Source organism: Flavobacterium sp. FlaQc-28 (genome assembly GCF_044007415.1).
Taxonomy (GTDB): domain Bacteria; phylum Bacteroidota; class Bacteroidia; order Flavobacteriales; family Flavobacteriaceae; genus Flavobacterium.
Window position 1 is genome coordinate 288358 of record NZ_JBIPCM010000003.1, and the last position, 57671, is coordinate 346028.

The 57671-nt window shown below is 35.1% G+C and carries 34 protein-coding genes (2 of these 34 only partly in view); 3 read left to right on the forward strand and 31 right to left on the reverse strand.

Annotated elements, in window-relative coordinates; translation table 11 throughout:
* The 20 genes from ACHRVL_RS10820 to ACHRVL_RS10915 form a co-directional block, all read right to left on the reverse strand.
* On the reverse strand, positions 1–2156 hold the 5' portion of the coding sequence (locus ACHRVL_RS10820; RefSeq protein WP_395412614.1) for a family 20 glycosylhydrolase. 172 nt of this gene lie to the left of the window's left edge; 2156 of the gene's 2328 nt are visible here — the first part of the coding sequence; its start codon is at positions 2154–2156; the stop codon falls past the left edge of the window.
* A gap of 119 nt (positions 2157–2275) precedes the next feature.
* A complete protein-coding gene (locus ACHRVL_RS10825; protein ID WP_395412615.1) occupies positions 2276–3910 on the reverse strand; it encodes a beta-N-acetylhexosaminidase in 1635 nt (544 codons plus the stop codon).
* A 240-nt stretch (positions 3911–4150) separates the two neighbouring features.
* Positions 4151–5005 (reverse strand): fumarylacetoacetate hydrolase family protein, encoded by an 855-nt coding sequence (locus tag ACHRVL_RS10830; RefSeq protein WP_395412617.1) that lies wholly within the window; start codon positions 5003–5005, stop codon positions 4151–4153.
* 60 nt (positions 5006–5065) lie between these two features.
* On the reverse strand, positions 5066–5650 hold the full coding sequence (locus ACHRVL_RS10835; protein ID WP_395412620.1) for a lactate utilization protein C: 585 nt from the start codon (positions 5648–5650) through the stop codon (positions 5066–5068).
* A 20-nt stretch (positions 5651–5670) separates the two neighbouring features.
* A complete protein-coding gene (locus ACHRVL_RS10840) occupies positions 5671–7044 on the reverse strand; it encodes a lactate utilization protein B (RefSeq protein WP_395412622.1) in 1374 nt (457 codons plus the stop codon).
* Between the two features lie 2 nt (positions 7045–7046).
* Complete coding sequence (locus ACHRVL_RS10845) at positions 7047–9302, reverse strand: glycosyl hydrolase family 95 catalytic domain-containing protein (RefSeq protein ID WP_395412624.1); 2256 nt, start codon at positions 9300–9302, stop codon at positions 7047–7049.
* A 77-nt stretch (positions 9303–9379) separates the two neighbouring features.
* Entirely contained in the window at positions 9380–10120 is a 741-nt protein-coding gene (locus ACHRVL_RS10850; RefSeq protein WP_395412626.1) for a (Fe-S)-binding protein, read from the reverse strand.
* Positions 10121–10126: 6 nt separating this feature from the next.
* Complete coding sequence (locus ACHRVL_RS10855) at positions 10127–10891, reverse strand: SDR family NAD(P)-dependent oxidoreductase (RefSeq protein WP_395412629.1); 765 nt, start codon at positions 10889–10891, stop codon at positions 10127–10129.
* A gap of 106 nt (positions 10892–10997) precedes the next feature.
* Entirely contained in the window at positions 10998–12617 is a 1620-nt protein-coding gene (locus ACHRVL_RS10860; RefSeq protein ID WP_395412631.1) for a UxaA family hydrolase, read from the reverse strand.
* Between the two features lie 52 nt (positions 12618–12669).
* Positions 12670–13959 carry an L-fucose:H+ symporter permease gene (gene fucP, locus ACHRVL_RS10865; RefSeq protein WP_395412634.1) on the reverse strand — a complete coding sequence of 430 codons (1290 nt, stop codon included), beginning with the start codon at positions 13957–13959 and terminating at the stop codon, positions 12670–12672.
* A gap of 132 nt (positions 13960–14091) precedes the next feature.
* Positions 14092–14997 (reverse strand): metallophosphoesterase family protein, encoded by a 906-nt coding sequence (locus ACHRVL_RS10870; RefSeq protein ID WP_395412636.1) that lies wholly within the window; start codon positions 14995–14997, stop codon positions 14092–14094.
* 289 nt (positions 14998–15286) lie between these two features.
* Positions 15287–17545: a GH92 family glycosyl hydrolase gene (locus ACHRVL_RS10875; protein WP_395412638.1), complete on the reverse strand. Its 2259-nt coding sequence runs from the start codon at positions 17543–17545 to the stop codon at positions 15287–15289.
* Between the two features lie 144 nt (positions 17546–17689).
* Positions 17690–19873, reverse strand: coding sequence for a glycoside hydrolase family 3 N-terminal domain-containing protein (locus ACHRVL_RS10880; RefSeq protein WP_395412640.1), 2184 nt, complete (start codon positions 19871–19873; stop codon positions 17690–17692).
* Between the two features lie 396 nt (positions 19874–20269).
* Positions 20270–21562 (reverse strand): hypothetical protein, encoded by a 1293-nt coding sequence (locus ACHRVL_RS10885; RefSeq protein WP_395412642.1) that lies wholly within the window; start codon positions 21560–21562, stop codon positions 20270–20272.
* A gap of 63 nt (positions 21563–21625) precedes the next feature.
* Entirely contained in the window at positions 21626–24007 is a 2382-nt protein-coding gene (locus ACHRVL_RS10890; protein WP_395412644.1) for a GH92 family glycosyl hydrolase, read from the reverse strand.
* A gap of 306 nt (positions 24008–24313) precedes the next feature.
* Positions 24314–27658 (reverse strand): glycoside hydrolase, encoded by a 3345-nt coding sequence (locus tag ACHRVL_RS10895; protein ID WP_395412646.1) that lies wholly within the window; start codon positions 27656–27658, stop codon positions 24314–24316.
* A gap of 13 nt (positions 27659–27671) precedes the next feature.
* A complete protein-coding gene (locus ACHRVL_RS10900) occupies positions 27672–29186 on the reverse strand; it encodes an arylsulfatase (RefSeq protein WP_395412647.1) in 1515 nt (504 codons plus the stop codon).
* A 218-nt stretch (positions 29187–29404) separates the two neighbouring features.
* Positions 29405–30847 (reverse strand): sugar porter family MFS transporter, encoded by a 1443-nt coding sequence (locus ACHRVL_RS10905; protein WP_395412649.1) that lies wholly within the window; start codon positions 30845–30847, stop codon positions 29405–29407.
* A gap of 101 nt (positions 30848–30948) precedes the next feature.
* Positions 30949–33615 (reverse strand): ROK family protein, encoded by a 2667-nt coding sequence (locus tag ACHRVL_RS10910; RefSeq protein ID WP_395412650.1) that lies wholly within the window; start codon positions 33613–33615, stop codon positions 30949–30951.
* Positions 33616–33621: 6 nt separating this feature from the next.
* Positions 33622–34362: a GntR family transcriptional regulator gene (locus ACHRVL_RS10915; protein WP_395412652.1), complete on the reverse strand. Its 741-nt coding sequence runs from the start codon at positions 34360–34362 to the stop codon at positions 33622–33624.
* A gap of 434 nt (positions 34363–34796) precedes the next feature.
* Here ACHRVL_RS10915 and ACHRVL_RS10920 point away from each other — a divergent pair, with 434 nt between their 5' ends.
* From ACHRVL_RS10920 to ACHRVL_RS10930, 3 genes are all read left to right on the forward strand, one after another.
* Entirely contained in the window at positions 34797–36470 is a 1674-nt protein-coding gene (locus ACHRVL_RS10920) for a GLPGLI family protein (protein WP_395412653.1), read from the forward strand.
* A gap of 204 nt (positions 36471–36674) precedes the next feature.
* A complete protein-coding gene (locus ACHRVL_RS10925) occupies positions 36675–38006 on the forward strand; it encodes an alpha-L-fucosidase (protein WP_395412655.1) in 1332 nt (443 codons plus the stop codon).
* 63 nt (positions 38007–38069) lie between these two features.
* Positions 38070–39038: a M20/M25/M40 family metallo-hydrolase gene (locus tag ACHRVL_RS10930; RefSeq protein WP_395412656.1), complete on the forward strand. Its 969-nt coding sequence runs from the start codon at positions 38070–38072 to the stop codon at positions 39036–39038.
* A 396-nt stretch (positions 39039–39434) separates the two neighbouring features.
* On the opposite strand, the gene ACHRVL_RS10935 is transcribed toward ACHRVL_RS10930, so the two are convergent.
* The 11 genes from ACHRVL_RS10935 to ACHRVL_RS10985 all read right to left on the reverse strand — a co-directional run.
* On the reverse strand, positions 39435–41000 hold the full coding sequence (locus tag ACHRVL_RS10935; protein WP_395412659.1) for a SusD/RagB family nutrient-binding outer membrane lipoprotein: 1566 nt from the start codon (positions 40998–41000) through the stop codon (positions 39435–39437).
* Between the two features lie 31 nt (positions 41001–41031).
* Positions 41032–44367: a SusC/RagA family TonB-linked outer membrane protein gene (locus ACHRVL_RS10940; RefSeq protein WP_395412661.1), complete on the reverse strand. Its 3336-nt coding sequence runs from the start codon at positions 44365–44367 to the stop codon at positions 41032–41034.
* A gap of 276 nt (positions 44368–44643) precedes the next feature.
* The gene (locus ACHRVL_RS10945; RefSeq protein ID WP_395412663.1) at positions 44644–45657 is read right to left on the reverse strand and encodes a LacI family DNA-binding transcriptional regulator; all 1014 of its coding nucleotides are present in this window, start codon (positions 45655–45657) and stop codon (positions 44644–44646) included.
* Positions 45658–46222: 565 nt separating this feature from the next.
* Positions 46223–47413 (reverse strand): peptide-N-glycosidase F-related protein, encoded by a 1191-nt coding sequence (locus ACHRVL_RS10950; protein WP_395412665.1) that lies wholly within the window; start codon positions 47411–47413, stop codon positions 46223–46225.
* Between the two features lie 65 nt (positions 47414–47478).
* The gene (locus tag ACHRVL_RS10955) at positions 47479–50226 is read right to left on the reverse strand and encodes a glycoside hydrolase family 3 C-terminal domain-containing protein (RefSeq protein WP_395412666.1); all 2748 of its coding nucleotides are present in this window, start codon (positions 50224–50226) and stop codon (positions 47479–47481) included.
* A 14-nt stretch (positions 50227–50240) separates the two neighbouring features.
* Entirely contained in the window at positions 50241–51578 is a 1338-nt protein-coding gene (locus tag ACHRVL_RS10960) for an alpha-L-fucosidase (protein WP_395412668.1), read from the reverse strand.
* Positions 51579–51601: 23 nt separating this feature from the next.
* Positions 51602–54151 carry a beta-galactosidase GalB gene (galB, locus tag ACHRVL_RS10965; RefSeq protein WP_395412671.1) on the reverse strand — a complete coding sequence of 850 codons (2550 nt, stop codon included), beginning with the start codon at positions 54149–54151 and terminating at the stop codon, positions 51602–51604.
* A 55-nt stretch (positions 54152–54206) separates the two neighbouring features.
* Positions 54207–54986: an SDR family oxidoreductase gene (locus tag ACHRVL_RS10970; protein WP_395412672.1), complete on the reverse strand. Its 780-nt coding sequence runs from the start codon at positions 54984–54986 to the stop codon at positions 54207–54209.
* 222 nt (positions 54987–55208) lie between these two features.
* A complete protein-coding gene (locus tag ACHRVL_RS10975) occupies positions 55209–56036 on the reverse strand; it encodes an amidohydrolase family protein (RefSeq protein ID WP_395412674.1) in 828 nt (275 codons plus the stop codon).
* A complete protein-coding gene (locus tag ACHRVL_RS10980; protein WP_395412676.1) occupies positions 56023–56370 on the reverse strand; it encodes an L-rhamnose mutarotase in 348 nt (115 codons plus the stop codon). Before ACHRVL_RS10980 ends, ACHRVL_RS10975 begins: the two co-directional genes overlap by 14 nt.
* A gap of 75 nt (positions 56371–56445) precedes the next feature.
* Positions 56446–57671, reverse strand: the 3' portion of a protein-coding gene (locus tag ACHRVL_RS10985; protein WP_395412677.1) for an alpha-L-fucosidase. The gene runs 214 nt beyond the window's last position; only the last 1226 of its 1440 coding nucleotides appear in the window; the start codon falls outside the window, past its right edge; its stop codon occupies positions 56446–56448.

Genomic DNA, 57671 nt, shown 5'->3' on the forward strand with positions numbered 1-57671 from the left:
GAGTTGATCTCTGTTTTTACTTCTTTAAAAGTAACACCATCTTGAGATATTTCAAATTTTACATATTGCGGCAGGAATATCCATTGGCTCCAATTTTGAATGCAGCCTAAAGTAATACTGTTTATTGATGTACTTGCTCCCAAATCTATAGTAGCAATTAAATCATTTTCATTGAAACCATGCCATTGTTTGCCAATATCTTTTGTACCTCTAAAACCATCTATTAAAGTATTGACTCCATTTGCGCGATAATGACTGCTGTTAGCATTTGTGTAACGTATTGTTTTTCCTGTTGCTTTATTAAAGGTAAAAGATTGTTCTGCAGGTTTTGCACTCACTACTTTATTATTTATAACCGTGATTGCTTTTACTGTCATAGAACTATTTACGACAAATGGCTTTTCATATTTAATACTGCTTATAGATGGTATGCTTCCGTCAGTTGTATAATAAATTACAGCCTCTATTTGATCTGTATCCAGTTCAATAAAAAGCTTATTATTTTCGACTACAGGCTTAATATCTACTTTGAAATTCCCTTTTGAATAACGAATTCCTCTTTGCTCAAAACCTTCTAAATGCGGTTGCAAACGTTCGGCAAAATTTTTCCAATTGCGTTGTTCTTTTTTAGACCACAATACTTCGGCCAATGCAAGCATACGAGGCAAAATCATATATTTAACATGTTCAGCGGTACTTATATATTCTGTCCATAAATTGGCTTGCGCACCTAGAACACGTTTAGCCTCTTCTGAAGTTAACTCTACTGGAATTGGGTCATAATTATATACTTTTTTCAACGTGTTAAATCCACCTATCGCAAGAGGTTCTGTTTCAGGATCTCCTTGATAATGGTCAAAATAGTAAGGAGAACCAGGTGTCATAACTACATCATGTCCCATTTTAGCGGCTTCTATTCCGCCCGCTTCACCGCGCCAGCTCATAACAGTTGCCTCTGGAGCCAGTCCGCCTTCAAGAATTTCATCCCATCCAATCATTTTTCTGTTTTTCGAAACCAAGAATTTTTCCATTCTGCGAATGAAATAACTTTGCAATTCTTTCTCGTCTTTCAATTGCTCTTTTTTCATTCTCGCTTGACATTTAGCACAATGTTTCCAGCTCGTTTTGTCTACCTCGTCTCCTCCAATATGAATATACTTTGAAGGGAAAATTGCCATCACTTCTGTTAATACATCTTGCAAGAATGTAAAAGCCTGATCATTTCCTGCACAGTAATTACTTTCTACTTTACTGGCTAAGAAATTTCCAGATTGTGAAAAAGTGTTTTTAGGATTACACGAAAGCTCTGGATACGCCGCCATCGCAGCTTCTGAGTGACCCGGCATTTCGATCTCTGGCACAACTGTAATATTTCTGGCTTTGGCATAAGCCACAATTTCTTTGGCTTGTTCTTGAGTATAATAGCCGCCGTAAGTCGATTTGCTTCTGTCGGCATTAAACTCTATTTCAGCCCAATTCCATGATTTTCCCCAATCATCGACACGCCAAGCGGCTTGTTGAGTAAGTTTAGGATATTTTTTAATTTCTAAACGCCAACCTGCTCCATCAACTAAATGCCAATGAAAAACATTCATTTTATAAGCGGCCAACAAATCAATAAATTCTTTTACCAATTCAGGAGAAGCAAAATGACGGCTGACATCCAACATCATCCCTCTCCATTGAAAGCGAGGATAATCTTTTATTTCCATACTAGGAATTTGAACCAAATCATTTGTTCGACTAAAAGGCAGTGTCTGCAATAAAGATTGTACGCCGTAAAACAGTCCTTTGGATGTATTGGCTTTGATATGAATTTCTTTTGGATTTACAGAAAGTAAGTATCCTTCGTCTCCAATTTCTTTAATCTTTTCGATACTAAAAACAATCTCTTTTCCACTCGTTCTAGTATTGTTTAATTCAAATCCAGTAACTCGTTTCACGTATTCTTTAAAAAAGTGAACTACTTTTTCGGCTGCTGCATCTTTCTTATCTATTTTTATAACTGTAGAATTATCAAAGGAAAAACTTCCTTGTTTAATTTCTAAACTTACGGGCTGCGGTATTATATGAACGGATTTCTGTGCCTGTAAATGCATAGAAAATACTAGTACAGCAGCTAGAATTAAGTTTGTGGTTCTTTTTTTGGTTTTCATTATTTGATATAATTAGCTAAAAGTTAATTTTTAAAAATCAAAGTTCGTTATGATTTTCAAAGTTGGACAAATGACAAAAGACAGCCCAAATTGAGCTGTCTTTTATTCACTGCATATTATTATTGCTCTTTAAAATAATTTGCTCCCCACATGGTATAACGTTTTTTCATGGTTTCAATCTTTGTTTGAAATTGAGTCCAGTCTTTTTTATCTTTTGGAGACCATAAAACTTCACTTAAGGCACTCAAACGAGGGAATATCATGTATTCTACTTTGGCAGGATTTGCCATATATTCTGTCCATACATTTCCTTGCGCTCCCATAACGTACTTTGCCTGCTGCTCATTTAATTCTTTAGGAATTGGTTCATAGCTGTACACTTTTTCTAATGGTAAAAATCCGCCAATGGTAACCTCTTTTTCGTTTTTAGTTTGCGAATGGTCTAAATAAACATGGCTTCCCGGTGTCATGATCACCTGATGATTTTCTTTTGCTGCAGCAATTCCGCCCTCTTCGCCTCTCCAACTCATTACGATAGCATTTGGTGCCAAACCACCTTCTAAAATTTCATCCCAGCCTATTATAGTTCTTCCTTTAGCATTCACATATTTTTCGATGCGTTGAATAAAATAACTCTGAAGACCGTGCTCATCTTTTAAGCCTTTTTCTTTAATCATCTGCTGGCAGAATTCGCTTTTCTTCCAAGCATCTTTTGGAGCTTCATCGCCTCCAATATGAATGTATTTTGAAGGGAATAAAGCAATTACTTCATCTAAAACATTTTCTAGGAATTTAAAGGTATTTTCGGTCGGAACAAAAATATCTGCATGTACGCCCCAAGTTTCTTGAACGATCTTATTTCTTCCGTTGGCCATTTCTTGTTTGCTCTTATCTGACATCATATTATCAGGAAGATTGGTTTTCTCATTAGGAAAACAGCTCAACTCAGGATAAGCGGCAATTGCTGCACTGCTGTGTCCCGGCATTTCAATTTCTGGAATTACTGTAATAAATCTATCTGAAGCATATTTTACTATATCTTTTACTTCTTCCTGAGTATAAAAACCACCTTCTGGTGTATTATCACTTCCTTTTCCCGGATATCTGCCAACAATGCTTCCGTTTCTTTTTGAACCAATTTCAGTAAGTCTAGGATATTTTTTAATTTCAATTCTCCAACCTTGATCTTCAGTTAAATGCCAATGAAAATAATTCAATTTATGCAATGCCAAATAATCAATATACTTTTTAACGAAAGCTACTGAGAAAAAATGACGTCCAACATCAAGCATTGCGCCTCTGTAAGCAAAACGAGGTTCATCTTGTACATTTACTGATGCTATTGCAAGATTGCTGCTTTTTTCTACAGGCAGTAACTGAATAAGAGTTTGAATTCCGTAGAATGTTCCAATAGGAGAATTTCCTATAATTTCGACACCGTTTTTATCTGATTTTAAACTATATCCTTCTCCTTTAAGTCCTTGAATGCTCTTAAGACTTGACAATTTGATATAATTCTTGGTTGCTTTTTTAACTACAGGCAATACAAAACCATAATAATCAGATAAATAAGCATTTAAAAAAGCTGCCGAAGCATTATCTTCTTTATTAGCAGCAACCAAACTTGTTTGTGCATTAATCACAAAACTTCCAGCGTTCTTAACAACTTTTACCGGCTGAGGGATAATATTCACTTCTTGTGCAAACGATAATGTGCAGCATAACAGAAGTGAAAAAAGAAATGACTTAACCATATTTACTATTTTTTAATTATTTTAAAACTATAAATCCTTGGTGTGTACGATAACACCTTCAAAGAAAAACATAATAAATTTATCTAACAAATTGAAACATAGATTTTAGACAAAATAAAAATCATTTCATGCACAAAATCAAATTTGTAACTTTTAGATGAATGAAACGTCTTTTTTTGAAGCTTCAAAATCTATGTTTCTATGTGTTTTAACTAATTTTTACCCAAGGGGTTTATTAATTTATTTCGTGTATGCTACAGCATGTTGTTTACTGCTGCCTAAACCATCCATTCCTAATTCAATAACATCTCCTGGTTTAATGTAAATAGGATCCGGCTTAATACCTAAACCTACACCCGGAGGAGTTCCTGTGCTAATGATATCGCCAGGAAGCAAAGTCATAAACTGACTTAAATAATGTACTAAAAATGGAATTTTGAATACTAAATTTGAAGTGTTACTGTTTTGGAATGTCTTCCCGTTTACAGTTAACCACATTGGTATATTATTCACATCGGCGATTTCGTCCTGAGTTGCCAAAAAGGGTCCAAGTGGCGCAAATGTGTCGCTTCCTTTTCCTTTTGCCCATTGTCCTCCACGCTCGATCTGAAAAGCTCTTTCGCTGTAATCATTTAGCAAAGCATAACCCGCAACATAATCTAAAGCTTCAGCTTCTTCTACATAACTTGCTTTTTTTCCTACTACAAAAGCCAACTCGATTTCCCAATCTGTTTTTTCACTGTTTTTTGGAATGATCAAATTATCATTTGGTCCGCAAAGTGATGTTGTTGATTTAAAAAAGATAATCGGCTCCGTCGGAATTGGTGCATTGGTTTCTAAACAGTGATCTACATAATTTAATCCAATACAAATTATTTTTGAAGGTCTTGCCACCGGAGAACCCAAACGTACACTTGCATCAACTTCCGGCAATGTTGGATTGCTTTCTAATGCATTTTTTAATTTTTCTAATCCGTTTTCTTCAAAGAATGCTTCGTTATAATCTGTTACAATTGAAGATACATCGAATCTTTTATCATCTATTAAAATACCTGGTTTTTCTTTACCGGCTTCTCCAAATCGTATTAGTTTCATTTTATTCTTATTTAATATATTATACTTCGTCTTATCTATTCAAATAATTATTCTTGTCTGTTATTCAATAACATAAATCACAGCGCTTCTTGCTCCGTGCGCCCCTATTACTAGCGATTGCTCTATATCAGCAGTTTTAGAAGGTCCGGCTATAAAGGCTCCAAATCCTTCTTTAGATACATCTAATTTCTGATACGCCTGATGTAAAGTATCTACAAGATTTTCTTTCTCAATTACTAAAACCAAATGCTGGCAAATAAACGGAACCAATCTGTTGATCATCTGACTTTCGTAAACCCAAACAGCACCATTCTCTGCAACTCCTATTGTTCCTTTTACATATGCTTTTTCAACTCTTTCTAATTCAGCTGCAGCTAAAAAAGCTACTTGTTCGTCTACAGTTCCAAGCTCGGGAATTGTATTTACTACAAAACTCAAATTCTTTTTATCAATCGCTAATTGCTCTTGTAGCAACGTAATATCTGAGATTAATTCTGTTTTACCTCCAATACCTTGCAAAACTGTTTTAAACTGTGTGTATACGTCATCATATTGAATTACAACACTAGTATCAATAACAGGAATCTCCAAAAACTCTGGCTGATTCATTGCTATGATTTTCAATATGTTATCTCTTGCACTCATTTTTTCTATTATCTGATATTTTAATTTTGGCTTTTCTTATTTTTTAGATACCAATCTCTAAAGGATTCCTTTGGAGCAACTGGCATTTCTCTTTGTTTAAACCAAATATTCAGTTTGTTATTTACTATAAATGGGAATAACTGCATACTCTTACGCCCTATATTTCCCATCAAACGATAGATTTTGGGATTCGAGAACACGAAATTCATTCCTTTCATGCTTATTTTTTTACTAGCCGCTACATAACCTTCAGAAACAATTACTTGTCTCCATTTCCATAATTGCTCATGAATATTGATTTTCACCGGACAAACATTACTGCAACTACCGCATAAAGTCGATGCAAAAGGCAAGTCGGCATTGACTTTCATATCTAAATTTGGGTTTAGAATAGAACCAATTGGCCCCGCCACGGCCGTATGATAACTGTGACCACCGCTTCTGCGATAAACTGGACAGGTATTAAAACAAGCTGCACAGCGGATGCATTTTAATGAATTTCTAAAATCTTCTCTTCCTAACTGTTTGCTTCGACCGTTATCTACAATAACAATGTGTATTTCCTGATTAGGTCGCGGTTTATGAAAATGACTTGAATAAGTTGTAATAGGCTGACCTGTAGCACTTCTTGCCAATAATCTCAAAAATACAGATAAATGTTCAGCTTTTGGAATCAATTTTTCGAATCCCATACAGGCAATATGTACTGCGGCAGTATGCGCGCCCATATCCGCATTTCCTTCATTGGTACAAACTACAAAACCACCCGTTTCTGCAATAGCAAAATTGACTCCCGTAATCGCTAAGTCCGATTCTACGAATTTATTACGCAAGTGTTGTCTTGCAGCCTCAGTTAAATATTGTGGGTCATTGTTTCCTTTTTCAGTTTGTAAATGTTCATGAAAAGTAGCACTTACATCTTCTTTTTTCAAATGTATTGCAGGCAAAACAATATGACTTGGAGGTTCTTTTCTAAACTGAACAATTCGCTCTCCAAGATCTGTGTCGACTACTTCTATACCATGCTCGTGCAAATATTCATTTAAGTGACATTCTTCCGTCAGCATGCTTTTGCTTTTCACAATCTTCTGAATATTGTGCTTTTTGATAATTTTATGAACTATCTCATTGTGTTCTTTTGCATCTGAAGCCCAATGCACTTTTATTCCATTTGCGATTGCATTTTCTTCAAACTCTTTCAAGTAATTAGAAAGATTTGAAAGTGTAGCATTTTTAATCTGAGATCCCCATTCTCGAAGCTGTTCCCACTCTGGCAAACCATGTGCTGCTTTGTCTCGTTTTTCGCGAACAAACCACAAAGTTTCGTCGTGCCAATTGGTTCTAGGCTCGTCTTCTATAAACTTTCCCGCTAAGTCAGCGTGCGTTGTTTTCATAATTACTTCTTAAGAATCTCTTTTAATTCAGCATTGAAAGTATAACTTTTTCCAGGCTGAGTCATTATTTCAATAGTATTAGTACTGTTTTGCAATTTACAAACTCCACCTACTTTTGATAACACTTTTGCGCTCACCAACTTTCCTTCTTCCCATTTCATGTCTACTTCAAATCCGCCTCTGGCGCATAATCCCTTTACTTCTCCATTTTTCCATGTTTTTGGAAGTGCAGGAAGCAATTGAATTTTCTCTGTTTGGCTTTGAAGAAGTATTTCCGCCATTGCAGCGGTAATTCCAAAATTACCATCGAGTTGAAACGGTGGATGATTGCAAAACAAATTTGGTAATGTATTGTAAGTTAACAATCCGCGGATCATAATTTCTGCGCGATCTCCTTCGCCCAAACGTGCCCAAAGTGCGCAACGCCAAGACCATGTCCAGGAGCGGCGGCTATCTCCAACAGTAGATTCAACTGTAAAAGGTGTGTTCTCATTTTTGCCGAAATTTCCGCTTCGGCTTCGTAAGGAAAGAATTGCTCCTTTAGCCAGTTCCGGCGTTACAGAACTGCTAATTTGACGCCCCGGATATACCCCAAAAAGATGCGATGTATGACGATGTTCATCATTTGGATCATCACGATCCACTTGCCATTCTTGCAATTGACCCCATTTTCCAATTTTATTTGGAGCTAAACGAGATTGCATATCGAATACTTTTTTCTGATAATCTGCATCGATACCAAGTGCTTTTGCTGCATCCAGATAATTTTGAAATAAATCCCAAACCAATTGCTGATCCATCATTACTCCATCTTCACGCGGGCCATGTTCTGGCGACCAACCATTTGGAACCATTAATTGTCCATTTGGCATTGTTTTTAAATTATCTTCCCAATATTCGCAAACTTCTTTAATAATAGGATATGCCGTTTGGCGCAAATAATTATTGTCTTTAGTAAATGCCCAATGTTCATATACGTGTTGTGCATACCAAGCGCTTGCAGGTATATTCCATTCCCAGCCATTTCCGCCAAATATATTTTGACTTGTTCGTGCTGTCCAGCCACGTGTTTTTTCTCCAAAAGCTTTGCGAGTAGCAATTCGACAAGGTTCCTGAGCAGCAACGATAAAATCAATCAAAGGCAAATGACATTCAGATAAATTGGTCGATTCAACTCCCCAATAATTCATTTGAATATTGATATTATTGTGGTAATCACTTGCCCATGCAGGTGTGTTGCTGTCATTCCATAAACCTTGCAAATTGGCTGGTAAACCTCCACGACGAGAACTGCTTGCTAATAAATAACGCCCATATTGAAACATTGTTTCTTCTAAATCGGGATCAACTCCTCCGGCTGCATATTTTTTTAAGCGCTCATCTGTTGGTAAAACAGAAGTCGCTGCATCTGCATTTCCAATATTGAGGTATACTCGCGAAAGCAGCGAACTCAAATCTTTTATGTGCGCAGCTTTAAGTTTTTCATAACCTTTGGCTTTAGCTGCAGCTAATTCTTTTTCAATAAGCGGCATTGGGTCTTCTCCTCGCCAATCTGATTTAAAATCAGGTTTATAATTTGTTCTGGCATCTAAAATCAATGTCAATGCATTACAATTTTCAAAGATCAATTTTTCGCCTTCAAAACGTATTTTTCCTCCTTTGTTATGTACCAAAAGTTTGGCTGCATATTTCAGTTTATTTGGCATTTCTCCAATAAAACTTAAACTATTCGTACTCGATTTGCTTATTGCGCCTTGAGCCGAATGAAGTGAAATTGTTCCTGAAAAACCCTTTTTTGCATTGGCTTTATATTCAAAAACCATTACCTGATCCGGATAACTCGCAAAACCTTCACGGCTAATTTTTATATTATTCTGAGTAAAATTAGTTTGATGAATTCCAGTCGAAATATCAAGCGAACGAGAATAATTAGAAAAAGCACTTTTGTCTATAAAATCAATTGTGATTTCTCCAAAGTTACGGTACGAACCAAATCCGTGATCGCCTGTTTCATATTCGCCATCCCAGTTATTGTCTCCCGACCATAGGCTTTGCTCGTTGAACTGAATAACTTCTTGTTCAACTCCGCCAAAAAACATGGCTCCCAACCTTCCATTCCCGATAGGTAAAGCTTCAGCAGACCACTTTACAGCTGGCTGTTTGTACCATAATTGTCTTGGATGATTCTTTTGTGCTAGACAAACAGAGCCAACCAATAATGTAATGGATAAAAGCGCAAATAATATAATTTTATTCATTATTTTGAATATGCAATTAATGATGATTGTATCATCTATTTTCCGAACCACAATCAGGGAAATTTCTTCTCCTCGACTTATTGTAAACTATTATTGAGTATTTCGGCAATATGAATAGTTTTAACTTTACTTCCTTGTCTTCTTAATATACCATCAAGATGCATTAAACAGCTGGTATCTCCTCCAGTAATGTAATCAACATCGTTGTCTTCATGTTCCTTTACGCGATCTTTACCCATTTTTACACTTACTGCTTCTTCAAAAACGCAAAAAGTTCCTCCAAAACCACAACATTCATCATTACGTTTTGGCTTTCTGAGTTCGATTCCACCAACCATATTTAGCAATTGCTCCGGTTTCGAAAATTCAGGCAACATTCTTTCCGTCATTGAAGAAAGGTGCAATCCTCTTTGTCCGTGGCAACTATTATGTAATCCTACTTTAAAGGGAAAATCAGCATTGATGATTTCTACCTTTAAGATATCAGTTAAAAACTCTGTAAGTTCATAAACCGAACTACGAATCTTTAATGCTTCTTGAGGATTTTCGTCATCATGCAAATGTTCTTTTACATGCAAAACACAACTCCCAGACGGAGCTACTATATATTCAAATCCTGAAAAATTTTTGACAAAGTTTTTATCACAGCCTTTACTCAAGCTTGCAAAACCGCTGTTCGCCATAGGCTGACCGCAGCAGGTTTGTTCTAAAGGAAAAGTAACTTCACAACCCAGTTTTTCCAATAATTGCAAGGTCGCAATACCCACATTTGGATAAAATTGATCTATATAGCAGGGAATGAATAAAGCAACCTTCATTGTAACTTAGTTATTTAGTTTTATAAATCCTCCATCAATTGGATAATCACAGCCGGTAACAAAACCAGATTCATCGCTGCATAAAAACAAAGCTAAAGCTGCAACTTCATCTGGTTTTGCCATACGTCCGATTGGCTGAGACTTTGATAATTTTTCAAACATTTCAGCTTCCTGACCTGGATAATTTTTAGCTATAAAACCATCTACAAATGGTGTATGTACACGTGCCGGAGAAACAGAATTACAACGAATATTCTCGCTCATATAATCTCTCGCTATTGATAAAGTCATTGCCATTACAGCTCCTTTGGCTGTAGAATAAGCAAATCGATCCGGAATTCCTACCCAAGCCGCAATTGATGCCATGTTTAAAATAACACCTCCGCCAGAATTTCTAAAATGTGGTATTGAAGCATGTAAACAATTGTACACCCCTTTTACATTCACATTCATAATTCTGTCAAAATCTGCTTCGGGTGTTGTATCTACTTTTCCAACATGAGCAATTCCTGCATTGTTTATCAAAATATTTATATTTCCGATTTTCTCAAATGCCGCTAATACCTCCTGCTGATTGGCAACATTACAAGCATGAGCAAATACTTTTCCTCCGTTTGCTGTAATTTCGTCGACAGCCGTTTTTGCACTTTCTTCTGTTAATTCTACAATGTGAACTTCAGCTCCCTGCTTTGCAAATAAAGCTGCAATAGCTTTCCCAATTCCGCTGCCGCCTCCTGTAATAACTGCTTTTTTATTTTGTAATGAAAACATATAAATTCTATTTTATTTTTAAACCATTTCTTTAAGTAACTATAGATCACTGCTCTTTTCAAAAGTAAAAAAGCAATGATCTTCTTAAACTCAAAACTTAAACAACTTATAAAGATACCCCTCTTTTCCAAGGAATAAAATCATCTTGATTTAGTAAGACTGCTTTTGGAATGATTTCACCACTGGCAGCTTTAATGCAATATTCTAAAATATCTTCTCCCATTTCTTCAATGGTTTTCTCACCGCTTATAATCGGGCCGCAATCAATATCAATAATATCACTCATTTTCTTTGCTAGAACAGAGTTTGTCGCTACTTTAATTACTGGACAAACTGGATTTCCTGTTGGAGTTCCCAAACCTGTGGTAAATAAAATTAATGTTGCTCCAGAAGCTGCTTTTCCAGTTGTTGCTTCCACATCGTTTCCGGGCGTGCAAACTAAACTTAGGCCTGCTTTTGTTGCAGATTCTGTATAGTCTAAAACATCAATTACTGGTGCAGTTCCTCCTTTTTTTGCTGCGCCGGCACTTTTGATGGCATCTGTAATTAATCCGTCTTTGATGTTTCCTGGTGAAGGATTCATATGAAATCCGGAACCTACTTTATGCGCTAAGGCATCATAAGACTGCATTAAATCGATGAATTTTTTAGCTACTGGTTCTGATGTACAACGATCAATTAAATTTTGCTCTACCCCGCACAATTCAGGAAATTCTGCCAGTAATACTTTACCTCCTAAAGCCACCAGTAAATCTGATGTATAACCTACTGCTGGATTTGCCGAAACTCCGCTAAAACCATCACTTCCACCGCATTTAACTCCTAAACATAATTCACTCAAAGATGCTGGAGTTCGTTCTTGTTTGTTTATTTCAATTAATCCTTCAAATGTTTTTTTGATAGCATCTGCAATTAATTGTTCTTCACTTTTTGATTGTTGCTGCTCAAAAATGTATAAAGGTTTATCGAAAGACGGATTTTGTTTTTTGACATCGTTTGTAAAATCCTGTACTTGTAAATGCTGGCATCCTAAACTAAGTACTGTTATACCTGCAACATTTGGATGATTTGCATAAGATGCTAATAAGGCACTTAAGGTAGCCGAATCTTGACGTGTGCCTCCGCAGCCTCCTTGATGATTCAAAAATTTTATACCATCTACATTTTTAAAAACTTTGTTTGTATAAGGTTCTGGAGCTAGCTGAACGTCAATTGAATCTAGACTTTCTCCGTTTTTATAAGCTTCAAGTAAAGCATGAGTATACTGAGTGTATTTATCACTTACAGAATATCCTAACTCATTGTGTAAAGCTTCACGTATTACATCCAAATTTCTATTTTCGCAAAATACTGTAGGCACAAATAACCAATAATTGGCAGTTCCTACACGTCCGTCATTTCGTTTATACCCATTAAAAGTTCTGTCTTTATACTTTGACACATCTGGTGCCTGCCATTCAAAACTAACATCACGATACTTGTAAGGTTCTGCTGCATGTTTAAGGTTTTCTGTTGTCATTAAACTGCCTTTTGCAACATCACACTGCACTTTTCCAACCAAAACGCCGTACATAATAATTTCATCTCCCACTCTCAAATTGGTTGTATAAAATTTATGCTTTGCCTTGATTGTGTCCTGTAATAGGAAAGTTTCATTATCAAAAACTACATTCTCTCCTTTAGACAAATCTGTTAAAGCCACCAGTACATTATCGTCTGGGTGCATTTTTATCACCAATCTTTTAACTCCGTTTTCTAACATATTATATAAATAGAATTTATGCTTTATTTGTTTTATGTCCGTTAAATGCAAACAATAGAATTACCGAGAAACACGTTAATGGAACGACATAACCATACTGAATACTTCCTGTAATATCCGAAATCAATCCTAAAACTGGAGGAAGCAATGCTCCGCCAACAATCGACATTACGATTAATGAAGAACCAATTTTTGTGTTGTGTCCAAGTCCCTCAATTCCCATTGAGAAAATAGTTGGAAACATGATACTCATAAAAAATGCAATTGCTATTAAAGTATACACTACCAGCATTCCTGTTCCTGTTATGGCTAATATTGATAAGCCAATATTAATAATGGCATAAATGATTAATAATTTTCTAGGCTGTATGTATTGCATGAAAAATGTACCTGCAAAACGTCCAAGCATGAATGCCAAGCCAAAAAATCCTAAATATTTGGCTGCAACACCTTCTGTAAGTCCTGCTGAAGTAGTAGCCATTTTAATGAAAAAGCTTCCAACGCAAACTTGTGCTCCTACATAAAAAAACTGCGCTATAATCCCCCAACGCAAGCGCAGTGATTTTAGGGCTCCAGCAAAACTTGCGCCGTCTGCTCCTTCTTTATCTTCGTCTTTTACATCTGGCATATTCGTAAAATAAAACAAAACTGCTACTGCCAGAATAATTAGTCCTAAAACTAAATACGGCATTTTTACACTCGCTGCTTCTTCTAAAACATAAGCGTGCAATTCGGCAGGAGCCATAGCATCTATTTGAGCTTGAGTTAGATTTTTACCCGATAAGATCATCGGGCCAATATAAGCCGGAGCAATAAATGCAGCTAATCCGTTAAACGATTGAGAGAAATTTAATCTCTTTGTTGCTGTTTCAGCTGGTCCCAGAATAGTTACATATGGATTTGCGGCTGTTTCTAAAAAAGTAAGTCCGCAGGCGATAACAAATAAAGCTCCTAAAAAGTAAATATATTGTAGTGAATTGGCCGCTGGAACAAACAAAATGGAACCAATACCAAATAAAACCAACCCGATCATAATACCTGATTTATAACCGTATTTTCGCATAATATAACCTGCAGGCAATGCCATAACAAAATAGGCAATAAAAACTGAAGAGTCTATTAAAGATGATTCTAAGTCTGTAAGATTAAATGCTTTTCGTAAATGAGGAATAAGTATTGGATCTAAGTTGTGTACAAAACCCCAGAAAAAGAATAAACTGGTAACTAATATAAAAGGAAAAAGCCATTTCTTATTTTCTTTTGTACCAGTCTCTTTTTGAACATCCAACTGCGTTATTAATGCCATATGCTTTTTATTAAAATTATACTTTTTTACGATTATAAAAATATAATACTTAAAGTATAATTATTAATTCAATATTACCCTTGTTTAATTAGTAATTGTCTATTATGATAATTTCAAACAAAAGAGATGCATTTAAAAAGAATGCGGGTAATATTGATTTGTAACTGATCCATCTTCAAAAAGATCAATAACGGCGTATCCCGGAGGTGTTTGTTTATAATAAGTTTTCCCTGCCGAGTCTTTGTCTCCCGGTTCCCACCAAAAACCACTCAAAGCACCATTGCAGTAATACTGCACATTGTTGTAAACTGCTTCGTCCAGTAAATGAATGTGCCCGCTCAAACACGTGATTTTTTTGTCTTTATGTTTATAAAAAAGATCGCTGATGTATTTAGAATCGGTATGATTTCCTCCATCTACATGTGTACATACAGCAAGAATAGGAAAATGACTCATACAGACAACTGGTGTACCAACAGGTAAACTTTGTAAATCTTTTTCGAGCCATAAACGCTGTTCATCATCTAATGAACCTCCGCCGTTATTACTGTCTAATATCACAAAGTGCCATCCTTTTTTATCAAAGCTGTAATAGCGGTTTGGAATTCCTAATTGCTTTACAACATAGTTTTTCCCATACATTGTATCTTGTTTGTTTGGCGCTGCCCACCACATATCATGATTTCCAAGGCAACTGTGCAATTCAAAACCATTGATTCCTTTGGTTGTATCGTTCCAAATTTTCCATAGTTCATTTACTCTTTCACGAGTAATATTATCATAGTCTGCCGCAAAAATGGAATCTCCGCCATTGAGAAAAAAATCGACTTTGTGTTTCTTGATTTCTTCTAAACATTTCTCAAATCGCTCTGGTGCATTTTCTTCTGGTCGAATATGCACATCTGTAATATGTGCAATGCGCAAAACTCTTTTAGATTTAGTACTTTTCTCCGCTGCAGAAATTATAGAAGTTGAACCAGTCAAGGCAACTGTACCTGCAGTTAATCCAATATATTTTAGTAAATCTCTTCTTTTCATTTTCTAGTTTGTTTGTTGGATAATTTTTACACAGATCTAGTAGATTTTATGATTTTTAATTCTACCTATATCCTTTTTTAAATGATTGAATTTCATCCTGTTATAACTGGAGGGATAAAATTGTCAACAGAAAGGGCTTTAGCCAAACTTATACATTTTGGCTAAAGCCCTAAATCTCAATCTTACTATTTACATCCAGCTGAAGCTGGACGATATTCAACCTCTTCCTTTAAATTTCTAGTTTAATATATTTAAAACCTAACGGGTCTTTAAAACCTATTAGGGAAAACTATTTCACAGAATAAGGTCTGTCTTTTACGGCAACTCCCCAAGTTTTTGAAGGTTTATCTCCCATCGTAAAAATTAACTCACCGCCTTTCATAATATCTGAATGAAGAATATAACTTTGAGTATAAGGTTTCCCATTTAAAGTTGCTTTTTGAATGTAAATATTCTTTGTACTGTTGTTTAATGCTTTTACGGTGAAGCTTTTTCCATCAGCTAAATTCAATGTTGATTCATCCATACTTGGGCTTCCGAAAACATAAATTCCATTGAATGGATTTACAGAATACATTCCCATTGCGCTCCAAATATACCAAGCCGACATTTGTCCAACATCTTCATTTCCGCACAATCCATCATGTTTGTCACTGTATAAATTATCTACGATGTAACGTACTTTTTCGGCTGTTTTCCAAGGTTGTCCTACGAAATTATAGAGATACGTAATATGATGACTCGGCTCGTTTCCGTGCGCATACTGCCCAATTAAACCTGTAATATCACTTGAAGCTTCTGCTCCCATATCGCCCGTAATGGTAAATAAAGTATCCAGTTTTTTTGTGAATGTTTTTTCTCCACCCAGCATTGCGATTAAACCTTCTACATCATGAGGCACTAACCAAGTATACTGCCAGGCATTTCCTTCGGCAAAATCATCTTTCATATGTGCCGATTTAAACGGATCAAAAGGTGTTCTCCATTGTGTATCGCTTACTTTTCCACGTACAAAAGTGGTAGAAGGATCGTAATATTTTTTATAGGCTTTTGAACGATTAATAAAATAATTATAATCTTCTGTTTTACCCATTTTTTTAGCCATCATCGCGATTGCTCCATCAGAGATAGAATATTCCATACCAATTGCTACTGATTCTCTCAAACTATCTGCAGGAATGTAGCCTATTTTTTTTACGAAATTCAATCCGCGGTCGTCCTGCATTGCTGTTGCTTTTACAGCTTCGAAAGCCAATTCTCCGTCAATTCCTTTGATGCCTTTTAAATACGCGTCAACCACAATCTGAATAGCGCTGTTTCCAGGCATACAATAAGTTTCATTCCCCATTAAATGCCAAACCGGAAGATGTCCTGTTTCTTTATAAATGGCCAACATCGAATTGATAATATCCGAAACTTTTTCTGTTTGCGTTAACGTAAGCAAAGGATTTGCTCCTCTGTAAGTATCCCACAACGAAAATGTGGTTAAATTGGTAAATCCTGCTGCTCTATGCACTTGTTTGTCTGAACCGTAATAATCACCATTACTGTCGTTGTAAGTCGACGGCGCAATCATGGTGTGATATAAAGCCGTATAAAATGTTCTCATTTTAGCAATATCTTTCGATTTTACCTGAATTTTATTCAATTCTTTGTTCCATTTTTCATCTGCTTGAACAGCAACTTTTTCAAAGTTCCAGCCTGAAATTTCTTTTTTTATGTTCATTAAAGCGTTTTCTGTACTTACTGCCGAAATTCCCACTTTAATTTTAATCACTTCATCTTTTAAAGTCGAAAACTGAAGTACTGCTTTGGCGCTGTCTCCCAAAACCACTTTATTAATCATCTCTTTTGTATTGTTGTACAATTGGATTTTTTTAGCTGGTTTTGACAAAACTGCTGCAAAATAAATACGTTGATCCGGCGCCCAGCCTTTCGAGAAACGATATCCTTCAATCAAAGTATCATTCTTTACTTTAATATAAGTGTCTACCGCTTTGTCCCATCCAATTCCTTCTACCAAATCTAAAACGATATGTGATTTATCTGAAGCAGGAAAAGTGTATTTTTGAAAACCAACTCTTTCAGAAGCTGTCATTTCAGCTTTGATTCCGTTTTTCTTCAAAATAACCGAATAATAACCCGGTTTTGCAACTTCATCTTTATGATCAAAACCTGAGATATAACCGTTTTCCATATCCTTGGCGGTTCCTTTTTTCAAATTGATTTTACCAACGGCAGGCATAAAAAGTAAATCGCCAAGATCACCAATTCCGGTTCCGCTCAAATGTGTATGTGAAAATCCGATAATAGTTGGATCTGAATAATGATATCCAGAACACCAATCCCAACCTTGTGAGATATTTACAGGCCCAAGCTGAACTGCTCCAAAAGGAACATTTGCGCCCATAAAAACGTGTCCGTGAAATCCTGTTCCAATAAAAGGATCTACATATTGCGTTAAATTTTGTTTACTAGTCTGACCTTGCATTTGCAGACAGCAAAGTCCTAAAATTGCAAAAAATGTTGATTTTAAATTTTTATTCATATTTCTTTAATTTGATATATCCTTCTGTAGTAACATCTGAAAAAGTTTTTGCCGCTAATTACACTAATTAACACTAATTTCTAGCGGAGCAAACTTAAGCTACTTTACTCTTGCATCTATACTCTTGCTTCTTGCTTCTCTCCTCTACTTCACAATCTCAAAACTACCTTCCAACATTGTATCTCTTGAATTCGATCCAATTTTCAATGTGTAGTTTCCCTCATATATTCTAAATTGTTTTGTAGTCTCGTCCCATTTTTGAAGCTCTTCCAATGGAATCTCTAATGTGATTGTTTTTGATTTTCCTTTTACCAACGAAACACGTTTAAAAGCTTTCAGTTCTTTTAACGGCATTCTATTAACGTTCGGATATTCTACATACACCTGAGCAACTTCATCAGCATCATAATTTCCTGTATTAAAAATTTCGATTTGCATTGAAATTTTCTCTGAATTCAATTTCACTGTCTTAGGTCGTCGAACCCAATTGTAACCAAAAGTGCTGTAACTTAATCCAAAACCAAAAGGATATTGTACTTCTTTATCAGAATAACGATAGGTTCTTCCCGCCATTGCATAGCTGTTATAATCAGGTAAATCACTGAACGATTTATAGAAAGTAACTGGTAAATGTCCTGATGGAGAAACTTTTCCAAAAAGAAGATTTGCCAAAGCTGTTCCACCTTGTTCTCCCGGATACCAAGCAAAAACAATGGCATCTACATAAGGCTCAATTGCCGAAATATCTACTGCGCTTCCACCTGTTACTACTGCTACAAGCGGCGATTTAGTTCCTTTACGAAGTGCTTTTATATATGCAATATGCGACGCTGGTAAATCCATGTTCTTTCTGTCTCCTTTACCATCAGCTAGAAAAGCATCGCCTTCTTCGCCTTCATAAACTGGAGTAAAACCAATTACAGCAATCGTTAAATCAGCCATAGAAGCTGCCCAAACACCACCAAAATTCTTTGTATCGGTAAAATCGCAGCCCATGTCGTATTCTACACGAGTATCAGGATCAACAGCACCTGCAATACCTTCTACAAAATTTACGGCTTTATCTGTAATTCCGTGATAATTACCTAATAAAGCGTCTAGCGAAGCTGCATTTGGTCCAACAACTACCATCGATTTATAATCTTCCTTTTTCAGCGGAAGTAATTTTGTTTTCTTTTCCCCTACTTCTCCATTTTTCAACAAAACCATGCTTTGTTCTGCCATTTTTCGGCTTAGATTTCTATGATAGGTATTTGCAATACTGTCTATACCATATTTTCTATACGGATTGTCTTCTGGTTTGTCATAAAATCCTAATTTGAATTGTGTACGTAATGTTGGAGCTAGTGCATTATCAATATCTTTTTGAGTAATTAATTTTTGATTCAATGCATTAATCGCATCTTTTTGCAATAATCCACTGCAATCCATATTTACTCCTGCTTTAATTGCTTCAGCAGCAACAGTTACGCTGTTTGGCAGGGTTTTATGGCTTTCGTAAATATCTTGTAACGCCCAACAATCGGTAACAACATGACCGCCAAATTTCCATTCGTCACGTAAAATATCTTTTAACAAAGTTTTTCCAGTACAGCAAGGTTCTGAATTTACGCGATTATAGGCGCACATTACGGTTTCTACTTTTGCATCAACTAATTTTTTGAAAGCGTACAAATAAGTTTCTCTCAAATCTTTTTCATCTACGATAACATCAATCGAGTGTCTGTTTTTTTCGGGGCCGCTGTGTACCGCAAAATGTTTGGCACAAGCCGCCGCTTTCATGTATTTTGGATCTGTTCCTTGTAAGCCTTTTACATAAGCTGTTCCCATTTTTCCTGTTAGAAAAGGATCTTCTCCATAGGTTTCCTGACCTCTTCCCCAACGCGGATCTCTGAAAATATTAATGTTTGGTGACCAGAAATTTAATCCCATATATTGCAAACGGCGATCTTTGGCTACAGCCATATTGTTTTTGGCTCTGGCTTCGGTTGAAATAGCATTTGCTACCTCATTTAATAAATTATCATTAAAAGAGGCTGCCATTCCTAATGCTTGCGGAAAAACAGTTGCTTTTCCTGCTCTTGCTACTCCATGCAGTGATTCATTCCACCAATTATACTGCGGAATATCCAATCGTTTTACGGCTTTACTTTCAAATCCTAATAAAGATATTTTTTCTTCAATCGTCAATTGTTTCAATAAATCATCTACTCTTTTATCTATTGATAAATTTTGTTTTTTATAGGCAAATGTTTTTTGCTGTGCGGAAATAATTCCTGCACAAAAGCAAAAAATCATTACGAATCTAAAGCTTATTGAACAATTCATTATAGAGATTTTTAAATTTTATAATTGTACTTCTTATTTTCCTAAATCGTTTTACTAATCAAAGCAAATAGTTACAAAATTCAGTTATACCAAGTGTTTTTAAAAACCATAACTTCCTTTGTTTCAAAGAATCAATGTTCTTTGCCATCACTTTATTTGTAATATTTCGGAAATTTAAAGATAAAATATCTTTTTGATTAAATAATACTCCGATTTTATCCAAATTTAAGTTACAATTGCCTTTACTTTTAGTTAAAAAAACAGAAAAGAGATATCTCTTACGAAATATCTCACTTACATAAATGCAATCCTAAGGTAAGATTAAACAAAATCCAATTCTATAAAATAAAGTGAAGTTGATAATTATCTTATCTACTTCACCTTTCTATGATTTTCTTATTTATTCAGATTTTCGAACATTACGATCGCAGTATACAAAACTCCTGCTTCACCTCTAAAAGTACCTGATCCTCTTGGCTCATTTTTTATCGAATACCATTCGTAGAAACCATTATTGTCTTTTACTCGTTTAAGCATTGGCTGTACTTCTCTGTATGCTTCTTCAATATATCCGTATTTAATTAATTGCTGAATTGTTCTTGCTCCAAACCAAGTCCAGTCACCGCCATTTTGATAACTGTAAACCGGATTCATAATTTTGTTTACAAAAAAACCATTTGGATAAGGTGGATAAAGGGTTAAACCAATAGACGGTGCTCCTGCCTCTTTTACTCTTTTTACCATTTCGTCCAAAGAAGCTTTTACTTCGGCTTTACTCAATAATCCTGCTTCCATTGCAACTGTTGTTCCTCCAAAATAGAAGATATTATTCTCATCAAAATCTGCTGGAAATGGCGAACCATTTAAATACAAATGCGGAATATATTTTTGATTTTTAGCATCCCAAAGGTAAGTTCTTGTATTTTTTGCAACATCAATTTTAATTTTATTCCATTTTGCTTTTGTTGATGGAATTATTTCCATCATATTGTTCAAAGCCACTATAAACATGGCGTTGTCGTAAATATCGCAAGCCATATGCGTATTTCCGTCAAGATCAACTCCATAACCTTCTTCTGGCTGTACATCTCCCCAATCTGCTGTTGTGGCACCTGTAATTAAACCGTATTTTTTTGAGTAACGGTTTTTCATTAAAAAGTCCATTGACCATTCTAACCTTTTTGCTACGGTTTTATCTCCAACCTTTTCTGCTAAGATCGATTTATCGCCAGTTAACTGAATGTATTTGTAAACTGCTTGAACCAAAGAAGTTTCCTGATCTGTTTCAACTGTATTTTTATGAGCTGCATATCTTGGTTCTAATTTCGAATACGAAAAATCAGTTTCTCCCGCCCCAATCTGTTCTTTAGGAGTGTAACCGTCAATAATGTTTCCGTCATCACCCTGCATTCTAAAAAACACTAAAAGATTCTCTTTTATATCTTCTTTTTTAGTGACTTGTGCAGCCAGTTCTATAAAAGTATTATAATCTCTAATCCAAACTTCACGGTAGCCATCTCCAGCATTTACGCCAGTTTTAATTACCTCCAAAGCTTTCTTTTTTACGAACGCCATATTCTGATCGTTCTTGATTTTCTCCGACATTTTTTTTTCAATCGGCATTTTTGGCTGTGCTGTAAGAGTCAGCATAAAAGCAAGTGCCGCTGCTGACGAGAGTATTTTTTTCATGTTTATTTATTGGAATTATTGTTTGTTGTTTTTAATTTATTGTTTAGAGCATTTTATAAAAACTTACTCACTTGTACTCATTGACGGCGGGGGTGTTCTAGTTCCCCATTTCGTGTTTGGTTTAACTCCCATTTCAAAAAATAAGGTTCCGCCATCTGTTAGTTTTTTGCGGTCAATCCAAGCATTTTCTATTTTCTCTCCGTTGAAAGATGCTGATTGAATGTATTTGTTTTTCTTCGAATTATTTTTCGTTTCTATTATCAATTCTTCGCCTTTATAATATTTTTGATCCAGCTTAATGGTTACTTTATCAAATAATGGACTTCCGAATTGAAAGGTTGGATTCATCGCCGCATGTCCCTGAACATCAAATAATCCCATTGAAGCCATTACAAACCAAGCCCCCAATTGTCCTTGATCTTCATCTTGACCAAATCCGTAACCGTGAAGAGGTTCTGCTCCGTAGAATTCATCACAAATTGCACGAGACCATTTTTGCGTAAGCCAAGGTTTTCCTGAATAATTAAACAGAAAAGAATGGTGCAGACAGGGCTGATTTCCGTGGTTGTATAGCCTTTCTAATCCTGAGAAGCTGTCAATTCCTTTTCCACCTCCAAAAGTCGATTTTTGACTTTCATTGAAAGTGGTTTCCAAACGTTTGTTGAATAAATCCAATCCTAAAATTTTAATTAATCCTGCTGGATCTTGCGGTACGTACCAAGTATATTGATAAGCATTTGCTTCTTGGAATCCTCTCCAGGCTTCCATCGGATTAAAGTTTTCAATGAATTTACCATCTTGATATCGAGGTCGAATAAACTTGGTTTCAGGATCAAAAATATTCTTCCAGTTTCCTGCTTGTTGTGTTAATTTTTTATAATCCTCTGTCTTACCTAAAGCTTTTGCAAATTGAGAAACTCCATAAGATGTATATGCAAATTCAAGGGTATGCGATGCGCCAAAATTAAATACCCATCCATTGGCAAGTGTGGTATCTTTTGACGGAATGTAACCTTCTTTTACAAAATAGGCCAAATCATATTTTCCTGAACCAAATGGACGTTTACTATAACCTGTTTCGTTTTTATAAGCAATTTTATAGGCTTCTTCAACATCAAAATCCCGAACACCACTATTATAAGCCGCTGCAATCATCAAACCAAAACAGTTGGTTTGTACGCCATTTGCATGCGCTCCAGCTGCAATTCCATCGTGCAGCCAGCCCGTTTCTTTTGCAAAATCAATATTAGATTGAAGATATTCACTCAAATAATCTGGGTAAGTCAATGCCCAAAGCTGTCCTAAATTCCAAAATCCGCCCCAAATTCCATCTGTATTGTAATGATTGTATTTTGGCTTTCCATTTTCATCTAATGGTATTTGACCTATTTTTCCATCATGTCTAGGATAAGTACCCTTAGCATCACTTGCTAACCCACGTCCTAAAAGAGCATGATACAAACCTGTGTAGAATTTTACTTTATTGATACTGTCTTTCGTTTCAACTTTAATTCTACCTAATTTCTCGTTCCATTTTCGATGTGCCGTTTCTTTTACTGCATCAAAAGTTTGTTCGGCTGCTTCTGCTTTCAAATTTCCTTTTGCATTTTCGATACTGGTATACGAAAGTCCCACTTGCATTTCGACAACTTCTCCTTTTTTGGTTACGAAATTGATATACATTCCGTTTCCAGTTCCTTTCGTTGCTCCCTGACCATCAAAGGTTTTATCTTCTACAAATGAACCAAAGGACTTCGGCGTTTTACTAAGCTGAATTACAAAATACATTTTCACTCGCTTATCAGGGTCGCAAAATTTCAAATATTCAGGAAAAGTTTCTATTGTTCCTTCTAAAGTATTTTTTCCAGAAAGTTTCATCTCTGCTTCGGTAACACCGCTGCTTTCACCCTGACGATGACCAATATCAAAAATAATATGTGATGCTGCAGATTCAGGAAAAGTATAACGATGAAAACCAACTCTTTCTGTAGCCGTCAATTCTGCTTTGATTCCATATTCTTTTAAGAAAACAGAATAATACCCCGGTTCAGCATATTCTTCTTCTTTATCAAATGTTGATCGATATCCTGTTTCAGGTTTTTCCAAAGTTCCTGGTATTGTTTGCAATTTTCCCGTTATGGGCATTGCTACCAATCCGCCAATTTGAAACTCGTGAAAATGTCCAAAACCTTCAATTGAATTATGACGATCGTCATAACCGCAAGGTGCCCAGCTTCCGCCGCTTCCATAAGCATTGGTATGCGGAGCCAATTTAGCCATTCCGAATGGTAAAGAGGCTGGCGTGTAAAAAAACCAACGCCCGTGTACAGAGCCTATCTGCGGATCGACCCAAGCTGTTGCATTAAAATCATCTTTTTTCTCCGAACAAGAAAAAAGCGAAATGATCATTGCGAACAATAGTATTGTCTTTGAAATTGTTTTCATATATCTTAAATTTAATATCAAGGCATTTTTTTAAAATTGGAACGATAGATTTCTGACGCTGATTAAACGGATTCGCTATCGCGAAAACGCTGATTTTAACCGATTTTAACCTATTGGAAACACTTACTTCTAACACATAGAAACATAGCTTTTACAACCGAAAGTTAGGCGTTTCACTTTTTTTAAAATACACATAGCTATGCTATGTGAAAGAAACGTGTTTCTTTTTGTCACCTTTTTTAGGCATAAAATCTATGTTTCTATGTGTTGGATTATTTTTTTGCAATTACACCCAGCGGGTTGATTTTATATCTTCAATATAAACTCTGAAACACCGCTTCCTGCCATTTTTATTTCATCTGAATTTGCTTTTTCCAAGCCAGTTATTTTCTCTATAATTGATTTTGGCTGCAAAGATTTCCATACAAATTTTGTTTGTTGTTCTGAATCTTCCGGATTAAACAGGCGCATTAATATCGTACCATCCTGATTGGGCGTTAAACTAGTTACCACAATTCTGGAATTGGTCAATTCAAAAAGATTTACGGGCAGTTTTACATCTTCTTTTATCGTCATTGCAATCAATGGCTGTGTAAACTCTGCAGCTTCTTTTTCCATCGTTGTTCTATCAGTTGTTTCATGAGGACGAAGTGCATATTTAAAGTTTACAATTCCCTCCTGATCTGCTTTGTAATTGGTGTGCCAATAATTGTTCATGACGTAGGAGAACCATGTAGAAGTAGGTTTCTCCGTTTTTTTCCATTCCTTATAATTAGGCACTGCCTCTTTTCTTTCATCAACCATGCTGTTCGGTTCTACCAAAGGAGCTTCTAAAAGCATCCATTGCACTCCTTTATTTCCTGTCGAAACGTCTACCCATCTTCTTCCGTAAAGAAAATCCATATTTGATCCTGCCAATTGATCTTTCAAAAACTCAATTGTTCCGTAACCTGCATCAAGTCTAGTTGTTGTTAATTGTGTATTGAATGGGTATCCAAAATGAATACCTTCTTTGCTACGAATGGCTTTTTTGTCTAAAACATTATGTATCAATACTTGATTACTTCCGCTGTAAAGCGAAATAATTCGCTCCAATTTATTGGCTCCCGGAGCATCAGATGTAATTGAAACTGATGTTACTACTGGCCCGTTTTCCAGCGTTTTAACTTGAACATTTGTATTCGTTTTTGCTTCCTCAGGATTTAAGCCGGGAACGTACCAATAGCTGTTTAATCCTTGTTTGTTGAAATCTCCGGCGTAATTAAAATCTGAAATGGTTTTTAGATTCGTAATACTCCCGTTAGTTTTATCCCAGCCAAATTCAATTTTTCCGTTGGATAAAGAATGATCTCCCAAAACAAACTGATTTGTAAGATCCGATTTTGTTTTATCTGTAATTTCATAAAATGCAGTTCCTAAAGCAGGAACATCAGCAGCTATAAAAGCATATTTTCCGTTGCTCAATTGCTGTAATGGCGTAATTTTTCCGTTTGCATCTTTTACTGATTTCCCTTTTAAAGTTGTTTCAATAAGCACCAATCCAGTTCTTTTCCAAGATGACGTATTGAAAACAGCAATTTTCTTAGATTTCGAATTGTGTATGGTTTCAAATAAGTTTTTCTCTAAGGCATTAATCTCAGTATCAGCGTCGAGCATAAACTGTTTTTTTATGCGCCATTGTTCTGTTACAAAATGAGAATCTGGATCAGATATACTATTGTGTGCTCCCCAAGTATGTTCGTGAAACATTATAATATTTCTCCAAGCTTCATAAAAGTTTTGCTGATCGTATTTTTTAGGCTGCAACATGGTATAAAGTGTGGTTAATTGCTGCAAACGCAAACTGTTAATTCTATTTTTTCCTTCTTCCTCCGCTGTCGAAAGTGCTCCATCCTCCCAATAAGGGGTCAAATCGCCTTTTACAGTTGGTATTTTATCGCCGTATTTTTTCTCAAAAGCTTCAAACATTTTATCGGCAGTGTTGAGAATTAATTTTGGAGAAGCATATTTTTCATTCCATTTTTTTACAAAATCAGATGCATTCGGTTCAATTGGAGCATTGTCTGCAATAATATTAAAACGCCATTGCACCATATCGTAGGGATAATTGTTCGCCGTTAATTCATTTAAGTAATCTGCAATTTTCTTCGCTCCTCTTTCATAAATATCACCCGGCTGCATACCATGCCATGACGAATATCCTTTGGCTCCAGCCCAAAACAATACTTTATCCTGCCCTGAAGGCGACGACCACCAAACAGGTTTATCTCCCCAATTTTTAAGAAAATGTCCTGCTCTGTCTCCTCTATACGGATGATCTAATCCCATAAAATTAGAACCTATAGAAAAATACTTTACACCTCCTTTTGAAAGTGCCGTTACGGTTGACCAAGCAAATCCAGGTACATCAGAAATCATTGCGCTGTTTATGGTAAAACCAAATTCTTTGCGCAGTTTAGCAGCATAATCTGTATAATGAAACATCTCTTCAGCCTGACTCATTCCGGTAAGCATATTTACATATAATGCCGAAAGCAGAATGTCACCATTTTTTACTGCCGCAGTAAATTTCTCTTTTTGAATCGGTGTTGCTTCTTTCAGATAATTTTCGACTGCCCAAATCGATTCAATGTTCCATTTAAATTTTGCTTCTTCTGGATACGATTTTGTTTTTTCGATCATTTCGAGTGCATCATCGATATTTTTATTGTGCACTTTTACAATCTCAGGCTGTAAATGTGAATAACCGATATCGGTATGAGAATGATGCAGTAAGTGAAATTCTCTATAAATAATAGGTTTTACAACAAAAAAATCATCGATATACATTTTGCCGGCAAGTTTAACCTCTACTTTTATTTTTTCCTCTTTTGTAACGGCTGCAATCGGAATGTCAAAATTGTTCATTCCATCTTTTGCGGTATAAGTGTAATTTTCTTTTCCGTTGATTTTTACATTTACTGTTTCGTCTTTACCAAAATGCAAAACACTTAAAGCAAGCGTTTGTGTTCCATTTTTTAAAAGAAAAGGCATTGGAGTTACTTTTACATTTTCTTCAAATGCAAACTTGAACGTCATAAACCAGTCGTTACTGTTTTGTTTTTGACCAACAATTTTAATTCGTACAGCCTGCCCAGGTTTCACTTTACTGGCAGGAAGACGCAAATATGCATATCCTTGAGAGTCGTTTGCTCCATCCAGTTTTATTTGCTGAAATGCCAATGCCGATCCGTCATCTGTTTTAAAAATCCAGTTTGTTTTTTGATTTCTAGGTAAAGTCGTAAAAGTCAACATCTTTTTTCCGTCTACATACAAATCAAAATTTCGGTCTCCGCTGCTTGATCCTGACGAATGTCCGGCAACCCAGCTGAAATAAACGTAATCGTTTTTTATCACTTTTGGAGCGGGAGCTGTTTCCCATTCTATTGTTTTATTGCCATCCGTCGTTCTCGTTAAAAGTGCAACAGTTGCATAATCCTGAAAAGCCGAATTATAGGTAATATTCTCTCCTGTAATTTCTTTTCCAAAACCATTAATCCAATTTATTTTTCCGAAAAAAGGAACTTCTTTTTGTGCAAAAAGAGATTGTGTCACGATAAGCAGTGAAAAGAAAAAGAATAGTTTGCTGCTATTTTGTTTTTTTGAATTCATAGGTTTTAATCAATTATGGTCTTGTTATTTCTAATTCTTTACTCGATTTAAGCAAAGCAGATAGATTTGCCACGATGTCTGGATATTGAGATGCGAGGTCATTTTTCTCTCCAATATCTTTGCGTAAATCGTACAATTGCGGCTGCGGATCGTTTCCTAATTCGATATTTACATCACGATCAATGCGCGGCCCTTTTGAAGGTTCAATGTACTTCCACTTTCCTTGAATAATCGACAATGGCCCACCTTGCTCAATCAAATACGATCTGTCTTTTTTAGATTTACCCGTTAGTTGTGTTAACATATCAAAACTATCTGGTGCATCGTCATTTTGCAGTGGTTGTCCTGTGAGTTTTGCTAAAGAGGAAAATAAATCTACATGACTTAACAATACTGTTGTTTTTTTATCATGCTGTACATTTTGCGGCCATTTTACAATAAATGGAACTCTAGTTCCTGCTTCAAAAGCACTATATTTTCCACCGCGTAATGGTCCTGATGGTTTATGACTGCCTAACATTTCAACAGCTTTATCCATATAGCCGTCATTTACAACAGGTCCATTGTCACTGCTAAAAATGATCAGTGTATTTTGACTAAGTTTCAGGCTGTCTAGTGCTTTTACTATTTCGCCAACTGTCCAGTCCAGCTGTAATATAGCATCACCTCTAAGTCCCATTCCGCTTTTACCTCTAAACATACTATGTGGATAACGAGGTACATGAATATCGCCTGTCGCGAAATACAAGAAAAAGGGTTTTGACGTATTTTTCGATATGAAACTAATCGCTTTTTTGGTAATATCACCTGCTATGTCAGCATCTTTCCAATACGCGCTATGGCCGCCGCTCATATATCCAATTCGGCTGATACTGTCTACAATTGTTTCATTATGTCCTTGACCTGGATCAGGTTTCATTCGCAATTGCTCTGGGTTTTCTTTTCCAGTTGGATCATTGCCTACTTTTTCTTTATAACTAACCGTTATTGGATCTTTTGGATCAAGATTTATTACTCGTCCGTTTTCAACATACACGCACGGAACTCTATCTAAAGTTGCGGGCATAATAAACGAATAATCAAAGCCGACTTCTTTGGGACCCGGTTTAATTTCGGTATTCCAGTCAATTCCATTTGTTCCCAATCCTAAATGCCATTTTCCAATTACTGCTGTCGTATAACCCGCCTTTTGCAGCATCGAAGGAAGAGTTACTTTGTTGGTCGGGATAATTAATGAGGCATCTCCCGGAGCTATTCCAGTTCCTTTTTGTTTCCAAGGATATTTGCCTGTAAGTAATCCAAATCTCGACGGTGTGCAGGTAGCAGAAGTCGAATGTGCATTGGTAAATTGCAATCCTTGTTTTGCCAATTTATCAATATTGGGTGTACTGATTTTCGACATACCGTAGCAGCTTAAATCACCATACCCCAAATCGTCTGCATAAATTATAATTATGTTGGGCTTTTGCTGCGCCCAAATCGTCATGTTAAAAACTAAGGCTATTGATAATAGTGAAATCTTTTTCATACTATTTGGAATATTAAATGAGATTGTAAATCATAAAAAAAACTGTTGGACGCAATTTTTCTAAACACATAGGAACATAGATTTTATGTGTAATAAAAGAGACAAAAAGAAATGCATTTCTTCTTATATATAGCTATGTATATTTCAAACAAGTGAAACACCTTTTTAAGCAACCAAGAGCTATGTCTCTATGTGTTTAATTTTTTTATAAATACAGTTTATACTTTCTCAATTTCTTTTAGGGTTTCTTCTTTTACAGCTGCTTTTACAGCTGCTTTTAAATCTAAATTCCATGATTTTTCGATTTCTTCAAGGCTTTTTCCTTTGGTTTCAAATAATTTCTTTTTGGCATAAGCAAAAGAAAGAATACAGAAAAAGGAGAAAATGAAAAATGTCGCTGCGATACCAAATCCGTCTCTCATCATAGGAAATAACAAATTCACAATCCAATCCGAAACCCACATGGTCATAATGCATATCGACAAGGCTGTTCCTCTGATATGTGTTGGGAAAATTTCTGTTGAGATTACAAATTTTAATGGCCCAAGGGAGAATGCAAAAAACAAAAGAAATAGAATGATGCAAAACAGCATAAACCAGCCTGTGATATTCATCATGAAGCAAAAACCTGTTAACGCCAATGCAAAGGCAGCACATAACGAACCAAAAATGTACAACGGTCTGCGTCCCCAGCTGTCTACTTTAAAAATAGCCACAAATGTAAAAAGCACATTCGCCGATCCTAAAATTACTTGGTAAAACAATGCATCACTGGTAACAATTCCAGCCGATTTTAAAATTGTAGGTCCGTAAAAAATAACGCCGTTAATACCGCTAAACTGTGACAATGCAGTAAGCACCATAGCCAAAATCAATAATTTTCGTAAAGGTAAACGAAGCAACTCCTGAATGCCGCCCGATTTTTGACTTGCCATTTCTTTAATAGAATGCAGTTCTAATTGTGCTTTTTCGTTTCCATTTATTCTGTTTAGTATTTTAAAAGCTTCTTCATCGAGTCCGAATTGTACCAGCCAGCGCGGGCTTTCCGGAACTATCAACAGTAACAAACAAAATGCTGCTGCAGGAATTACGCCAACAATAAACATTCCGCGCCATACATTTTCAACAAACAACCAATGAAGCAAACCTTCGCCAGCTGCGGAATGTGATACTGCGTATTTTTGAAGGAAAAAATTACTGATATAAGCAGCCAAAACCCCAACGGTTATAGCAAGTTGGTAAAATACAACCAATTGTCCGCGTTTATGCGAAGGAGCTACTTCAGAAATATAAAGCGGTGAAACATTCGAGGCTACACCTACTCCCATCCCGGCAAGAACTCGGAATAAAATTAATATTGAATATTCTTCTGAAAACGCAAAACCTACAGCGCTGATTAGAAATAATATGGCTGAAACGAACAATACTTTTTTTCTTCCAATTTTATCACTTAAATAACCTGAAAAAGCTACCCCTACAATACAACCTAATAGAGCGCAGGAAACAAACAATCCTTCTTGTGCTGATGATAAGCCGTACTGCATTTTTAATGGTTCGATAATTCCGCTGACAACAGCCATATCAAAACCGAATAAAAAACCTCCTAATGCGGCTATTAATGTTATGAGCGATATGAAATAATTGGTTCCTTTGGTTTTCATAATGTTTTTGGTTCTTAGATAGTAGTTATAGTTATTGGTATTCCTGTGATTTTAATACAAAAGGCTAAATGGTGGTTCATTTAGTTAGCTTCCCTTGAGTTTTAACACCAGTTATCTTTTACATACGAAACCACTACAAAGGCTTTTTTACTGCCTATGTGATTGATTTTATATTTTGGAACGTTTGCCGGAATAACAAAAGTTTCGGCGTATTTGAATTTTTGCGCGTTTTGACCTGCAGTTACTTCAGCAATTTCACCTTCGACCAACATACAAATATGGCATTGTCCTAAGGTTTCAATTTCAATCTCGCCTGTAAATTCATAGCGGTCAACGGCATAAAAATGTTCTTCATGAGTAGGCAGATTTACTTTTCTGCCATTCGAAAATTCTTTGTTTACAATTGGTTTCGAAATAAACTCCTTTTCTACTCTTTCTCCTTTTCGATCAAAATAGACGTTTTTAAATCCGTGTTCTACATTGATCGGACGCGGTTTTCCGTCTAAACCGGGACGAACCCAATCGTACATTTTAAAAGTAAAAATATAAGGTGTACTGCTAATTTCCAGAACCATATTATTCTTGCCCGAAGCATGAATGGTCCCGTTAGGAATTAAGTATAACTCGTGTTTTTTCGCTTTAAATTTTTGCACATATTTTACAATATCAATTTCTTCAGCTTTTTCCTGAGATTCTATTAATGCTTCTTTAAATTCGTCTGGATTAATATCCTCTTGGAATCCCAAATACACTTCGGCATCTTCTTCGCAATCTAAAATATAATAGGTTTCGTCCTGCGTAAATGCTTCTCCAAAATTCTCCTTAATGTATTCTGGACGCGGATGACATTGTACAGAAAGGTTTCCTCCATCGAAAGTGTCTAGATAATCAAATCGAATTGGGAAATAATTTCCAAAACGATCAGCCGCTTTTCCTAACACTTTCTTATTATCATGAAATAGTAGAAAGTCAAAAGAAACTTCTAGTAAATGATTGTTTCCCTCAAACACAATTCCGTTTTCTGGACTAATTAATTCAAAAGACCATGCATAATTTACTTCGTCTTGATTTAAATCAGTAATATTCTTTTTCATCCAATCGCCGCCCCAAACTCCAGCTTCAAACCAAGGACGTGCACGAAGCGGACTTTCCAACATTAGATTCAATGCATTTCTAAAATCACTTCCTTTCATCCAGGTAATTTCATCAATACGCTGCTCATCAATAATCACATCCATTTTTGACAATAAGCGCTCTTTATGAATATTTAAAACCGGCCATTCTATAAAATACATTCTTTTATAAATCTGAGAATATACTAGAGTTTCATTAGTACCGATATTTTTTGCAGCACCGGCTCTCATTCGATATTGAATTTCATTTTTTGGAACATCAACATAAAGAAGCAGTCCTTCCCAATTTGATAATGAAGCTCCTGTTCCATACACTATGCAGATATCAGCACTTGTGTCAGGTTTTAGTTTATTTAGTTTTTCGGCTTCGAAGAAATCAGAAAGTTCTCCTAGATATTTTTTTCCAAAAACAGGGTCATCTCCATTAAGGTTTGGCTCAATCATTTTATTGATTTCTTCGCTTGATTTTAAGCAGGAATCAATATCGTACCAAAGCACATTTTTCTTTTTTTCGATCAAAGCCGAATTCAAATGATGTTTGAAATTTTCCCAAAGAACGCCGCCAAATCCATCAATAACAACAACCTTTTGTCCCGCTATTTGATTTGCTAAAGCCTCAAATCCCACAAAAACTTCTGAGTTAGCAGAAAAAGAAGGAAAAACATTGTATTCTCCATTTTCTTTTATAACGGCTTGTACAGGCAATAACGGTTGTGTGGTTTTTCTTTTAAACTGAATAGATTTTTCCATTTGTATTTTATTTTTCTTATCTGCAATAATTGTCGCTCCTCTAAGAATACTCAGCTCGGCGTCATCGCAGAAAATAATATTTACTTTTATTTTTAATTCTTTTAAAGTTTCTTCTAAAGCGGGCATAAATAATGCTTTGGCTTTCGAAATATTGCCGCCTATTACCAGTTCTTCGCATCTAAATTTTTCAAACCAAGGAAAAAGAAATGTTCCCATGTTTCGACCAAAATTGGTGAAAACGGTTTTTGAAACTTCAGTGTTCAAATTTGCAATTGCTTTTACTGACTTAATACTTTCTCCAGTAAGTCGTTTATATTCTGCCAAAAGCCAGCGGACTGAGAAATAATCATCAGCTTTTTGTTCTAAAAAAGGCTGATTATAAAAAGCACCGCCTTTTGGAATGTCAGGATGTTTTTTAATTAGTTCGCCGTCTAACATTATAGCAGAACCAAATCCGGTTCCTAAAGTCACGAAAACAGTTCTCGCACTGTTTAATTTATGAAGGAAATAAGCACCTTCTGCAAAACAATCGGCATCGTTTGCAAAAACAAAAGGAACATTTTTCAAACCTGTACTATTTTGTAATGCCTGCTGCATGTGAATTCCAAAGGTTGTTTCGAATTTTCCGCCAACCCCCAAAACTTCACTCACTCCTTTATCATAATTAAAAGGCCCAGGAAAAGCAATTCCAATCGTATCAATAGTATTTGACTGACTCAGAACTTCTTCAATAGAATTAGAAAGCACAGAAATAATACTGGCTGCATTTTCTTTTGAATTGATTTCTTTTCTAATTAAAGTCTGCGGCAGTACATTAACTATGTTCTTATCAATAATACTTACCGTAACATGACTTCCGCCAACATCAATTCCTATCTTTTTCATTCTGTTTTAAATCGTACGTTTGATTTCGATTGTATAGGTAAACCAGTCATTTCTATAGTAACAAATGTTGTATTCGATTGGTTTTCTAGCGGTATCAAGAACAGCTCTTTTTCTTTCTAGAACAGGCTGATTCTTCTCGATTTTTAATAATCCTGCAATACGTTTACTTGCCGCAATAGCTTTTAATTCTTCTTGCGAATACACAGGAACGACATTGTATTTATTACCCAATATCTCGTATAACGGCATCTCAAAATTCTCATCGATTGAAAGCCCGATTCTTGGATGAAAATAAGATTCGAAATATACCATAGGGCTGTCATCAATACTTCTTGTACGCTGCAAAAGCAAAACTTCATCACCTTCATTAATCTGCAGGTACTTGGCAACTTTAGCACTGGCTTTAACCATTTCTACATTCAAAGAAAGATTCTTAAACTCTAATCCCATATCCTCCATCTCGTGAGTAAAACTCATCCAGTTGTTCAGATTGGTTGTGATTCGATTTTGAGAAACTCTTGTACCAGAACCTTTTTTACGCACTAATAGTTTTTCGTTTACCAGAATAGCAATCGCCTGACGAAGCGTATTACGAGAAATCCCCCAGCGTTTAGCTAAATCCACTTCTTTTGGAAACAATTCTCCATCTTTAAAATCGGGATGTTTGATCAATTCGCGCAATAACTCCTCCACTTGTTTGTGCAATGGAATTTTGCTGTCGTGATCTAATAACGGTATTTTGTTCATATGTTCATACATATGACAAATGTACTCGTTTTTTATTACGAACAAAATTATTTTAAAAAAAATCTAATTAATTGATTACTAAACATTTTTAGTAAAAACCTTTTCTTACTAAAACGATACAGTAAATTCATTGATTATCAAGTTATGAATCTAAAACAGTGCCTTTTTTTGCTAAAAAAAGTTACTATGTTCCTATTAGATCTTAAAATTTTCTATCTTAGCTTTTGCGAAAAACGGTATAAGTTTCAATTGTACTCCTCTATTTTTTAATTTTCAAAACACCATGAAACTGCATTTTTAATTCTGATTTCATTTTAGATTTGTAATTTTATTAAATCGATTTAGCTAATTGCCATATATTTGATTTTCAAACCAACCAATTCAGTTTCTTCAGGATTAAACCAGAAGTACAAATAAACCAAACAAATCATAACATGAAAAAAACACTATTTGCACTCTTTTTCTTTTGTTCAATCTCTATCTCTTTTGCTCAAAAAACGGCCAAAGCAATAAAAATTACTTACCAAAGAAGCTACAACGGAAAAATCAGCGAAAACCAAGATCCTTTGCTTTTGTTTACTTCTAAAGACTTAAGTTTAATAACATCTGATAAAATCACACAGCAAAAAGCGGATTTACCTTTTGAACAGACTTTTGTTGATTTTAACACCAAAACTATTCTACAATGGGCACAGCTTAAGACAAATAAATCAATTCTTGGTCAGGATAGCGAGGCTCTGGGAAAACAAAAGTTTGAATTTAGTAATGAAACTAAAAAAATTCTGAATTATACCTGCAAAAAAGCTATTACATCTGTAAACTCAAATAAAATAGAGATTTGGTATACCAACGAATTGGGTTTAAAAGGCGGACCAAGTGTTCTTGGACAAGATTTAGGTTTAGTTCTAGAAGCTAATCGTAACGGCAATTCTATTGTTTCGGCTTCAAAAATCGAGATTCTAAAAACGGTTCCTGCTATTTTAAAAGTACCTGCTGTACCATCTGTTGACCAACTGACTTATAAAGATTTATTATGGAAAAGTCGCTTCACTAATATTTCAGTTTTCGAAAAAGAGCAAATTAACTTTTCGTCAGATTCAAAATCAAATGACAGCATTCTTCGATTTGCAAGCGGTACTATAATTGTTCGAAAAGTAAAATTTCCTGAAATAAAAAACGGAAGTGCCATTTTTGTTGATGTAACGCAGCAATCTAATGGTGATGCTTACGACAGAACAGGCTCTGTTTTTATGATTCCAATGGATAAAAAAAGTTCTTTTCTTGATGGATTAAAAAATGGTGCGAAAACACTTCCTGTATACGAAAACGGAAACGGCAAAAAATATCAAGGTGTCGCAGCAACAGATGATTATGCTCCACTGTTAGAATTAATGCGGTTTTTTACGCCTTTTGGTGTAAAACATTTCAACTATTTACAGCTTAAAAATAAGGTTTGGCAAGACAGTGTTTTCTATCGTCAGGACATTTCATTATTACAGCCAAAATTGAGCAATCAGGAAGTTTATATCGGAATGTTTATTGGTAATTATGATGCGGGCGGACACAAAGCTAGTTTGAATATTTCTATCCATGAGGGTGAGGACAATAATGAAAAAGGCGATTTTATTTTGCCTTTATTCAATACCCTTAATGTAATGGAAATGGCAGGGCAAGATTATGCTACGATGTTTGATAACGAAAAAGGTCTGGAAATGACTTTTGAAGTACCGCAAGGATACAAAAACTTCAAGTTGAGCTATACTACAACTGGTCATGGAGGCTGGGAAAATGGTGACGAATTTTTGCAAAAAAAGAATTCAATATTTATCGATGGCAAAGAAGTGTTTGCATTTACACCTTGGCGTACAGATTGCGGTTCGTATAGATTGAGTAATCCTGCTTCGGGCAATTTTGGAAATGGTTTATCGTCATCAGATTTAAGCCGTTCAAACTGGTGTCCAGGAACAACAACGAATCCAAATTTAATTGATCTAGGAAATCTTACACCTGGAAAACATACTATTCGCGTTTCTATTCCAATGGGAAAACCAGAAGGAACTAGCAGCAGCGCTTGGAATGTCTCGGGATTTTTGGTTGGAGAAAGGTAATTGATAGTTAAACTTAGATAATATCGACTTATTGCTTAAAGAGAAGTCTTTATATATTTAAGCTTCAAAAAAACTAAAATTAAATAAGGATTTAGAATTATGACTTTTATTGGATACACTCTCTTTTAAATTGTCATTATTTTAAATCCTTATTTAATTTTCACTATTAAAACCTTACTATCAAACCACCTAACTTCAAAAAACATGAAAAAAATCACACTTTGTCTGCTGTTTTTCTCAATGAGCTTGACGGCAATAATGGCTCAAAACTACACTCCAACCGAAGGAAACCTGAAAAACAGAAAAGAATTTCAGGATGATAAATTTGGTATGTTTATTCACTTTGGCCCATACAGCGTTTTGGGCAACGGCGAATGGATTATGAATAATCAAAATATCAAAGTAACGGAATACGGAAGATTGATTAATGTTTTTAATCCACAGGATTTTGATGCAAAAAAATGGGTAAGTATTGCGAAAAGTGCTGGAATGAAATACATCACTTTTACTACACGTCACCATGATGGTTTTAGCAATTTTGACACGAAATTATCGGATTGGAAAATTACAAATACGCATTTTAAAAGAGATTTACTAAAAGAACTGGCTGATGAGTGCCATAAAGAAGGAATCAAATTATTTTGTTATTATTCGCTTTTAGACTGGACTAGATCTGACTATCAATATGAAACTGGAAAAACAGGAAAAGGAACTGGCAGAACTCAAAAAAGCGATTGGGAAAGCTATATTCTCTTTATGAAAGGTCAATTAACAGAATTACTGACTAATTACGGAGAAATTGGCGGTATTTGGTTTGACGGTCATTGGGACCAATTGGATAATGATACGGATAAAACATTACAGTCAAAAGTAAACTGGCATTACGACGATATTTATAAACTGATTCATACTTTACAACCTAATTGTTTAATTTCAAACAATCATCATCTTACACCTATTCAGGGCGAAGATTTTCAAGCTTTTGAGAAAGACTTACCTGGAGGAAATTCTACTGGATTTGGCGGACAATCTGTTTCTCAACTGCCTTTGGAAACTTGCGAAACCATGAACAATTCTTGGGGATTTAATATCAATGACCGTAAATACAAGTCGACTAAAGATTTAATTCATTACTTAATCAATGCAGCTAGTTTGAATGCTAATTTCCTTTTGAATGTTGGTCCAATGGCTGACGGAACTATTCAGCCGGAATTTGTTGAAACGTTAAAAGAAATTGGAGTTTGGATGGGTAAAAACGGAAATACAATTTACGGAACGAGAGGCAATGTAATGAAGCCGCAGGATTGGGGTGTGTTTACTGCTAAAGATAAAACTTGGTTTGCACACATTATCAAAGCTCCTAATCAGACTGATTATATTTTTATTCCTGAAATGAAGCAAAAAATTAAAAAGTGTTATTTGATGGACGGTAAAAAAGAACTAAAATTCAAACAACAACCTGAAGGAACATTTGTGTATTTAAATGGAGTTAAATTCGATGCAATAGACACCATAATCGAAATGCAGATACAATAATTTATAGGCTCAAAAGATTTAACAAGCTTATTTCCAATATTTTTAAAATTAATTAGTACAATCATGTTAAAAAAAGTTATTCTCTTTTCTGCAGTTGCTTTTATAGCGGCTGAAAAAGGAACTGCACAATCTACATTTTCTGCTGAGAAATTTCTTAAGCACGACACTTATTTGGCTTCAGATAAACTGGAAGGTCGTCTTGCAGGAACAAAAGGCAACAACGAAGCTGCGGCTTACATTAAAAAATATTTCAAAAAATTTGGATTAAAAAAATTCAATAACAGCTATTATCAGCCTTTCAAAATATTCATGAGACCTGATATTAATAAAATAAAATCAGACAGTGTATCCACACAAAATGTTGTTGGATATCTTGAAGGTTCAGATGAAAATTTGAAAAACGAGTATATCGTTATTGGTGCGCATTATGACCACTGGGGATGGGGTGGAAAAGGTTCTGGAAGCAAGAAAAAAGACACGCTGGCCATTCACAATGGAGCCGATGATAATGCTTCCGGTGTTTCAGCACTTTTATCGATACTAGAAGAATTTCATCATAGTAAAACTGCTCCTAAAAGAAGTATTATTTTTATTTCTTTCAGCGCTGAAGAAGAAGGTTTATTGGGCTCAAAATACTTTGTAAATCACTTACCTGTCGCTAAAAATGCTGTTAAAGTAATGATTAACATGGATATGGTTGGAAGATTAAACGACAAAAAAGAACTTTATATGGGCGGTGCAGGAACTTTTCCTGATGGTGTTGAATTGATGAAAAAACTAGGCGAAGGCAGCGGACTAAATCCAGTTGTTTTTGCCGGCGATGTGGGTGGTTCTGATCATGTTACATTCTACAAAAATGATATTTCAGCTATAGGTTTGCATACAGGCGGTCATCCCCAATATCACACACCAGAAGATGATACTGCATTGATCAACAGTGAAGGTGGTGCATTAGTCTCAAAATACATTTATAATGCGCTTGTTTCGATTGCCAATTACGAACAGCCTTTAACTTTTATTAAGCAGAATTAAAATGCTTTTAAATTCTCTTTGACGGCCTATTTTTTTAACCGCTAAGAGCGCTAAAATTTACGCAAGGTTCACAAGGTTTCACTATTACTTTATGAACCTTGCGTTTTTTTCTTTGTGTACTTTGCAGTTAAACTTTTGACTAATCCTTAACTTTTACACCTGACCTCCTCTTTATTATATAATAAGAAAAACTAAAGGAAATCATTTAAAAACAAAAATCGGCGGACTACAGTCAAATTAACTGCTAGTCCGCCGATTTTTTTTGTGGTATAATTGTATACCCCGAACAAAAATTCTTTTTATAGAAAAGATTAAGCTCTAAATTAAAAACCCCAGAATCAAGAAATATCCTGAATCTGGGGTTTACCAATTACTAACCAAACATTAAAAATGAAATTATTTTACGTCCCAGAAAATTTTGGTACTTAAATTATCTTTGTCTTTAACAGTATTGTAATTTGTTGTATTGTAAACACGCTCAGAGTTTGGATATGTCCAACGAGTTGGAGGTGTCTTTCTGATTGTACTTGTTTCATCTTCCATGAAACTAAGTGCTGGAAGTTTTAATCTTCTTTGTTCAGCCCAAGTTTCGTCAGCCTGCATGATGTTGTAGTGAATGTACTTTTGGAAAGCAATTAACTTCAATTGATCTGCTGCTGTTGTTGCTCCTGCAAAGTTAATTTTTGCAATATAAGCATCAATTTCAGCTGTTGTAGGCTCTGCTGCTGGTTTCCAAGTTAAAACATCAGCTTTATCTCCTAATCTTACATAATACTCAATCGATTGTCTAATCGCTTTTTCGAAATACGTTTTTGCAGCACCACTATTACCGCTTCTTGAATAATACTCTGCAAGAAGTAAGTTTACTTCAGCAGCATTAATCAATGTTCCAGGAAGCCACTTGTTTCTACTAATTACAGATCTATTATAAATCGCTATTTTAGTATCAGCAATTAACTGATCTTGAGCTCCTGCTGCCAACAATGGATCAAGTCCTACATAACTTGTTGCACTTGCCCCTATTTCAAACAACCAAGGTTCACGTGGATCGCTGTTAGCATTCATATGATCAATCATTGGTTTTGGTGCAAGATTGTTATTTCCTGATTCTAAAGCATCAAAGAAACCTGAAGTATCTAAATCTGTATCTTGAGTATAAACTCTAAATGCGATATTCTCTGAGTTTTCATCCACAATTTTCGCTTCCGCGATGATTGCAGCTATTTCTGAATTTGCTCTAGCTGCAAAAGCTGGAACCGCAGAAACTCTGTTTAACAATTTCAATCGCAAAGAATTACAGTAGTTTTGCCACATTACCAAGTTTCCTTTGTTAATCAAGTCTTGGTTTTTGAATTCTACTACCACCTTAGGAGACAAAGTAATTGTATTCAATTCAGTAGAAAAAGCTTTCAACTCATCTAACATTTTGATGTAAAGCTCCGTTTGATTGTCGTACTTAGCTGCCGCAGCATCATAATTACCACCAGTCGTACTAATTTTACCTGCTTCAGAGAAAGGAATATCTCCAAAATTATCAATCATTTTTGAGGTATGATCGTACAAGTAAATTGTAGAAGTAACTGTATAAATTCTATTTTCTGCCTGCTCTGCTGGAGTTAAAGAAGCCATTACTTTTTCCAACTCTCTGTACTGCGTAATGAATTTGTAATATCTATCCCATCTGTTCGTTACTGCTGCTCCAGGAACAAAACGTCCTGCTGCATTAACAATACCGTGAGCTTGAGTATAATTCAAAGAAGTTGTTCTAATCACCGTAAAGTAATTCCAATACGATGGGATAACATCCTCAAAGTTAATTTTCATAAACCCCGCAAACTGCTTAGGTACATTTGTTGCCGTTACAGTAGATGGATCTTTATACGCATTTTCAAAATCACTGTCTGAACAAGAGCCCAAAAAGATCGCCGCTGTCGTTAATGATATATATAATAATTTTCTCATGTTGTCTGTTTTTTAATTATAATTTACGCAATTAGAAAGATGCTCTTAACATTACTCCATAACTTCTTGTAGAAGGGCTTACACCAGCATTGTTTACGTTTTTATCCCATCTAGATCCAGAAGTAGTTGCTTCAGCATCCATATCTTTAATGGTTCTGTAGATGTAGAACAAGTTACGTCCAAATAAAGAAAGACTTAATTTAGTAGCACCAATTTTACTAGCGTATGAAGCTGGAACATTGAATCCAAGAGATAACTCTCTTAATTTCACATAATCATTCTTTTTAACGTATAATTCATAACGTGAGCTGCTGTATTGTGGTCCTCCCCAGTTATAAGTAGTAACATAATAACCCGCTTGAGAAACCACATTTGTATTTGGAGTACCATCTACATTAACACCATCCATTAACATACCATCACGGAATACTGGTTGACCAGCTGGACCTGCAGTTGCAGTGTTTGGAACCTGAACTCCCTTACCATTGTCCATGTAATACGTTAAACCACCACGCTCGTTTGTACTAGCATTCAATGATTCCTCCGTTAAACCTAAAGCTGTCATCCAGCTGATACCTGTTGGCATCAAAGAACCTCCGTAAGAATAATCAATATTTACATCTAATGTGAAATTTTTATACGTGAATGTGTTTAACAAACCTCCAACACCTTTAGCCATTGCTGATCCGTATTTTTCCCATTTGTCGCCATCAAGCATATAAAAACCATCAGAGTCAACCATTTTATTTCCATTAGCATCGGTTTTAACAGGGTGAGCATAAATACCTCCCATTGGGTCACCTACTACAGATTTTAATTGAGCAGCAGATCCATCATAATCAGCATGTAATAATTCACTTGCACCGTTAGCTAATTTTACAATCTTGTTGATGTTTTTAGCCCAGTTTAGAGTTACATCCCAAGAAAAATCTTGAGTTCTGAAAGGAGAACCTGTTAAGGCAATTTCGAATCCTTTGTTGTTTAACTCTCCAACGTTTGCTAATATTTTGCTAGCTCCAGTAGTTGGCGCTAAAGTCATATCAAGAATTTGATCTTTAATTTTTGCATTGTAGTAAGAAAAATCTAATCCTAATCTTCTATCAAAGAACTTTGTTTCAAAACCAAGCTCGTACTCATTTTTCATTTCAGGTTTAATTCCTTCATTTCCATAAATATCTTGAGAATTTGTAATCAAAACAGGATTTGCTGTACCTTGAGTTCCTAAAGTGTTTTGAACAAATGCAACGTTAGCTCTGTAACGATCTGGGTAGTTACCTACTATACCCCAAGAAGCTCTCATTTTTGCATAACTGATAAATTCTGGTAATGCAACCGCATCTGACAATATAAAACTTGAGTTTACAGAAGGATAAGTAAAAGCATTATTATCTGGATTCATTGTAGAAGTACGGTCTCTTCTGATCGTTCCTTCAATAAATAAATAGTTTCTAAAGCTACCGCTTAAAGTTCCAAAAATCGCATCTTTTACTGTCTCGTATCTTGTACTTTTACTAAGAGGTGTTCCTATAGATGAGTTCATATCATACCATCCTTCAACACTTAAACCTCCATTTGTATAACGAGATAATGTTCTTCCTGTTTCTTGTGTCCCTTGAAAACCAAGAACAGCATTTACACCAAAATCTTCATTAATTTTTTTATTGTATGTCAATAATACATCTCCATAAAGAATATTATAATCTTGAGCATCCATTAAAAAAGATCCTGAAACATCTCCTTCTCCACCAAATTTATAAACTAAAGGTATTTCCACAGGGTTTTTATTCTCTGTATTTACTGAAGTCAAATCAGTCGAAAGACGGCCGCGTAATGTTAACTCATTTGTAATTGAAAGCGTTTCAGTAACACTTGCAATTAAACGGTTTGTAATTTCCGATTGTCTTTTAGCATTTGTATTCCAAAAATAATCAGCAATATCGTTTCTAAATCCATTACGATAAATATTCTCACCCGGAGTTAAACTTTGAGTGTCTTTACCTGTAACATATTTATATCCTAAGCTCGTTTTGTATCTTGCTTTATACCAATCTCCATTAGAAAACGGGCTAATCATACCAGTGAAATTATTAACCAAACGATCCATACCGTAAGCACGGTTTGTAATGTTTTGATTCAAATAACTTACAATTACATCTGTTTTTAATTTACCTGTTTTGAAAGATGCGTTTAAGTTAAAGTTGTTTTTCTTGTTGTTGTTCCCCATACTTAAACCTTCTGATTCAATATGTGTGTAAGAGAAACGAGTGCTGCTGTTTTCAGTATTGTTTGTAAGTGCAATGTTTGTAGTCGCATCCCAAGCATTTTGAAACATATTTTTGTATCCATCTTTTTGAGGTGAATAAGGACGCACTACTCCATCCCAAGTCATAACTGGTTGTCCGTCAAACCAAGGACCATAATTATAACTACTATTAGAAACTCCTCTAGTGTCAGGTGTACCGTCTCCATTTGTATCATACTGTGTAAAACCATTTGGAGCTAAGAATCCTGTAGAAAAATTTGCATTTGACCATCCTGGACCTCTTGCGTATTGAAATCTAGGTAAGTATGCAATTTCATTACCTGAATAACTCGTACTAAAATCTACACCTAACCCTTTTTTTCCCTTACCTGATTTAGAAGTAATCAATACAACTCCATTTACAGCTTCAGAACCGTATAAAGCAGCTGCAGATGCTCCTTTAAGAATAGAGATGTTCTCAATATCTTCAGGGTTAATATCTGCTAAACCATTGTTTTTTACACGTTGCTCATTCCAGTAATCACTATTGTTTACCTCACCATCACGAATAGGCACACCATCTAAAATGATAAGCGGCTGATTTCTACCTGTAATAGAGTTGATACCACGAATCTGGATATTGATTGCTCCAGCTCCTCCTGGTGTAGATGTAATACGAACACCCGGTGCTTTACCGTACAAAGAGTTAGCAATTGTTGGAGATGCTGTTTTTGTGATCGCATCAGCTTTAATTATACTTGTCGCATAACCAATTGCTTTATTCTTTTTAGTTTGTCCTAAAGCGGTAACTGTAACTCCTTCAAGTTCATTTGTTGCACTTGCCAGCTTAACTTCCATTCCATCAACAGCTTTTAATTCTGTTGTTTTAAACCCAATCGAACTTATGATGATTGTGGCACCTTCTTTAACTGAAATCTTGAATGCTCCATTCTCATCAGTAAGCGTTTCTTGTTTCGTTCCTTTTTCCTTTACAATAACTGAAGGAATAGGAAGATTTGCGTTGTCTGTAATTACACCGGAGATTGTTTTGTTTTGTGCACTAACTCCTTCGTAGCACAATACCATTAGAAAAACTAACAGTGATTTGTATAACAGTTTTCTCATAATTAATATTAGTTTGGTTTGGTTTTAATTTTTGTTTAAATTAAAAGGTTCTGAATTTTAAAAAAATAGTAAATACTAAAACCTTTAATTCTATATTACTTAATTTACCCTTTCAGCATTTAGTAATAATTTAAGTTTCCTGAATAACATTTTTCTATTTCTTTTACATCATAAGCGTCTTTGTTTTTATTTAATAATTTGTTTAGTTCTCTTGAGTTGCTTACTAATTCAACTATATCGTTTTAGTGATATTCTTTAAAAAAAAGGGTGCAATTTTTAAACCGATTCCCTTATTGTCAAACTTCCTTTTTTCTTTTCTTTTACAACCTTATAACTGCTGCCGTCACTCATTTGCTTCATCAACAATTTGATTGTTTTTTTCCCCATCTCTTCAATTGGCTGTGATAATACAGTTATGGATGGCGAATGAAGTCTAAAACTGTCATGATCATCAAAACTAATAACTGCTTTATCTACAGGAATTCTTAACCCAAGTTTGCTTAAAGACTGTAATCCAGCAAGAAGCAAATAATTTGCTCCAAACAAAACAGCATCTATATCACTTGTTTTATCCAAAAATTCAGAGATCTTTTCAATTCGTTCTTCTTCACTAATATGATACTCTAAGTCTAAAATTTTAGATTCATCATATAAACCCACTTCTTTTAATGCTTTTGTATATCCTTGCTTTCTCAAATTCATCTGAATCAACTGCGAAGAGTTGGTTACAAATGCAATTTTTCGAAATCCTTTTTTTAATAAATAGTGTGTCGCCGTTTCTGCTCCTTCAAAATTATCAAGTACTACATGGCTCACATCCTGTTCTTCAAAATAACGATCGACCAAAACAACCGGACATTGTAATTCTAACAATCTATCTATAGTCGATTTCATATTCTCGGTTGGCGTTATAATAAAACCGTCGACATTTGCCTGAAGTAAACTATTAACCAACTCAACCGCACGTTCATCATTCCCGCCTGTACTGCAATAAAAAACTCTATAATTTAAGTCTATTGCTTCTCTCTCTATTACTCTTGCTAAATCAGAAAAAAACTGATTTGAAATATCTTCTACAATAAGCCCAATCGATCTTGTTTTACCAGTTCTTAAACTACTGGCAATCATATTGAGTTTAAATTTCATTTCTTCACTAACCTTAAAAACTTTTTTGATCACTTCCTTACTTATCCCCATCTTCTCACCTTTATCATTAAGAACAAATGAAACCGTAGTTACCGATACATTTGCCGCCTTAGCGATATCTTTGATAGTGATCTTTTTTTTCATAAAACGTTAAGTTTATCTTAAACCTTAGTTAATTTATTAAAACAAATATATTTTAATAAAACGATTTACAAAAACGTTTTAGTATTTTTTTTTGCAGCAAAATGACTTTTTTAACATTTAAAAAAAACATAGCCTAATTTTACTCATAATTCACCTCAAATAAAACAAACACAAGTAATTAAATGAATATTATTTTTCTCACAAACCCTTAAAAAGCATCGAAATTTCAGAAAAACTAAAACTTTAAAAAAATGAAGAAAAAAAACAGCGTTATTGTAAATTATTTAACATAAATATATGTTAAGCTTAATTCTCTTTAACAAATAACAATTTTGTAATAAATGTAACTTTTTATAAAGTTTTTATTTTTCATTATTTTATTAACTTCATCAAATAATCACCTCTTCATTTTAAAAATTTACCCTCTTACTTTTTTTAACTTAAAAAATTGTAAGCTTTTATTTGCATTTGTTTTTATAAACCGATGCTTTTCTAATAAAGCACTCCGTTTTTTAGTGTAAACTGTTTCTTTTGAACTCAAAAAAGTCTCTTTACATCCTTTACATTAAAGCTCATAAACAACATAAGCACTTACCATCCAATGATTTGAAGTTCCGTTAGCATTTTTTTGAGCTTCTGGAATACTAAAAATAGCTGTATGTTTTCCTTCATTTAATTCTAATGGAACAATCATAGGCGGAACGTTACTTCCCGGACACCAATTTGAACGACTTAAATCACTGCTTGCAATTGGTTCTTCAATTTCTTTTACTGCATAAGTTCCTTTATCATCCTGAATATAAGGTGCTTTTCTTTTCTTCAACCAAACTCCCGTTCCTGGATTGAATCGTCGGAAACTGGCGCAGTCATCTCGCCACGGAATAAAATCAATTACTTTTTTTCCGTCTATTTTTACAATATTCTGTTTCTTAACAAATTCATCTCCTTCACCATGACCCCCATGACCAGTTGTTATGTAATATAGTTTTGGATTCTTAGCTCCTTTTGGCAGATTAAATTCTGCTTGAAAATCTTTGTAAGCAAACAATTCATCGTTACCTTGATTTGGTCCAAAGGGTTCTGTATTCAAAATTGGAACAACGATTTTATTCTTTGGCAAATCACAGCTCAACTCACTTGGAGTAAGATTAATAGATGCATTTACAATATGTCCTCCTTTAGTATAATTTCCTATATGAACTCCAACCCAAACTTCACCTTGAAGCAACGTTGAAAACTGCGAAATATCTTCTTTCCATCTCACCTCTTTTTCCCAATACGGAATGTAAACGGGTTTGCGCTGTAATGAATCATTGCTAAAAAAGCCAATACCAAAAGTGGTCATAAAACGCATTAATTCTACTGTTGGCGCAAAGTTACCTTCTGGAGCTATCATTTTAATTTTAGTATATTCATTCGAAGCAAACTTTTTTCCTTTCACCACTTCTTCTAAAGAATTGTTCTTATCAACTGGAAGAACAAAAATTGATCCTGCTCTATCGTAACGATCGCCGCCCGAAATAACACTTACATTAATTTCGTATTTAGTATTTACTTTTTGCTTTGGAAAAGTCAGCTTTTTAAAAACATATTGCCCGCCGCCATAATAAACGTTTCCATTAGCATCAGTCGAAAAGTCTTTGCATTTATCATCATGCTGTACTCTTACCTGATTAAATATTTCAAGTTTTTGCCCTGTAACATGATTACTAAATAGTAATGTACTTAACAGTATTGCAAAAATTATTTTTTTCATATTCTATAAATTTCTTTTGTATTTTTTTATTCAGAGGTTTAAAACCTCCTAACTAAAACTCTAAATTATTTGGTAACCGTAATAATTTCTCTTAATCGAATGTCTCTTGACGAAGCTCCAATCATAATTCTAAAATCCCCTGGTTCAACAACCCATTTCATATCTTCGTTTAGCATTTGTAATGTTTCTTTGTTAATCTCAAACGAAACCTCTTTTGATTCTCCTGCTTTAAGCGAAATTCTTTGAAAACCTTTCATTTGTTTAATTGGCTGCGCAATTGATGATAAAAGATCTCTTACATACAACTGAACCACTTCGTCACCATCAACTTTACTCGTATTTTTTATGGTGCAATACACTTTTGTAGTTTCTGATTTTCCGATTTGTTTTTTGTCGAATCGCAAATTGCTGTATTCAAAAGTCGAATAACTTAATCCGTAACCAAACGGAAATAAAGGCGCTCCGTTCAAATTAGTATAATCATCAGAACGTCCTGTTGGTTTATGATTGTAGACCAACGGTAATTGCCCTTCAAAAACAGGGAAAGTAATTGGTAAACGTCCCGCTGGATTTTTATCTCCAAATAAAATATTGGCTACAGCATGGCCTCCATCTTCACCAGGATACCAAACGTCTAGAATAGAAGGCACATTATTGATCCATTTATCCATTGTAATGGCGCTTCCGCCTACTAAAACTACAACAACTGGTTTTCCTGCAGTAGCAACAGCATTTATTAATTCTTCCTGATGTCCTAATAAACCTAAATAAGCTCTGTCATTAAATTCTCCTTCTTCAATTCCTGCAGCAATTACGGCAACATCTGATTTTTTAGCCGCTGCAACAGCTTCTTCAATCTTCTTTTGCCAATCATTATTAACACCAATATTCCAAACTAATTTGAATTTGGCATAACCCTGCGATTCAAAAAAATCAATTTTAATATCGTATTCTTTATCTTTTTCAAAATTGAAATCAACCAATTTTGTCGAATAGGTTTGGCTTTTCCAGTTGTCAATAATTAATTTTCCGTTCAGATATAAACGATAACCATCATTGCCTTCAAAACCTATTTTATAAGTTCCCGATACTGGCGATTTGATTTTTCCTGTCCACTTTGCGGAATAAAAATCATAATTTATTTTTTCTTGATCTGGAGAATATAATGTCCAATCAAAACTAATTGCATTGTCTAATCTTGTCAATGCAGGAGTTCCGCTTAATTGTACATTGTTGAAATATTCTGCCGATAATCCGTTTACAGTTTTTCCTTTTTCAACGCTGAATAAATTAGCAGACGGAACAACAGTATATTCTTTATTTCTTCTTCCACAGCCTTCTGCTAAATTAATGACAGCTGATGAACCCAGCTTTGCTTTTATACCGTCAAGCATACTTACTTTTCCGTTCCCGGGACCACTGTAACCGCCTAAACGTGCTTCGGTAATATCGTTTCCTATTAAAGCAATTGATTGTATAGATTTTTTAAGAGGAAGAATATTGTTATCATTTTTCAATAAAACCATTCCTTTTTCGGCAGCTTCTCTTGCTAATAATTTATGAGCTGGATTTCCGTTCCATTTATTAGTTTCCCTTTCATCAGCATATGGATTTTCGAACAATCCCAATTCAAATTTCAATCTCAAAACTCGCGATACAGCTTCGTCGATATTTTTCATATCTATTCTTCCGTCTAAGAAAGGCGGCTGGAATAATTTGTAATGATCGTAAGCCGTTTGAAAAATTACATCAAGACCATTATTGATTGCATTTGCACTCGATTCAGGATAATCTTTTGCCGTATAATGCAGTACATTTCCTCCGCCAACAGCATTTGCATCCGAAATAATGAATCCTTTAAAATTCATTTCTCCTTTCAGTTTTTTATTCAACAGCCAATCGTTTGCTGTACACGGACTTCCGTTTATAGTATTGTACGAAGTCATAACACTTCGACTGCCGCCTTCATTAAAGCAGGCACGGAATGGAGGAAACTGATATTCTTCTAAGTAACGTTCATTATAATCAATTGGATAGCTGTCACGACCGCCGTCTCCGCTGTTTGCAAGGAAATGTTTTGGAGTTGTGATTACTCCTCTTTCTTCAAAAGACGACACATAAGCGACTCCCATTTTTGAAGAAAGAAAAGGATCTTCACCATACGTTTCCTCTACTCGTCCCCATCGAACATCTGAAGCAAGATTTACAACAGGCGATAAAATTTGACGTATTCCACGGCTTTTTGATTCTAATGCAATTGCTGTTGAAACCCTTTTCATTAACCCCGGATCAAACGTCGCCGCCAATGAAATAGATTGCGGAAAAGCTGTTGCACCGTCTCTGACTAATCCGTGCAATGCTTCATCAAAAGCAATTATAGGAATTCCTAAACGTGTTTTTTCGACAAAATATTTCTGTATTTTATTAATTAGTTTTACTGTTTCTTTTGCATTACTTGCTGCGCTGTAATCTAAAATTTGATTACTTGCATCACTGCTTCCTTTGGCACTTACTTGAAAGCCAAAAATTCCGTTTTTATAATTCCCTGCTCCATCAGACAAATCACCGGGAATCATAAACATCTGCCAAAATTTTTCCTCAACTGTCATTCGGGACAGTAAATCCTGAACGCGTTCGTCGATGGGTAATTTTGGATTTTTATACTTTGGAGTGTTCTGCGAAAAAATGGTTTGAACTCCAAGAAATAAAACTATTAAAAGTGTTTTTTTGTTCATGATAATACTGCTGTTGTGCTGAATGGATTGAATGTCTTCTTTATAAAAAATGCCATCCTCAAAAGTTGAAGATGACATTTTTTATGCTTTTATTAATTTGTCAAGAAACCGCCTTGACCTCTGTATAATTTAATTGGTGCATCTAATGTTACTTTAATACAAGTCACATATTTGTCTGCTGTATTCTCTGGTAAATCGATATAAACTAATCCTGGAACTGCGCTCCAAGAAATTTTCCCTACTACTTTGTGCGTTAATTTTACATTTGATCCTAAAACTGTAATATCTTGAATTTTGTTATCAAGACCTTTTAACATCAATTGTCCTGAAGTTTTTCCATGTACAAATAAGTAAAGTGTTTTTGAGTCTTTAGAAAGTGTAGTTGGTCCATAAAAATGTCCTAACGGAATTCCCGGAATAGTTCCAAAAATACCTTCACCATTTCTTCTGTTCCAGTCTCCAAGCTCTTTCAATGTTGAAACTACTGTTTCTGGATAAGTTCCATCAGGTTTTGGTCCTATGTCCAGCAATAAATTTCCTCCATTTGAAACTGCATCTACAAAAATCGTAATGATTTCGTAAGGTGTTTTCCAATTGTTATCGCTCACACGGTATCCCCAGTTTTCATTCATAGTCATACATAATTCCCACCATTTGAATGCAGGACGCACAACTGGAAAGTTTTGCTCTGGAGTATCATAATCACCGTAACCTTGCAAACGTCCGTTAATGATTGTGTTTGGATTTCTATCTAACATCATTTTACGCGTTTTCTCAGCCTGCCATTCGTCAGCACTATGTTCCCAATCACCGTCAAACCACCATAAATCTGGGTTGTACCAATCTGAAATTTCTTTAATTTGTCCTTGAAAGAACTTTTGAAAACGTTCCCAGCGAGCTGGTTCTTTTTTAATATCATAACGTGCTTTATCTTTCAAGAAACCTGGATAATCGTTGTGTGTCCAATCGATTAATGAAAAATAAGCACCGCATTTAATATCTCTTTTGCGTAATTCTTCAAAGAATGGTTTAATCATATCTTTTTTGGCAGGAGTTGTTTTTACTGAACTCAACTTACCTAATTTAGTATCGTACATAGCCACACCATCGTGGTGTTTTGTTGTAATTACTGCATATTTAGCTCCTGAATCTTTGATCATATCAGCCCAAGCTGCAGGATCATATTTACTCAAAGTGTAACTTTTTTGCTGTTTCATATAATTTTCTACTGAAATTTTCCCATTATGAAAACTCCAAGATTCAGAAACATCAGCAACCGAATAAATTCCGGCATGAATAAAAATTCCAAGCTTAGCATCTTCAAACCATTTCATTTTTTCAGCAATATCTTTTGCAGCAATTTTGTTCTGCGCACTGCCCGCAATAGATGTTCCTAAGAACAAAGCGGTTAAGATTATCTTTTTAATCATTTTAAGTTTATTTTGTTTGTTTATTATTTAATTCTGATTATTGTTGAAGCACCTTGTAATCCTGCACTTTCTGCTTTTACTGTAAATTGTCCTTTTTGATCTTTCTTAGCTTTAACAATTACTAGCACTTTACCATTAAAAGCAGGTCTTTCTGTACTTTGAAACGGTACAAAACTAGTGGCGTCACCATTATCTGTAGCTACAATTTCTCCAGCTCCTTCAATTGAAAATTTCACTAATGGATTTGAACGAGGAACAACTAAACCATTATTATCAGTCACATCGACCGTTACAAAAACCAAATCAACATCGTCTGCAAGAACTTCTGTTCTATCTGCCGCCATTTTTAATTTTGCTTCTGCTCCTGTTGTTTTAACGATATCTGTTGCCCATACTTTGCCGTTTTTATAGCAAACCACTTTCAGCTCACCTGGTGTATACACGACATTATCCCAAGTTAAACGGAAATCTTTTCCAGCTTCCATTTTCTTTCTTCCAAGGCTTTTTCCGTTTAAGAACAATTCACCTTCGTTTCCAGAAGTATAAACATGTACAGGAACTACTTTCCCAACTCTTTCGCTCCAGTTCCAATGAGGCAGAATGTGCGCTGTAGGAACATCTGGTCTCCAATGTGATTTGTAGCTGTAATAACGATCCTTTGGAAATCCGGCCAAATCGATAATTCCAAAATAACTGCTTCTTGACGGCGGATTACTTTTTTGCAATTCTGCCAATTTTGCTTCTAATTCTTTTTGTTTAGAAGGATCTGTTCTAAAATTCAACAAATTTGTTTCATCTGAATTATACGGTGTTGGTTCTCCCAAATAATCAAAACCTGTCCAAACATATTCTCCTAATAAATGCGGATATTTTGCATTGGTGCGAAATTGTGTATCTGGCGAACATCCCCAACCTGGAAAAGCATCATCATAAGATGAAATTTGCCAAGATTTTTTATCGAATTTATCATCGAAAAAGTATTCTCCTCTTGAACTTACAGTTGAAGCGGTTTCGCTTCCCAATGTTGGTTTATTGGCATATCTTGGATCAACATCCCATTTTGGCTGCTGGTCAAAAAAGTAATTTACTCCCATAATATCAAGTGCCATAGCGGCTCCTGAACCTCTACCGCCATCGGGGTCATTATAACCGTTAGAAATTGGACGTGTTGGATCTTCTCTACGCATAATGTCAGCCAGTTCTTTGGTTAATTTTACGTTTTGCTGATCTGGAACTTCGTTTCCAATTGACCAAATAAATACCGAAGGATTGTTTCTGTCTCTGCGAACCAATGCCATTAAATCTCTTTCATGCCATTCGTCGAAAATTACATTGTAATCAAATTTCTTTTTTCCAATTCTCCAAGCATCAAAAGCTTCATCCCAAACTAAGAATCCCATTTTATCAGCCAATTCTAACAATTCTGGAGCAGGCGGATTATGAGAAGTTCTTAACGAATTACACCCCATTTCCTTCAACATTACTAATTGTCTTTTTAATGCCGATGTATTGATAGCAGCACCCAGCGCCCCTAAATCATGATGGTTGCAGGTTCCAAAAATTTCTACTCTTTTCCCATTTAATAAAAATCCATTTCTTGGTGTAAACTCAATCGTTCTAATGCCAAAAGGAGTATTATATGTATCAACTACTTTTCCGTCAACGCTTATTTTAGTTTGTGCTACATAACGATTTGGTGTTTTTAAATCCCATAATTTAGGGTTGTTCAAAACCGAATGTGTTTCTGCTTCTTCACTTCCGTTAGCTTTAATATCAAGTGTTGAAGTAATTAATGAACCTACTTTTGCTTTGAGATTGTCATTGATATCTATTTCATATAAATCTGTTGTAACAACTGCTTTTACAGGCTTATTTGAAGCATTTTCTACGTTTACCAATACTTTAATATCAGCTGCTTCTTTGGTAATATTTGGTGTTGTCACAAAAGTTCCCCAATGGGCAACGTGTACGGGACTCGTTTTTACCAGCCAAACATGACGATAGATTCCGGCACCTGGATACCAGCGGGAATCCCAATTTTCAGTATCTAAACGAACAGCTAAAACATTCTCTTGACCAAATTTTAAAAACGGAGTCAAGTTCATACGGAAGGAATTATAACCAAATGGCCAAGTTCCTACATAATTTCCGTTTAAATAAATTTTAGCATTAGCCATAGCGCCATCAAAATCAACAAAAATTTGTTTTCCAGAATCTGAAGCAGGAACCGTAAAATGTTTGCGATACCATCCTATTCCTTTCCAAGGTAATTTTCCAGTTTCACCTCTTAATTCGATTCTAAAAGGTCCTTTGATAGCCCAATCGTGCGGCAGATTTAATTTTTCCCAATTAGATTCGTTTAAAGAAACTGCTTCTAAATTTTTAGGTTCTTCTTTTACTAATCCGTCCGCCAGAGATCCGTATCTTGAAAAGAGCCAATTATCATCAAAAGACTGTGTATCTGTTGATCCCATTCTCTTTATGGCTGCTTGCTGCGAAAACACAGACGATCCCATTATTAAACAAAGCACTACTACTAGGCTTTTGCTTATCGAAAACATCTTTTTGTTCATGTTTGGTTTATTTAGTTATTCTGTTTTTTGGTATTGTTAAAGCAAATTTGTTCCGCTACAAGGAACGGTCTAAATGTGTATATCCGCCATCAACATAAATCAGCTGTCCCGTTGTATGACTTGATTTATCAGACAACAAGAATACGGTCATATTTGCAATTTCTTCTGCAGTCGTCATTCTGTTTTCTAACGGAATTTTAGCTGTGATTTCTTTTAATTTTTGTTCTGGATTTTCAAGCGTATTAATCCATGTTTCGTATAAAGGCGTATAACATTCAGCCACTATAACCGAGTTTACACGTATTCCGTATTTTAATAATTCAACTGCCCATTCACGAGTCAAAGCATTACGACCACCATTTGATGCTGCATAAGCCGAAGTATTCCCTTGTCCAGTATCTGCAGTTTTTGAACCTATATTTACAATTGCCCCTTTTGTTTTTTTCAATTCTGGCAAAGCGTGCTGCGCAATCAAATAATAATGAGTCAAATTTTTATGAATCGATGCGATGAACTTTTCATAACTACCGCTTTCTAAACCAACGCCATCATTTACACCTGCATTATTCACCAATCCATCAATACGTCCGTATAAAGCAACAATTTGATCTATAGCAGTTTTGCAAGCCTCTGGATTAGTTAATTCAGCAACTACAGACAAGGCTTTTCCGTTTTCAGCTTCTATTTGTCTTATAGCTGCCTGATTATCATCATCATCTCTTCCAATTATCACCGGAATAGCTCCTTCACCAGCCAGAACCTTACAGATTCCTAGTCCGATTCCTTTTGCTCCGCCGGTTACGATAATTATTTTATCTTTTAAATTAAGGTTCATTTATTCTTTATTATGGTTAGATAGTTTTTTTGTGCAACCCGTAAATTGTTTTTTTTTAAAACACATAGAAACATAGTTTTTATGTGTTTAAAAAAAGTAAATCAAAAAGAAACTCGTTTCTCACACATAGCTATGTGTCTTAATACAAGTGAAACGCCTTTTTTGAGTTCAATAATTCTATGTTTCTATGTGTTAAAAAATAATTATCCCCACAGGTTATTATTATAAATGATAAAATTGAACTGCATTACTGCTCCAAAATTTATCTTGATCTGCTCTCGAAAATTTCGAAAAATAATCTTCAACAATATCACATGAAGACGAATACGAAGCTGCAAGCAAACTCACAGGCCAATCACTGCCAAACATCAAGCGATCAATTCCAAATACTTCAGTAACTACATCTAAGCAATACGTAAAATCCTCACGTGTCCAATTACTCCAATCCGCTTCAGTTACCAAACCTGAAACCTTACACATTACATTAGGAAATTTTGCAATTGCTCTAATTCCTTTCTCCCACTCGTTGAATTCTTTATTTTTGAAATCTGGTTTTGCCAAATGATCAATAACAAATTTTTGTTTTGGAAACTTCTCAACTAATTTTACCGCATTCTCCAAATGTTTAGGAAAAATCAAAATATCATAAGTGAAATTGTGTTTTACCAATTTCGAAATTCCATTTTGAAATTTTTTCTGAAGCATAAAATCAAGATCCGATTCTGCCTGAACAATGTGTCTGAATCCCTTTAGTTTTTCATACTGAGCATAATATTCTAAGCGTTCATCAATATTTTCAGCACATAAATCAACCCAGCCTACAACACCTTTTATAAAAACATTCTCTTTGGCAAGATCTAAAAGAAAACCTGTTTCCTCTTCACTTTGATCCGCTTGAACAGCAACACAGCCTTCAAACTGATTTTTGATTAGTAAAGGCTCCAAATCTGAAGGCATAAAATCTTGCTGGATTACTTTCATTTCATCAGTAATCCAAGCGTCTTTTATAGGATGGTATTTCCAAAAATGCTGATGGCTATCTATTTTCATGCAAATCGAATATTTTATCCATCAACATCCATTTTTCACCTTCTTTTGCCCAAGGCAGTGCTTTTTGATATTTCCACATCAATTCTTCCCATTTTTGCACTACAGGATTATTCGCGTCCATCTCTCCTTTTCTTTCAAAAGTAAAAGTGTCATCAGCTTCAATAATCATAAACATTCTATTGCCAACACAGTAAATATCAAGATTCACAATACCTGAATTGGTAATGCTTTCTGTAATTTCCGGCCAGATCTTTTCATGATACTTTTTGTATTCTGCCATTAACACCGGGTCTTCATTTAAATCTAATGCGAGACAATATTTTTGCGTTACCATATTACTTTATTTAAAACTTTAGATAAAACATCTAAATCTATTTATTTTCAATTATTAACAGTTAAAAAAAACTGATTATTGAGCGCTTACTTTAATAACAATACCTGCTTGTTTTGCTAATTCTGCACGCTGCGATTTAGGAACCGAAACACTGATTCCACCGCTTACTTTTTTATAGCTTAACTTTGTTTTACTTCCTAAAAGCACCACATTTAATTTTCCTTTTATATCATTTTTGATGATAATTTCAGAAGGAATTTCTTTTTCATTTGCAGCTGGAAGATAAATTCCAAAAACTGTTTTTTCTCCTTTTGAAGTGTAGTACAAATTACCTTCAGAATAAGGTGCAATTGGCTTTGTAGCATAAATCGCTTCGCCGTTTACATCCAGCCATTTTCCAACTTCGGCTAATGCTTTTTGTATTTTAGGTTCAAAATCACCTTTTCCATCAGGGCCGACGCCAAGAAGTAAATTACCACCTTTGGCAACAATTCCAGTTAATAATTGAATTACTTCAGTTCCTGATTTATATTTATCATTTGGCACCCAGCCCCAATCATTACCAAGTGTTACACAGCTTTCCCATGGCACCGCAATTGGTTTTTCGAGTACTTTGCGCTCAGGAGTTAGATAATCTTCATATTCACCCGGAACCCAGCGATCAACAACAATAAGTCCTGGTTGCTTTTTACGTGCCGTTTCGGCAATTACTTTCATATCGATATCTAAGTTCTGACGGTTCTTTTTTCCTTCAATTTGTTTTGCTGGACGAACCCATCCTCCGTCAAGCCAAAGAATATCTACTTTACCATAATCTGTTGTTAATTCGTTTAACTGATTTTGGGTGTATTTTACAAAATTCTGCCATCTTTCAGGATGTGCTTTTACATCGTAATTTGGATTTCGATCTTTTGGCGGATAATACTTCCACCAAAAATCTTGTGAAGTCCAATCTGGTTTCGAAAAATAAATCCCAACTGATAATCCTTCTTTTCTAGAAGCATCCAAAACATTTCTTAATACATCTGGTTTTGCATTCTTAGCATTTGGCAAATTCGGATTTGTAATTTTAAAATCGGTAAATTTTGAATCATACATACAAAATCCGTCATGGTGCTTTGAGGTGAAAATCAAATATTTTGCACCGGCACTTTTAAACATTTTAGCCCATTTCTCTGAATCTAAATTTACAGGATTCAAGCTAAATCTTGCCCCGCGATAATCTGAAGCAAAAGAATCGTAATCATCATAACCATTACGAGTCACCCAATCTTCAGGAGCTAATCCCCACGATTCGCAAA

Excerpts from the sequence above, each read along its gene's own strand:
- ACHRVL_RS10825 (WP_395412615.1), bottom strand. The coding sequence starts at position 3,910 with ATGGTTAAGTCATTTCTTTTTTCACTTCTGTTATGCTGCACATTATCG.
- ACHRVL_RS10830 (WP_395412617.1), bottom strand. The coding sequence starts at position 5,005 with ATGAAACTAATACGATTTGGAGAAGCCGGTAAAGAAAAACCAGGTATT.
- ACHRVL_RS10835 (WP_395412620.1), bottom strand. The coding sequence starts at position 5,650 with ATGAGTGCAAGAGATAACATATTGAAAATCATAGCAATGAATCAGCCA.
- ACHRVL_RS10840 (WP_395412622.1), bottom strand. The coding sequence starts at position 7,044 with ATGAAAACAACGCACGCTGACTTAGCGGGAAAGTTTATAGAAGACGAG.
- ACHRVL_RS10845 (WP_395412624.1), bottom strand. The coding sequence starts at position 9,302 with ATGAATAAAATTATATTATTTGCGCTTTTATCCATTACATTATTGGTT.
- ACHRVL_RS10850 (WP_395412626.1), bottom strand. The coding sequence starts at position 10,120 with ATGAAGGTTGCTTTATTCATTCCCTGCTATATAGATCAATTTTATCCA.
- ACHRVL_RS10855 (WP_395412629.1), bottom strand. The coding sequence starts at position 10,891 with ATGTTTTCATTACAAAATAAAAAAGCAGTTATTACAGGAGGCGGCAGC.
- ACHRVL_RS10860 (WP_395412631.1), bottom strand. The coding sequence starts at position 12,617 with ATGCACCCAGACGATAATGTACTGGTGGCTTTAACAGATTTGTCTAAA.
- fucP (WP_395412634.1), bottom strand. The coding sequence starts at position 13,959 with ATGGCATTAATAACGCAGTTGGATGTTCAAAAAGAGACTGGTACAAAA.
- ACHRVL_RS10870 (WP_395412636.1), bottom strand. The coding sequence starts at position 14,997 with ATGAAAAGAAGAGATTTACTAAAATATATTGGATTAACTGCAGGTACA.
- ACHRVL_RS10875 (WP_395412638.1), bottom strand. The coding sequence starts at position 17,545 with ATGAATAAAAATTTAAAATCAACATTTTTTGCAATTTTAGGACTTTGC.
- ACHRVL_RS10880 (WP_395412640.1), bottom strand. The coding sequence starts at position 19,873 with ATGAATTGTTCAATAAGCTTTAGATTCGTAATGATTTTTTGCTTTTGT.
- ACHRVL_RS10885 (WP_395412642.1), bottom strand. The coding sequence starts at position 21,562 with ATGAAAAAAATACTCTCGTCAGCAGCGGCACTTGCTTTTATGCTGACT.
- ACHRVL_RS10890 (WP_395412644.1), bottom strand. The coding sequence starts at position 24,007 with ATGAAAACAATTTCAAAGACAATACTATTGTTCGCAATGATCATTTCG.
- ACHRVL_RS10895 (WP_395412646.1), bottom strand. The coding sequence starts at position 27,658 with ATGAATTCAAAAAAACAAAATAGCAGCAAACTATTCTTTTTCTTTTCA.
- ACHRVL_RS10900 (WP_395412647.1), bottom strand. The coding sequence starts at position 29,186 with ATGAAAAAGATTTCACTATTATCAATAGCCTTAGTTTTTAACATGACG.
- ACHRVL_RS10905 (WP_395412649.1), bottom strand. The coding sequence starts at position 30,847 with ATGAAAACCAAAGGAACCAATTATTTCATATCGCTCATAACATTAATA.
- ACHRVL_RS10910 (WP_395412650.1), bottom strand. The coding sequence starts at position 33,615 with ATGAAAAAGATAGGAATTGATGTTGGCGGAAGTCATGTTACGGTAAGT.
- ACHRVL_RS10915 (WP_395412652.1), bottom strand. The coding sequence starts at position 34,362 with ATGAACAAAATACCGTTATTAGATCACGACAGCAAAATTCCATTGCAC.
- ACHRVL_RS10920 (WP_395412653.1), top strand. The coding sequence starts at position 34,797 with ATGAAAAAAACACTATTTGCACTCTTTTTCTTTTGTTCAATCTCTATC.
- ACHRVL_RS10925 (WP_395412655.1), top strand. The coding sequence starts at position 36,675 with ATGAAAAAAATCACACTTTGTCTGCTGTTTTTCTCAATGAGCTTGACG.
- ACHRVL_RS10930 (WP_395412656.1), top strand. The coding sequence starts at position 38,070 with ATGTTAAAAAAAGTTATTCTCTTTTCTGCAGTTGCTTTTATAGCGGCT.
- ACHRVL_RS10935 (WP_395412659.1), bottom strand. The coding sequence starts at position 41,000 with ATGAGAAAATTATTATATATATCATTAACGACAGCGGCGATCTTTTTG.
- ACHRVL_RS10940 (WP_395412661.1), bottom strand. The coding sequence starts at position 44,367 with ATGAGAAAACTGTTATACAAATCACTGTTAGTTTTTCTAATGGTATTG.
- ACHRVL_RS10945 (WP_395412663.1), bottom strand. The coding sequence starts at position 45,657 with ATGAAAAAAAAGATCACTATCAAAGATATCGCTAAGGCGGCAAATGTA.
- ACHRVL_RS10950 (WP_395412665.1), bottom strand. The coding sequence starts at position 47,413 with ATGAAAAAAATAATTTTTGCAATACTGTTAAGTACATTACTATTTAGT.
- ACHRVL_RS10955 (WP_395412666.1), bottom strand. The coding sequence starts at position 50,226 with ATGTCATCTTCAACTTTTGAGGATGGCATTTTTTATAAAGAAGACATT.
- ACHRVL_RS10960 (WP_395412668.1), bottom strand. The coding sequence starts at position 51,578 with ATGATTAAAAAGATAATCTTAACCGCTTTGTTCTTAGGAACATCTATT.
- galB (WP_395412671.1), bottom strand. The coding sequence starts at position 54,151 with ATGAACAAAAAGATGTTTTCGATAAGCAAAAGCCTAGTAGTAGTGCTT.
- ACHRVL_RS10970 (WP_395412672.1), bottom strand. The coding sequence starts at position 54,986 with ATGAACCTTAATTTAAAAGATAAAATAATTATCGTAACCGGCGGAGCA.
- ACHRVL_RS10975 (WP_395412674.1), bottom strand. The coding sequence starts at position 56,036 with ATGAAAATAGATAGCCATCAGCATTTTTGGAAATACCATCCTATAAAA.
- ACHRVL_RS10980 (WP_395412676.1), bottom strand. The coding sequence starts at position 56,370 with ATGGTAACGCAAAAATATTGTCTCGCATTAGATTTAAATGAAGACCCG.